53 protein-coding genes and 1 riboswitch are annotated in these 56,369 nt (G+C 72.3%); of the genes, 34 read left to right on the forward strand and 19 right to left on the reverse strand.

Annotated features, from left to right (window positions below; genetic code table 11):
• Positions 1–198: 198 nt before the first annotated feature.
• Complete coding sequence (locus tag FDA94_RS26195; RefSeq protein ID WP_137249740.1) at positions 199–765, reverse strand: MFS transporter; 567 nt, start codon at positions 763–765, stop codon at positions 199–201.
• A 157-nt stretch (positions 766–922) separates the two neighbouring features.
• On the opposite strand from FDA94_RS26195, the gene FDA94_RS26200 reads away from it, so the two are divergent.
• A complete protein-coding gene (locus FDA94_RS26200; protein ID WP_212735519.1) occupies positions 923–2,404 on the forward strand; it encodes a PepSY-associated TM helix domain-containing protein in 1,482 nt (493 codons plus the stop codon).
• Here the strand turns inward: FDA94_RS26200 and FDA94_RS39450 are convergent.
• From FDA94_RS39450 to FDA94_RS40665, 4 genes are all read right to left on the reverse strand, one after another.
• Positions 2,401–2,583 (reverse strand): CysS/YqeB C-terminal domain-containing protein, encoded by a 183-nt coding sequence (locus FDA94_RS39450; RefSeq protein WP_170991132.1) that lies wholly within the window; start codon positions 2,581–2,583, stop codon positions 2,401–2,403. The genes FDA94_RS26200 and FDA94_RS39450 overlap by 4 nt on opposite strands.
• 276 nt (positions 2,584–2,859) lie before the next feature.
• Positions 2,860–3,081, reverse strand: a complete 222-nt coding sequence (locus FDA94_RS26210; protein WP_137249742.1) for a hypothetical protein — start codon at positions 3,079–3,081, stop codon at positions 2,860–2,862.
• On the reverse strand, positions 3,078–4,235 hold the full coding sequence (locus FDA94_RS26215; RefSeq protein WP_170991131.1) for an MFS transporter: 1,158 nt from the start codon (positions 4,233–4,235) through the stop codon (positions 3,078–3,080). The genes FDA94_RS26210 and FDA94_RS26215 overlap by 4 nt, the downstream gene beginning before the upstream one ends.
• Entirely contained in the window at positions 4,232–4,696 is a 465-nt protein-coding gene (locus FDA94_RS40665) for a GNAT family N-acetyltransferase (protein ID WP_137249744.1), read from the reverse strand. The genes FDA94_RS26215 and FDA94_RS40665 overlap by 4 nt, the downstream gene beginning before the upstream one ends.
• 26 nt (positions 4,697–4,722) lie before the next feature.
• On the opposite strand from FDA94_RS40665, the gene FDA94_RS26225 reads away from it, so the two are divergent.
• The 3 genes from FDA94_RS26225 to FDA94_RS26235 all read left to right on the forward strand — a co-directional run bounded on the left by FDA94_RS26225 (position 4,723) and on the right by FDA94_RS26235 (position 7,081).
• Positions 4,723–5,244 (forward strand): CGNR zinc finger domain-containing protein, encoded by a 522-nt coding sequence (locus tag FDA94_RS26225; RefSeq protein WP_137249745.1) that lies wholly within the window; start codon positions 4,723–4,725, stop codon positions 5,242–5,244.
• A gap of 98 nt (positions 5,245–5,342) precedes the next feature.
• Entirely contained in the window at positions 5,343–6,356 is a 1,014-nt protein-coding gene (locus FDA94_RS26230) for a permease (protein ID WP_137249746.1), read from the forward strand.
• A complete protein-coding gene (locus FDA94_RS26235; RefSeq protein ID WP_137249747.1) occupies positions 6,353–7,081 on the forward strand; it encodes a TIGR03943 family putative permease subunit in 729 nt (242 codons plus the stop codon). Before FDA94_RS26230 ends, FDA94_RS26235 begins: the two co-directional genes overlap by 4 nt.
• Here the strand turns inward: FDA94_RS26235 and FDA94_RS26240 are convergent.
• On the reverse strand, positions 7,044–8,321 hold the full coding sequence (locus FDA94_RS26240; RefSeq protein ID WP_212735520.1) for an MFS transporter: 1,278 nt from the start codon (positions 8,319–8,321) through the stop codon (positions 7,044–7,046). The two genes, FDA94_RS26235 and FDA94_RS26240, sit on opposite strands and share 38 nt — an antisense overlap.
• Positions 8,322–8,434: 113 nt before the next feature.
• Between FDA94_RS26240 and FDA94_RS26245 the strand changes: the two genes are divergently transcribed.
• From FDA94_RS26245 to FDA94_RS26295, 11 genes are all read left to right on the forward strand, one after another.
• The gene (locus FDA94_RS26245) at positions 8,435–10,189 is read left to right on the forward strand and encodes an ABC transporter ATP-binding protein/permease (RefSeq protein WP_137249749.1); all 1,755 of its coding nucleotides are present in this window, start codon (positions 8,435–8,437) and stop codon (positions 10,187–10,189) included.
• On the forward strand, positions 10,186–11,976 hold the full coding sequence (locus FDA94_RS26250; protein ID WP_137249750.1) for an ABC transporter ATP-binding protein: 1,791 nt from the start codon (positions 10,186–10,188) through the stop codon (positions 11,974–11,976). The genes FDA94_RS26245 and FDA94_RS26250 overlap by 4 nt, the downstream gene beginning before the upstream one ends.
• Positions 11,977–12,159: 183 nt before the next feature.
• Positions 12,160–12,897 carry a hypothetical protein gene (locus FDA94_RS26255; RefSeq protein WP_137249751.1) on the forward strand — a complete coding sequence of 246 codons (738 nt, stop codon included), beginning with the start codon at positions 12,160–12,162 and terminating at the stop codon, positions 12,895–12,897.
• 2 nt (positions 12,898–12,899) lie between these two features.
• A complete protein-coding gene (locus FDA94_RS26260; RefSeq protein WP_137249840.1) occupies positions 12,900–14,213 on the forward strand; it encodes a CocE/NonD family hydrolase in 1,314 nt (437 codons plus the stop codon).
• A complete protein-coding gene (locus FDA94_RS26265) occupies positions 14,210–15,598 on the forward strand; it encodes a YcaO-like family protein (protein ID WP_137249752.1) in 1,389 nt (462 codons plus the stop codon). Before FDA94_RS26260 ends, FDA94_RS26265 begins: the two co-directional genes overlap by 4 nt.
• A gap of 8 nt (positions 15,599–15,606) precedes the next feature.
• A complete protein-coding gene (locus FDA94_RS26270) occupies positions 15,607–16,785 on the forward strand; it encodes a YcaO-like family protein (protein ID WP_137249753.1) in 1,179 nt (392 codons plus the stop codon).
• Entirely contained in the window at positions 16,778–18,028 is a 1,251-nt protein-coding gene (locus FDA94_RS26275) for a YcaO-like family protein (RefSeq protein ID WP_137249754.1), read from the forward strand. Before FDA94_RS26270 ends, FDA94_RS26275 begins: the two co-directional genes overlap by 8 nt.
• Entirely contained in the window at positions 18,021–19,073 is a 1,053-nt protein-coding gene (locus tag FDA94_RS26280; protein WP_137249755.1) for a TfuA-like protein, read from the forward strand. The genes FDA94_RS26275 and FDA94_RS26280 overlap by 8 nt, the downstream gene beginning before the upstream one ends.
• Positions 19,070–20,011 (forward strand): ABC transporter substrate-binding protein, encoded by a 942-nt coding sequence (locus FDA94_RS26285; protein ID WP_137249756.1) that lies wholly within the window; start codon positions 19,070–19,072, stop codon positions 20,009–20,011. Before FDA94_RS26280 ends, FDA94_RS26285 begins: the two co-directional genes overlap by 4 nt.
• A complete protein-coding gene (locus tag FDA94_RS26290) occupies positions 20,008–21,000 on the forward strand; it encodes a FecCD family ABC transporter permease (RefSeq protein WP_212735522.1) in 993 nt (330 codons plus the stop codon). The genes FDA94_RS26285 and FDA94_RS26290 overlap by 4 nt, the downstream gene beginning before the upstream one ends.
• Entirely contained in the window at positions 20,997–21,755 is a 759-nt protein-coding gene (locus tag FDA94_RS26295; RefSeq protein WP_137249757.1) for an ABC transporter ATP-binding protein, read from the forward strand. Before FDA94_RS26290 ends, FDA94_RS26295 begins: the two co-directional genes overlap by 4 nt.
• Here the strand turns inward: FDA94_RS26295 and FDA94_RS26300 are convergent.
• Positions 21,752–22,429, reverse strand: a complete 678-nt coding sequence (locus FDA94_RS26300; RefSeq protein WP_137249758.1) for a hypothetical protein — start codon at positions 22,427–22,429, stop codon at positions 21,752–21,754. The genes FDA94_RS26295 and FDA94_RS26300 overlap by 4 nt on opposite strands.
• 111 nt (positions 22,430–22,540) lie before the next feature.
• Positions 22,541–22,751, forward strand: a riboswitch (cobalamin riboswitch).
• A gap of 97 nt (positions 22,752–22,848) precedes the next feature.
• Here FDA94_RS26300 and metE point away from each other — a divergent pair.
• The gene (gene metE / locus FDA94_RS26305; protein WP_137249759.1) at positions 22,849–25,062 is read left to right on the forward strand and encodes a 5-methyltetrahydropteroyltriglutamate--homocysteine S-methyltransferase; all 2,214 of its coding nucleotides are present in this window, start codon (positions 22,849–22,851) and stop codon (positions 25,060–25,062) included.
• A gap of 189 nt (positions 25,063–25,251) precedes the next feature.
• Here the strand turns inward: metE and FDA94_RS40040 are convergent, their stop codons facing one another.
• Entirely contained in the window at positions 25,252–26,649 is a 1,398-nt protein-coding gene (locus tag FDA94_RS40040) for a GNAT family N-acetyltransferase (protein WP_212735523.1), read from the reverse strand.
• A gap of 62 nt (positions 26,650–26,711) precedes the next feature.
• Here FDA94_RS40040 and FDA94_RS26320 point away from each other — a divergent pair, with 62 nt between their 5' ends.
• The 3 genes from FDA94_RS26320 (at position 26,712) to FDA94_RS26330 (ending at position 29,065) form a co-directional block, all read left to right on the forward strand.
• Entirely contained in the window at positions 26,712–26,933 is a 222-nt protein-coding gene (locus FDA94_RS26320; RefSeq protein ID WP_137249760.1) for a hypothetical protein, read from the forward strand.
• Between the two features lie 16 nt (positions 26,934–26,949).
• Positions 26,950–28,470 carry an FAD-dependent monooxygenase gene (locus FDA94_RS26325; protein ID WP_137249761.1) on the forward strand — a complete coding sequence of 507 codons (1,521 nt, stop codon included), beginning with the start codon at positions 26,950–26,952 and terminating at the stop codon, positions 28,468–28,470.
• A gap of 142 nt (positions 28,471–28,612) precedes the next feature.
• Positions 28,613–29,065 carry an ester cyclase gene (locus FDA94_RS26330; RefSeq protein WP_137249762.1) on the forward strand — a complete coding sequence of 151 codons (453 nt, stop codon included), beginning with the start codon at positions 28,613–28,615 and terminating at the stop codon, positions 29,063–29,065.
• Here FDA94_RS26330 and FDA94_RS26335 read toward each other — a convergent pair.
• Together FDA94_RS26335 and FDA94_RS26340 are read right to left on the reverse strand one after the other, a co-directional pair.
• The gene (locus FDA94_RS26335) at positions 29,062–30,081 is read right to left on the reverse strand and encodes a TerC/Alx family metal homeostasis membrane protein (protein WP_137249763.1); all 1,020 of its coding nucleotides are present in this window, start codon (positions 30,079–30,081) and stop codon (positions 29,062–29,064) included. The genes FDA94_RS26330 and FDA94_RS26335 overlap by 4 nt on opposite strands.
• Positions 30,082–30,396: 315 nt before the next feature.
• Positions 30,397–30,849 (reverse strand): hypothetical protein, encoded by a 453-nt coding sequence (locus FDA94_RS26340; RefSeq protein ID WP_137249764.1) that lies wholly within the window; start codon positions 30,847–30,849, stop codon positions 30,397–30,399.
• A 151-nt stretch (positions 30,850–31,000) separates the two neighbouring features.
• Between FDA94_RS26340 and FDA94_RS26345 the strand changes: the two genes are divergently transcribed.
• Positions 31,001–32,137: an inorganic phosphate transporter gene (locus FDA94_RS26345; protein ID WP_137249765.1), complete on the forward strand. Its 1,137-nt coding sequence runs from the start codon at positions 31,001–31,003 to the stop codon at positions 32,135–32,137.
• A gap of 23 nt (positions 32,138–32,160) precedes the next feature.
• On the opposite strand, the gene alsS is transcribed toward FDA94_RS26345, so the two are convergent.
• The 3 genes from alsS to FDA94_RS26360 all read right to left on the reverse strand — a co-directional run bounded on the left by alsS (position 32,161) and on the right by FDA94_RS26360 (position 35,891).
• On the reverse strand, positions 32,161–33,852 hold the full coding sequence (gene alsS, locus FDA94_RS26350) for an acetolactate synthase AlsS (protein WP_137249766.1): 1,692 nt from the start codon (positions 33,850–33,852) through the stop codon (positions 32,161–32,163).
• 1 nt (position 33,853) lies between these two features.
• Entirely contained in the window at positions 33,854–34,651 is a 798-nt protein-coding gene (budA, locus tag FDA94_RS26355; RefSeq protein ID WP_137249767.1) for an acetolactate decarboxylase, read from the reverse strand.
• Positions 34,652–34,721: 70 nt separating this feature from the next.
• A complete protein-coding gene (locus FDA94_RS26360; protein ID WP_212735524.1) occupies positions 34,722–35,891 on the reverse strand; it encodes an ROK family transcriptional regulator in 1,170 nt (389 codons plus the stop codon).
• A 197-nt stretch (positions 35,892–36,088) separates the two neighbouring features.
• Between FDA94_RS26360 and mmsA the strand changes: the two genes are divergently transcribed.
• From mmsA to FDA94_RS26375, 3 genes are all read left to right on the forward strand, one after another.
• Positions 36,089–37,636, forward strand: a complete 1,548-nt coding sequence (mmsA, locus tag FDA94_RS26365; RefSeq protein WP_137249769.1) for a multiple monosaccharide ABC transporter ATP-binding protein — start codon at positions 36,089–36,091, stop codon at positions 37,634–37,636.
• Positions 37,633–38,931, forward strand: coding sequence for a multiple monosaccharide ABC transporter permease (gene mmsB / locus FDA94_RS26370; protein ID WP_137249770.1), 1,299 nt, complete (start codon positions 37,633–37,635; stop codon positions 38,929–38,931). The genes mmsA and mmsB overlap by 4 nt, the downstream gene beginning before the upstream one ends.
• A gap of 66 nt (positions 38,932–38,997) precedes the next feature.
• A complete protein-coding gene (locus tag FDA94_RS26375; RefSeq protein ID WP_137249771.1) occupies positions 38,998–40,122 on the forward strand; it encodes a substrate-binding domain-containing protein in 1,125 nt (374 codons plus the stop codon).
• Positions 40,123–40,126: 4 nt separating this feature from the next.
• Here FDA94_RS26375 and FDA94_RS26380 read toward each other — a convergent pair whose 3' ends face one another.
• Genes FDA94_RS26380 through FDA94_RS26390 form a run of 3 tightly spaced genes read right to left on the reverse strand, consistent with a single transcriptional unit; the run spans position 40,127 to position 43,578 of the window.
• On the reverse strand, positions 40,127–41,800 hold the full coding sequence (locus tag FDA94_RS26380) for an FAD-binding dehydrogenase (protein ID WP_137249772.1): 1,674 nt from the start codon (positions 41,798–41,800) through the stop codon (positions 40,127–40,129).
• A 12-nt stretch (positions 41,801–41,812) separates the two neighbouring features.
• Entirely contained in the window at positions 41,813–42,895 is a 1,083-nt protein-coding gene (locus FDA94_RS26385) for a tartrate dehydrogenase (RefSeq protein ID WP_137249773.1), read from the reverse strand.
• Positions 42,892–43,578, reverse strand: coding sequence for a GntR family transcriptional regulator (locus FDA94_RS26390; protein ID WP_212735525.1), 687 nt, complete (start codon positions 43,576–43,578; stop codon positions 42,892–42,894). The genes FDA94_RS26385 and FDA94_RS26390 overlap by 4 nt, the downstream gene beginning before the upstream one ends.
• Before the next feature lie 100 nt (positions 43,579–43,678).
• Between FDA94_RS26390 and FDA94_RS26395 the strand changes: the two genes are divergently transcribed.
• From FDA94_RS26395 to FDA94_RS26410, 4 genes are read left to right on the forward strand one after another with little or no spacing between them, the layout of a single operon-like run.
• Positions 43,679–44,920 carry an MFS transporter gene (locus FDA94_RS26395; RefSeq protein ID WP_137249774.1) on the forward strand — a complete coding sequence of 414 codons (1,242 nt, stop codon included), beginning with the start codon at positions 43,679–43,681 and terminating at the stop codon, positions 44,918–44,920.
• Complete coding sequence (locus FDA94_RS26400; protein WP_137249775.1) at positions 44,917–45,894, forward strand: NAD(P)-dependent oxidoreductase; 978 nt, start codon at positions 44,917–44,919, stop codon at positions 45,892–45,894. The genes FDA94_RS26395 and FDA94_RS26400 overlap by 4 nt, the downstream gene beginning before the upstream one ends.
• Complete coding sequence (locus tag FDA94_RS26405; RefSeq protein ID WP_212735526.1) at positions 45,891–47,249, forward strand: acyclic terpene utilization AtuA family protein; 1,359 nt, start codon at positions 45,891–45,893, stop codon at positions 47,247–47,249. Before FDA94_RS26400 ends, FDA94_RS26405 begins: the two co-directional genes overlap by 4 nt.
• Positions 47,246–47,563 (forward strand): DUF4387 domain-containing protein, encoded by a 318-nt coding sequence (locus FDA94_RS26410; RefSeq protein ID WP_212735527.1) that lies wholly within the window; start codon positions 47,246–47,248, stop codon positions 47,561–47,563. The genes FDA94_RS26405 and FDA94_RS26410 overlap by 4 nt, the downstream gene beginning before the upstream one ends.
• 692 nt (positions 47,564–48,255) lie before the next feature.
• Here the strand turns inward: FDA94_RS26410 and FDA94_RS26415 are convergent.
• Positions 48,256–48,450, reverse strand: a complete 195-nt coding sequence (locus FDA94_RS26415; protein WP_137249776.1) for a hypothetical protein — start codon at positions 48,448–48,450, stop codon at positions 48,256–48,258.
• A 548-nt stretch (positions 48,451–48,998) separates the two neighbouring features.
• On the opposite strand from FDA94_RS26415, the gene FDA94_RS26420 reads away from it, so the two are divergent.
• The 4 genes from FDA94_RS26420 (at position 48,999) to FDA94_RS41185 (ending at position 51,841) form a co-directional block, all read left to right on the forward strand.
• On the forward strand, positions 48,999–49,304 hold the full coding sequence (locus FDA94_RS26420) for a hypothetical protein (RefSeq protein WP_137249777.1): 306 nt from the start codon (positions 48,999–49,001) through the stop codon (positions 49,302–49,304).
• 456 nt (positions 49,305–49,760) lie between these two features.
• The gene (locus FDA94_RS26425) at positions 49,761–50,363 is read left to right on the forward strand and encodes a TetR/AcrR family transcriptional regulator (protein ID WP_137249778.1); all 603 of its coding nucleotides are present in this window, start codon (positions 49,761–49,763) and stop codon (positions 50,361–50,363) included.
• 34 nt (positions 50,364–50,397) lie between these two features.
• Positions 50,398–51,270 carry a ketopantoate reductase family protein gene (locus FDA94_RS26430; protein ID WP_137249779.1) on the forward strand — a complete coding sequence of 291 codons (873 nt, stop codon included), beginning with the start codon at positions 50,398–50,400 and terminating at the stop codon, positions 51,268–51,270.
• 448 nt (positions 51,271–51,718) lie between these two features.
• Positions 51,719–51,841: a hypothetical protein gene (locus tag FDA94_RS41185; RefSeq protein WP_281286628.1), complete on the forward strand. Its 123-nt coding sequence runs from the start codon at positions 51,719–51,721 to the stop codon at positions 51,839–51,841.
• Between the two features lie 495 nt (positions 51,842–52,336).
• Here the strand turns inward: FDA94_RS41185 and FDA94_RS26435 are convergent, their stop codons facing one another.
• The gene (locus FDA94_RS26435) at positions 52,337–52,750 is read right to left on the reverse strand and encodes an SDR family NAD(P)-dependent oxidoreductase (protein WP_137249780.1); all 414 of its coding nucleotides are present in this window, start codon (positions 52,748–52,750) and stop codon (positions 52,337–52,339) included.
• Positions 52,751–53,049: 299 nt separating this feature from the next.
• Between FDA94_RS26435 and FDA94_RS26440 the strand changes: the two genes are divergently transcribed.
• Positions 53,050–53,340, forward strand: a complete 291-nt coding sequence (locus FDA94_RS26440) for a hypothetical protein (RefSeq protein WP_137249781.1) — start codon at positions 53,050–53,052, stop codon at positions 53,338–53,340.
• Between the two features lie 273 nt (positions 53,341–53,613).
• On the opposite strand, the gene FDA94_RS26445 is transcribed toward FDA94_RS26440, so the two are convergent.
• Complete coding sequence (locus tag FDA94_RS26445; protein WP_137249782.1) at positions 53,614–54,075, reverse strand: MerR family transcriptional regulator; 462 nt, start codon at positions 54,073–54,075, stop codon at positions 53,614–53,616.
• 134 nt (positions 54,076–54,209) lie between these two features.
• On the opposite strand from FDA94_RS26445, the gene FDA94_RS26450 reads away from it, so the two are divergent.
• Positions 54,210–54,935, forward strand: a complete 726-nt coding sequence (locus tag FDA94_RS26450; protein WP_137249783.1) for an SDR family oxidoreductase — start codon at positions 54,210–54,212, stop codon at positions 54,933–54,935.
• Positions 54,936–55,290: 355 nt separating this feature from the next.
• Positions 55,291–56,148 (forward strand): hypothetical protein, encoded by an 858-nt coding sequence (locus tag FDA94_RS26460; protein ID WP_137249784.1) that lies wholly within the window; start codon positions 55,291–55,293, stop codon positions 56,146–56,148.
• Positions 56,149–56,369: the final 221 nt, after the last annotated feature.

Consider the following 56,369-nt stretch of genomic DNA (forward strand, 5'->3'; position numbering starts at 1 on the left):
CGGGGCGGAGGCGGCCGGGGCGGAGGCGGCCGGGGCGGTGGCGACCGGCGCGGCGGCGGTCGGGGCCTCGGACGAGCCGCAGGAGACGACCGTGGCGGCGGTGGCGAGGGCGAGCAGGGACAGCGCGAGGCGCGAAGACATGATGAGAAGAACCCTTCGGGGAAAACGGCAACGTCAGAGAGCCGCGCTGAACCGAGCTCAGGCGGCGAGGAGGCTGACGATGCCGGGAGGCCCCCGGCGGCTGATCTCGTGTCGGAGGAGCGCCGACGCCGGGATGACGACCCGGTCGGCGGGCACGGCCACCTGCGGATGGGCGGGTTCGACCGCCATGCGCAGCAACAGCAGGAGGCGGACTTCGAGCCGGCGCAGCAGCGCCCACAGGACCGCCTCGCCCCGCGCCAGCCACAGGGCCGTGAGCCCGGCCGCCCACGCGTGGGTGAGCAGCATGCTCAGGCTGGGCAGCAGCGTGGTCGCGTGGTGGTGGCCCGCCATCATCGGCTCGACGCTGTGGGCGTAGGAGAACATCAGGTGCAGCACGGCCTGGCAGCCCGCCAGCGCCGGGAAGATCACCCGGGCCGACCGTTCGCGCCCCGCCAGGGCGACCCCGGCGAGGAACGAGAGGGTCAGCGCCACCAGCACCGCCGGCGCGGTGGTCGAGCCACCCGCCCAGGCGTGCGCGCCGACGCTCAGCACGACCGAGACCGTCGCGAAGACGGCGGCCCGGACGACGCGGAAGGGCGTCGATGCTGAGGTGGCGCTAGTCATGGCGCCGTCATCATTGCACGGCGAACGGCCGGTTCCCAATATGCCCCGAAAACGACGCGCGACCGCCGGGAACCAAACCGGGATCGGGCCCGACTCCTCTACCGGAGCCCTGCGAGGTGGTGACTCGTGTGGCTCGACCGACCTCGAGAGGACTCCCGTGACCGCCGACCCCCTTCCCCCGCAGGCCCCGCCCCGCCGAGGCGTCTGGGCCCAGCTGCGCCCCCTGCTGCTGCGCACGCACTTCTACGCGGGTGTGTTCATCGCGCCGTTCATCCTGGTCGCGGCCGTCACCGGCCTGATCTACACGGCCGCGCCGCAGATCGAGCGCATGGTGTACGACCACGAGCTCCGCGTCCCCGCCGGGCAGGCCGCCCAGCCGCTCAGCAAGCAGGTGGCCGCGGCGCGGGCCGCCCATCCGTCCGGCGAGATCACCTCGGTCATGCCGGCCGTCGACGCGACGAGCACCACCCGCGTGGTCTTCTCGGACGAGACCGTGCCCGCCGACTACGAGATGGCGGTCTTCGTCGATCCGTACACGCTGGAGGTGCGCGGCCAGGAACGGACCTTCGGCCAGTGGCTCGGCGTGCGGGCCTGGATCGACGACCTGCACCGCAACCTGCACCTGGGCGCGTTCGGCCGCAACTACAGCGAGCTGGCCGCGAGCTGGATGTGGATCGTCGTCCTCGGCGGCCTGGCCCTGTGGATCGGGCGGCGCCGGAGCCTGCGGCGGGTCGTCCTGCCGGACGCCTCGGCCAAGAAGGGCCGGTCCCGCAACCTGTCGTGGCACGCCGCCACCGGCGTGTGGATCACGATCGGCCTGCTGCTGCTCTCGGTCACCGGCCTGACCTGGTCCAACCACGCCGGGGCGAAGATCGCCGACGTCCGGACGCTGTTCGACTGGAACTCCCCGCCGCTGGAGACGAGCCTGACCCCCGGCGGCCAGGCCGCCGAGCACCGGCACGGAGCCGCCGCCCCGGCCGCCGAGGGCGGCGACGCCGTGTTCACCTCGGGCGTCGGCATCGACGGAGTCATGGCCACCGCCACCGCGCAGGGCCTGCGCACCCCGCTGTTCATCGCGCCGCCCGCCGACGCCCAGTCGGCCTGGAAGGTCGACGAGAGCAAGCGCGACTGGCCGACCCGCTTCGACGCGGTCACCGTCGACGGGCGCACGGGCGCGGTCGTCGACCGCGTCGACTTCGACGAGTGGCCGTTCATGGCCAAGATGACCAACTGGACCATCGACGCCCACATGGGCATCCTGTTCGGCCTCCCCAACCAGCTCGTGCTGGCCGCCCTCGCGATCGGCCTGATCTTCGTCATCGCGCGCGGCTACGGGATGTGGTGGCAGCGCCGCCCGACCCGCGACGGCGGGGCCCGGTTCGGCCGGCCCGCGCCGCGCGGCAGCCTGCGCGCGCTGACGCCGGGCGTACTGGTCTTGGTGGCCGCGACCACCCTGTTCATCGCCTACTTCCTGCCGCTGTTCGCGATCAGCCTGGCCGTCTTCCTGGCGGTCGACGTCCTGCTCGAACGGCGCCGGACGACCCGGCCACCGGTGCTCGCCGGCACCCTCGACCCGCCGTCGCCGGACACCCAGGAGGAGACCCCGGTCGCGGTCGGCGCGGAGACCGGTGGGCGTTAGCCGTCCCAGCGGGGGCCGTCGGCGGTGTCGCGGACGGACACCCCGGCCGTCGCGAGCGCCCCTCTGAGGCCGTCGGCCGTGTCGTGGTCGCCCTTCTCGCGGAGTTCCGAGCGGAGGGCGACCACGGCGGCGACGACGCGGTCGGCGCGGCCCGCCGACGCCCCGAGCCGGGCGATCATCAGCCGGAGGGCGTCGCGGGCCTGGTCGACGCCGCCCTCGTCGGCCTCGGTGTCGGCCGACCACTTGACGGTCTCCGCCTCCAGGTCGAGGACCGCCGAGGCGGCGGCCGGGCCGTCTCGAAGCGGTGCGCGCAGGCGGCCAGGACCTCCGCGAGCGTCACGCCGGCCACGGCGGGCGCGGGAGCCCGGATGGCGTGGACGGCGCCGTGCGAAAGCCGGGCAGGCCGGTGACGCTCCCGGCCGGCAGCCGCGTCTCGGCGCCGTGGCGGCGGACGGTCAGGGCGCCGCGGCCGGCCACCGTGACCCGGCCGTCGCCGAGGTCGATCGTGACTGCGGTGTGTTCGTCGACGCCCAGGATCGCCACGTCGCCGGGAGTTCGGCCTCCAGGCCGACGCTGCGGGCGAAGTACGCGCGGGCGCGGGCGGTGACGTCGGCGGCGTTCGGGGCGACCCCGGCCGTCGTGCGGGGGCTGCGACGGTTGCCGTCCGAGCTGGTCATGGCCGGGCAGTCAGCGTCAGGGTGACGGCGGCCAGCGCGGCGAGCAGGGCCCAGGCGGGGGAGAAGCCGCCGGTCAGATCCGTGAGCAGGCCGAGGGCGGCCGGCGTCACGACGACGGCCACCTGGTTGGCGGCCATGGCCAGCCCGAGGACGAACCCGGTGTGGCCCGGCGGCGCCGATTCGGCGGCGTACGCGACCCAGGGGCCGTAGCAGCCGATCCCGAAGAAGCCGAGCCAGCCGAACAGCAGAGCCGCCACGATCGGGGAGCGGCCGAGCGGGGTCGCCAGCGCGGCCAGGCCGATCGCGACGGCGGCCAGGCACACCAGCACGCAGGCGTACCGCCCGGATCGGTGCCGGTCGCTCCACGCCGCCAGGACGACGCGGCCCAGCGCCCCCGCGCACTGCACCCCCACGTAGACGAGCGCCGCCGAAGCGGGGTCGACAGCCGCCACCCGGTGCAGGTGGAGCACCGCGAGGACGCCCACCCCGTTGTGCACCGACACCATGGTCACACCGGACAGGACGATCTTCTTCAGGTACGGCTCACGGAGCAGCGCCACCCGCACGCCGGACGCGATCCGCGGGGGAACCCGTCCCGGCGGACGCCGGTAGAACACCATGAAGGCGACCGCCCCCAGCAGCGCGGCGACCGCGCCGGCCACCAGCGTCCACCGCCAGCCGTGCGCCGCCGCGAGAGAGGGCAGCGCGAGCGCGGCGAGCACACCCCCGAGCGGGAGCCCCGCCTGCCGGACGCCCATCGCCAGGCCCCGCCGGGAGGAGTCGAACCACGACGCCACCGACATGCTGCCGCCCGGCTGGACGGTGCTGTACCCCGCGCCCACGACGAGCAGGACGACGAGCAGCGAGACGTAACCGGGAGCGGCGCTGCCGGCCGCCAGCGCGGCGGCGACCACGAGCACGCCGCCGCCCACGACCCAGCGCTCGCCGTGACGGTCGAGCAGCCGCCCCGCCACCACCAGCCCCGCCAGGGGGAGAAACTGGGCCGCCGACAGCAGCAGCCCCAGCCGGGCCGTGCCGATGCCGAGGTCCCGCTGCAGGTGGACGCCCATCGCCCCGATCCCCTGGACGAAGAACGCGGCCGTGGCCTGGGTGAAGGTCGCGACGCCCAGGACGACCCAGCGGTATCGCGTCACGGCTTCCAGCACAGCATGGGGTCGGGATGGTCGGAGAAGCCGAGCGCACGGTAGAGCGGTTCGGCCTCCCGCGAGGCCGTCAGGTCGACCCGTACGGCGTCGCGCTCGCGGAACCATCCGAGCAGCCCGAGCATGATCGCCCGGCTGTGCCCGCGCCGCCGGTGGGCCGGATCGGTGACCATGCCGATGACGTGGCCGATCCGCCCGTTGCGGGAGTGGGGGCCGGGGAACCACTGCTCGACGGTGCCGATGCCGCAGGCGGCCAGGGTGCTGTCGGCGTCCACGACCAGGATCCGGCAGTCGGGTTCGGTCAGCTTCCGCCGGAAGACCAGGGCGAGGGTCGCGCGCCAGTCGGCGGCGGGGTTGGCGGGGCTGAAGAAGTCGCCGCCGAGGTCGTCGAAGAGCAGCGCCCTCAGCCGGACGAGTTCGGGGATGTCATGTTCTGTTGCCGCTCGTACCATGACGTCCAGGCTGCTGTAATGAGCTTGTGCACCTCAACCCTTACGGCGCGGACGTGGTGAACTTCGCCGCCGACCTGGCCAACCACCCGCCCGCCACCGCGGCGGAACTCGCCGACCGCTGCCGCGCGGCCGGGCTGGTGCTGGAACTCCCCGTCGACGCCGCCGACCTCGACCGCACCCGCGCCCTCGTCGACGAATGGACGAACGTCGTCGACGCCCCCGGCGAACGGGAGAAGGCCGCCCTGCTCAACGACATGCTGGCCCGCTCGGCCGCCTACCCGCGCCTCACCGACCACGCCCACGGATGGCACCTGCACTACCGCGACGACCGGCAGCCGCTCGGCGCGGTGCTGTTCGCGCTGATCGCCGTGGGCACGGCGATGCACCTGGTCAACCGGGGCATGGACCGCCTCGGCCGGTGCGCCGTGGAGGGCTGCGACCGGATCTTCGCCGACACCTCGCGCACCGCGCGGCAGCGCTACTGCTCCCAGCCGTGCGCCAACCGCGACGCGGTCCGGCGTCACCGCGCCCGTCAGCCCGCCTCCTGAATTCCGGTCTAGGCGGCTCGCCGCTTTTGTCCCTACAATCGGCGCCGAATACACATGGTTATCATCACCACTTTCACGAAGTGCGGGAGCGCCGGCGCATGTCTGAACGGGTCGAGGTCGAGGTCGCCGAGGAGGTGCCGCCGCCCGAGTGGGGCCGCCGGCAGCCGTTAGGCGCCGTCAGTCCGTGGATCTTCGTCGTGGTGGTCGGGCTGCTGCTGCTCGGACGGCTGGTGTTCGCGCCCTACCTGACCGCCCCGGCGCTGCAGGCCTGGGCGACGATCTTCGTGGCCATCTGCGTCCAGGCGCTGCCCTTCCTGGCCTTCGGGGTGCTGCTGTCGGCCGCGATCACCGCGTTCGTGCCCGCCTCGTTCTGGACCCGGGCGCTGCCGAAGCGGCCGTTCCTGGCGGTGCCGGTGGCGGGGGCGGCCGGGGCGGTGCTGCCCGGGTGCGAGTGCGCGTCGGTGCCGGTCGCGTCCGGGCTGATGTCGCGCGGCGTGACGCCCGCCGCCGCGCTGGCGTTCCTGCTGGCCTCACCGGCGATCAACCCGGTGGTCGTCGTCGCCACCGTGGTGGCCTTCCCCGGAGAGCCGATGATGGCGGTCGCCCGCTTCGGGGCCTCGCTCGTGGTCGCGGTCGTGGCGGGATGGGTGTGGCTGCGGTTCGGCCGCACCGACTGGCTGCGGATCCCCTCGCGCCCGGTCGGGCACGGGCCGAAGTGGCGGTCGTTCGTCGAGGCGATGCGCCACGACTTCCTGCACGCCGGCGGATTCCTCGTCGTCGGCGGGGCGACCGCGGCGACGATGAACGTGGTGGTGCCTCGCGCGTGGCTGGAGTCGGTCGCCGGGATCCCGGTGCTGTCGGTGCTGGTCCTGGCGCTGCTCGCGGTGATCCTGTCGATCTGCTCGGAGGCCGACGCGTTCGTGGCGGCCTCGCTGACGGCCTTCTCGCCGACGGCCAAGCTCGCGTTCCTGGTGGTCGGGCCGATGGTGGACCTGAAGCTGATCGCCCTCCAGACCGGGACCTTCGGGCGGCGGTTCGCCGCCCGCTTCATCCCGCTGACCTTCGTACTCGCGGTGGTCGTCAGCATGGCGGCCGGAGAGGTCCTGCTGTGAACCGGCTGACCCAGAGCATGATCCTCATCCTTCTCGGCGGCGCGGTGCTGCGGATCACCACCGTGTCCACCACCTATCTGAACTACGTCAAGCCCGGGTTCCGGCCCTTCCTCATCGCGGCGGGCGTGGTGGTCCTCGCGCTCGGCGTCATCGGGCTCGTCCAGGAGTGGCGCGGCGCCCATGCCGACGAACACGACGGGCACGACGGGCATGACGGTCACGCGCACGCGCCCGGCGTGGCCTGGCTGCTGACGCTTCCGGTGTTCGCCATCTTCCTGATCGCCCCGCCCGCGCTCGGCGCGTTCTCGGCGAAGTCGGAGGAGGCCCAGGCGCGGCCGGTGGCCGCGGCCGAGCCGTACGACGCCCTCGCGGCCGGGCAGGTCAACGAGATGACCATCGGGGAGTTCGTCGGCCGGGCCTGGGGCGAGGGAGCCGACTCGCTGGCCGGGCGGCAGGTCAGACTGACCGGGTTCGCCGTGCCGTCGCAGAAGAAGAAGGACCGCTGGTATCTGGCCCGGATCCAGATCGCCTGCTGCGCGGCCGACGGCGTCGCCCTGAAGGTGGCCGTGCTGGACGCCGACATGCCGCCGGAGAACACCTGGGTGGAGGTGGTCGGCACCTGGAAGCGCCCGCCGTCGGGAAGGCTCGAACCCGGGACCATCGCCCCCGAACTGACCGTCACCTCGCTCACCTCGATCCCGCAGCCGGTCGAACCCTACGAGTAGCCCCCAGAAGGCCCGCCCGCAGCGCGACCAGCCAGGCCGCGCCGGGCAGGGCCATGCACGCACCGAGGACCGGCAGCAGCGCCGCCGGTCCCAGCGCGTCGAGGAGGGCCCCCGACACGACGGCCGAGACGCCCAGCGAGGCCGTCGCCGTCGCGCTCCACAGCGACACCACCCGCCCGCGCAGTTCGTTGGGGGAGTGGCCGAGCAGGACGGCCATCGACACGGGCCCGTAGACGACGTCCGCGCAGGCGGCGGCCCCCCAGATCGCCAGCGCTCCCAGGGCGCTCGACGGCAGCCCCAGCGCGGCGGTGAACAGGCCTTCCCCGAGGCACGACAGCCCGAGGACGACCAGCCGCCGCTCCTCCGGAAGCCGCTTCAGCCGGGGCGCGGCGACCAGCAGCACGACCGCGCCGGCCAGCCCCTGCACCGCGTAGAACCAGCCCGTGCCTCCGTCGCCCAGGTCGTGGACCTGGACGGCGAGCGCCGTCATGGCCGTGATCGAGCCGCCCAGGCCGAGGCAGAACACCGCCTCCAGGAGGAGCAGGGCCGAGACGAGCCGGCTGCGCCGGACCGCGCGCAGGCCCTCGCGGAAGGCCCGCAGGCCGCGCGCCGCCTGCGGCCGGGTGTCGCCGCGCCGGTCCCCGCGCCGGACCTTGGCCGTGAAGTGGAACGACACCAGGAACGACACCGCGTTGACCACGAAGGCCCACCGCCAGCCGACCAGCGTGACGGCGGCGGCGCCGGCCAGGCCGCCGACCGCCTGGAACAGCAGGCCGTTGACCTGGACCGCCGCGGCGTAGAGCACGCTCTCCTCCGGCCGCACCAGCGAGGGCATCCAGGCGTTGCGCGCGGCCTGGAAGACGAAGCCGACGGCGGCCGAGGCGAAGGTGAGCGGGTAGGCGAGCCAGATCGTGCCGGGACTGTCGGCCAGCAGGAACGCCAGCGCCAGCACGGCGAGCACGCCGTCGCCGACCAGCATGATCGTGCGGCGGTCGAGCCGGTCGGCCAGCACCCCGCCCCAGGTGCCGAACAGGATGCCCGGCAGGTAGCGCATGGCCAGTGAGGCGCCCGCCGCGACGGCCGCGCCGGTGTGCTCGTACAGCATGGCGAACACCGCGACGGCGGTGAACCAGCCTCCGCAGACGCTGACCAGGTTGCCCAGCCACAGCAGCCGGAAGTCCCGGTTGCCGGCCAGCAGCGAGCCCAGACCGGTGGCGCCCCGCTCCTCGATGTCGGTCACGCGAGGAACGTACCGGCTAAAGAAAATGAAAACCATCCCCAAAATCTCGTTGACAATGAAAATCGTTCTCGCCTAGCGTCTCCCTCGGCTCACCCGTCGGAAGGAGGCGAAACGTGCTGGTGCGGCGGCGCATGCTGAAGTTGGCGCGGGGCGCCTCCGGTCCCGTGGCGGCGACCGCCCTGCTCTCGCTCTGTGCCACGGCGGCGGGGGCGGGGCAGGCGGTCGCGCTCGCCGAGACGATCCGGCGCGCCCTCATCTCCGGCGCGCCGGATCCGGCCGGCGTGGGTGGGCCGCTGGCCGTGACGGGCCTGCTCGTCGTGCTGCGCTGCCTGCTGTTATGGGGCCGCGACCAGGCGGCGAACCGGACGGCGTCGCTCGTGCGGGCCCGGCTGCGGCTGCGCCTGGCCGATCGGCTGCTCGATCTCGGGCCCGGTCACACCGTCACCAGGCCGGCCGGGACGCTGCGGACCACGATCGCCGACGGCGTGGAGGCGATCCGGGCCTACGTGGGCTTCTACCTGCCGCAGGTCGTCGTGAGCCTGGGCGGTCCGCTGATCGTCGTGGCCGTGCTGACCTGGCAGGATCCGGTGGCGGGCGCGATCACCGGTGCCTGCGTGGTGCTGGTGCCCGCGTCCCGGCCGTTCTGGCGGCGGATCATGGGCGCGCGTTCCCAGCGGCACTGGGCGGCGTACGAGGACTTCGCCGCCCGGGTCCTGGACGCCCTGCAGGGCATGACGACCCTGAAGGCGCTGGGCGCGACCGGCGTCTACGGGCACCGGTTACGCCGCGACGCCCTCGCGCTCTACCGCGCGACCATGGGCGACCTGGCCGCCTCCAGCGCCGTCTACGTGATCAGCGCGTTCCTCCTGACGGCGGGCACCGCCCTGTCGGTGGTGGTGGCCGCGATCCGCCACTCCACCGGGCAGCTCGACGCGGCCGGCCTGCTGCTGGTCGCCTGGCTGACCGCCGAGGCCTTCCGGCCGGTGCTGGAACTGCAGAACTACTGGCACGAGGGCTTCCACGGCCTGGCCGCCGGCAAGGGCGTCTTCGCGCTGCTGGACGCCGACGCGCCCGCGCCCGCGCCGGTCGCGCCCGTCACGAGGGGGCCGTCGAACCGGCCGCCCCGACTGGTCCTGCGCGAGGTCACCTTCGCCTACCCGGGCGCCCACCCGGGCACGGGCCGGCCCGCGCTGCGCGGGGTCACCCTGGAGATCGAACCGGGCACCACCCTGGCCGTCACCGGGCGGTCGGGATCGGGCAAGTCCACGCTGGTCAACCTGCTCCAGCGCTACTTCGACCCGCAGAGCGGCCGGATCCTGGCCGACGGCGTCGACCTGCGCGACCTCGACCGCGACGAGGTCCGCGCGATGACCGCCGTGGTCGCCCAGGACACCTACCTCTTCCACGGCACCGTCGCCGACAACCTCCGCCTGGCCCGGCCCGATGCCGATCTCGCCACGCTCAGGGAGGCCGCCCGCCGCGCCAGGATCCTCGACGTCGTCGACGGCCTGCCCGACGGCTTCGACACGGTGGTCGGCGAACGCGGCGCCCGGCTGTCGGGCGGCGAGCGCCAGCGGATCGCCGTCGCGCGGGCCCTGCTGAAGGACGCGCCGGTGCTCATCCTCGACGAGGCCACCTCGGCCGTCGACGGCGAGACCGAGGCGGCGCTGCGCGAGGCGCTCGGCGAACTGCGGGCCGGCCGCACCACGATCATGATCGCCCACCGCCTGTCCAGCCTGATCGACGCCGACCTGGTCGCGGTCCTGGACGACGGCCGCCTGGTGGAGCACGGCGCCCCGGCCGACCTCGCCGGCCGCTCCGGGTCGTGGTCGGACCTGGTGGCGGCGCAGAGCGGGGTGACGCGATGACGTCCGCGTCGCCGGCCGTCAAGGGCCGGGGTGTCGCCGGGCTGCTCCGCGTGCTGTCCGGGCACCTGCGTCCGTTCGGCCTCTCGGTGCTGTTCGCCGTCGTCAACCAGGCGGCCGGGATGAGCGCGGTCGTGCTCGCCGCCGCCGCTGCGGGCCGGGCCCTGTCCGGGGCGGGCACGGCGGAGCTGTGGCCGATGTTCTGGTGGACCCTCGGCCTGACGGCGCTGCGCGCGGCGGCCAACTGGGTCGAGTCGTGGATCTCCCACGAGCTGTCCTTCCGCGTCCTGGCCCAGATCCGTCAGTGGCTCTACGGGGCCTTCGCCCGGATCGCCCCCGGCGGGCTGGTCCGCAGGCGCGGGGGCGATCTGGTCGTCCGGGCGCTGCGCGACAGCGAGAGCCTGGAGATCTTCTACGCGCACACCTCGATCTACATCGCGGCGGCCCTGGTCGTCACCCCCTCGGCCGTTGTGGCGATGGGGTCGATCGGCGGCCTCCGGGCGGCCGTCGCGCTGGCCCCCTGGCTGATCGCCGCGCTGGCGCTGCCTCTCGCGCTGCGCCGGGCCGGGACGCGCCACGGCGCCGACCTCAACCGAGCCCTCACCGCGATGAACGTCGAGGTCACCGACCTGGTGCACGGTCTGCGCGAGACCCTCTCCTTCGGCGGCGGTCCCGACCTGCTGGCCCGGCTGCGGGCGGCCGATCGCCGCCTGGCCTCGGCGGAGCGCCGGCAGAGCCTCCGCGCCGGGCTGGAGACCGTCGCCGGCGGGATCGCGATCGGCGGCGCGAGCCTGAGCGTCCTGGTGACCGGGCTGGACGGCGGGCTTCCCGCGCCCGCGCTGCTGGCCTCGGTCGCCCTGGCGGGCGCCGCGTTCACCCCGATCACGATGCTGCTCAACGTCACCCGGGTGTGGGGGATCACCTCCGACTCCGCCGACCGCGTCTTCGACCTCCTGGAGGAGCCGGCCGCCGTCGCCGACACCGGCGCCGCCGCGCTCCCCGTCCTGACCGGACCTCCGGCGGTCGAGTTCGACCAGGTGGTGTTCGGTTACGACGAGACCCGCCCGGTGCTGCGCGGTGTCTCGCTGACCGTTCCGGCCGGGACGACGCTCGCCCTGGCGGGCGCGACGGGCGCGGGCAAGTCGACCCTGGCCCACCTGCTGCTGCGGCACTTCGACCCGGCCGCCGGCGCCGTCCGCGTCGGGGGCGTCGACCTGCGGGACCTGCCCCTGGACGACCTGCCCGAACTCGTCTGCCACGTGCCGCAGGAGGCGTTCCTCTTCCACGACACCCTGCGCGCCAACCTGGAACTGGCCCGGCCCGGGGCGTCCGCCGACGACCTCGCCCACGCCTGCGCCGACGCCCGCGTCACCCCCTTCCTGGAGAGGCTGTCCGACGGCCTCGACACCGTCGTCGGGGAACGGGGGGCCGCGCTGTCGGGCGGCGAGCGGCAGCGGGTCGCCATCGCCCGCGCGCTGCTGCGCGACCGCCCGGTGCTGGTTCTGGACGAGTCGTCCAGCCAGCTCGACGCCCTCTCGGAACGCGAGCTGCAGGCCGCGCTCGACCGGGTCGGGAACGGGCGCACCACCCTGGTCATCGCCCACCGGCTCACCACGCTCCGGCACGCCGACCTGGTCGCCGTGCTGGACCACGGCCGCATCGCCGACGTCGGCGGACACGCCGAACTCCTGGCGCGGTGCGAGCCCTACCGACGTCTCGTCCAGGCGCAGGCGGACGCCGCCGCGCTCCTGGACGGGCGGCCCCGTCCCGACGACGACGCGAGGAGGTGATTCGTGATGAAGGTGACGAAGCTGAAGGTCGCCCAGGTCCGGGCGAGCGTGCACTCGAACAACCACTCGACCGTGACCCGGTCCAGCGTGGCCTGGCGCTAGCCGGCCCACCCACGGGCGGGGACGCGCGCGTATCGCGTCCCCGCCCGTGGTCCTCGCAGCGTAGAGCAGGAAGGAAAGCCCATGGAGCCCACCGGCCGGTACGCCGGCGGGGTGTCGTTCGTCCCGACTCAGGACGGCTGGCTGGTGCACACCCCAGGAGAGGACTTCCTCGCCGTGTCCGCGCCCGAGGGCGACCGCCCCGATCGTCCGCCGCTCGACGACCCCGACCTGACGGAGGTCTTCGCCGAAGAGGGCGTGCTGGAGCCGGTCCCGGCGCGCCGGCCGGGCGCGGTCGCCCTGACCGGTGACGGGCCGCTGTTCGAGGCGGTCGGCCTCCTGCTCGACCGGGCCGGCCTGACCGCCGAGGACGAGGAGGTCGCGGTGCGGGTCGCCGTCGCCCCCTGGCTTCGCGACCGGCTGTTCCGGCGGCTCGACGCCGAGGCCCGGGACACCGGCACCGCGTTGCACGTCGGGTTCGCCGAAGGGCGGCGCTGGTATGCCGGTCCCTTCTGGACGGGCCCCGCGACCGCCTCCTACGAGGATCTGCGGCTGCGCCGCCTGGCCGCCTCGCCGTGGCCGGAGGAGCTGGGCGCCCACTGGGCGTGGCTCGACGCCGGCGGCGCTCCGGAGCCCGGCCCGGCGCACCCGCCCGGGGCGCACGTCGCCGCCGCGCTGATCGTCGCGGACGTGTGGGCGTACCTCCACGGCCGGGACGCCCCGGGAACGGGGGTCCAGGCGGGCTTCGACCCGGCGACCGGGCGGCTCACCCGGCATCCCGTGCTGCCGGTGCCCGGCGGGCTCATGACGGAGCAGCCGTGATCATGATCGATGTCCCGGTCGACGGGCTCGTGGCCGACGTCTTCCTGCCCGGCCGCCTGCCCGCGCCGGCCGTCGTGGTCCGCACCCCCTACGGCACGGCCGGCCTGTGGCCGGAGGCCGACGCGCTGACCGGCGCGGGGCTGGCCGTGGTCCTCCAGGACCTGCGCGGACGCCACCGCTCGACCGGCGAGTTCCAGGCCGGCGCCGACGAGGAGGCCGACGGTCACACCCTCCTCGACTGGACGACCGCGCAGCCGTGGTCCGACGGCACCACCTTGCTGTACGGCACCTCCTACGAGGCCTACGCCGCCTGGTGCGCCGTGGCCCACCCGTCGGTGCGGGGCGTGGCCAGCCGCCAGCCCTGGCCGCCCGTCACCGTGGCGGTCGACGAGGAACTGTGGTGGCGCACCGAGATCGGCGGCGGCCGCCAGCTCCGCCCCGGCCTCTACGACCTGGCGCTGTCCCGGCCGGTCTGGCCGGTGCCGCTGGGCGCCTGGCCGCCCACGCCGAGCAGCTGGCGGACCCAGGCCCGCAGGACGGCGTCCCGGATCCGCGCCGCGAACGTGCCGAGCCTGCACCTGGGGAGCTGGTACTGCGGTTCCGCCGCCACGACGCTGCGCCAGGCGAGCCTGGCCCGGCGGGCGACGGTGGTGATGGGCGGGTGGGCGTCCCCGCTGACGCACCGGCTCCAGCCGGAGTGCGCCATCGACGTCCCCGTCGACCCCGACCCCGCCGAGCTGGCGCTGTCGTGGCTCGCGGCGGTCGCCACCGGAGCCGACCCGCGGCCCGGCCATCGGTGCCTGGTGCTGGGAAGCAACCGCTGGGAGCCGAGGGATCCCCGGCCGTCCGCGCGGCCGCCGCTGCGCGCGCTGCCGCTGACCGGCCGGGCGTCCTCGTCCATCGACCACGATCCGGCCGACCCCTATCCGTCGCTGCCGCACTCGGCCGACCTGTCGGCCGTCGGGCCGCGGGCCGACGTCGTGCGGCTCGGCGCGACCGGACGGGTCGCCTGGCACGGGACGGCGAGGGCGCGCTGCCGCGTCGAGACCGACCGGCCCGCCGAACTGGTGGCCACGCTCGTCCACGAGACCCCGGCGGGCGTCCGCACCCGGTTGAGCGACGGCACCGCGCCGATCACCCCCGGAAGCGGGATGGCGGAGATCCGCTGCGCGCCCGTCGCCGTCGACCTCCCGGCGGGCCACGCCCTGCACCTGGAGCTCACCGTCGGACGGCACCCCCGGCACACCGCGCCGGAGACGCCGGTCAGCGTGACGGTCTCCGGCGTCGACCTGCTCGTCCCGGGAGGCCGTCGATGAGCCATCCGCTGCTCGACCCCCGTACCGGGCCGATCACCCGTCTCGACCAGGTGCCCCCCGAGCCCTGGTGGCCGGCCGGGCTGAACGTGTGCACGGCCTCGGTCGCGGCGATCTCGGACCTCCTGCCCTGGCCGGCCGACCGGGTGGCGACCGGCACCGCCTTCCACGACCCCGGCCGGGCCCTGGCGAGCGCCGCCGGTGAGGCGATCGAACGCTACTGCGGCAACTTCGTCCCGGCGGACCTGCGCCGGGCGACCCACGCGGAACTGACCGCCGCCGGGGAGAACGCCCTCGACCCGGCGACGCTCGCGCTCTACTCCGCGAGCCAGTACGCCGAACCGGGCTGCCCCTTCGTCCCCTTCACCGCCGACCTGCCGGTGCTCTGGATCAGGGGATCCACCCTGGACGGGCCGCCGGTGTGGGTGCCCGCCTCCCTGGTCTTCGTCAACTACCTCGTGCCGCCGCGCGCGGCCGAGCCCCCCACCAACTACGCCATGCTGGCCGGTCTGGCGGCCGGGCCCGACCTGCGCTCCGCGCTGACCTCGGGGCTGGAGGAGGTCATCGAGCGGGACGCCACCGTCATCTGGTGGGCCAACCGCCTCCCGGCCGATCCGGTGGAGGTGGCCGACGCCCGGCTGGCGCATCTGCTGCGCCCCGACCCGTCGCTCGGGCCGGGCTGGGGCCGGGCCCCCGGAGCCGACGGGGATCTCCGCTACCGGGTGGTGCGCATCCCCACGACGTTCGACGTCGCGGTGATCGGCGTCCTGCTCCACGACCCGGCCCTCGGCATCCACACCTTCGGCGTCGCCGCCCGGCCCGATCCGGCGCACGCGGTGGCCAAGGCGATGGCCGAGGCGGTCACCCTGCGGATCTACTCCCTCGGCCTGCTGACGCCCGACGGCGCGATCCACCGGGCCGTCGAGGACGGCGTGCTCAGCCCGGACATGCTCAAGCCGCACCGATCCGACCGCGCCTACGCCCGGTCGTACCGGAGCGACTTCCGGGACGTGGTGGACCTCGCCTGCCACAGCCAGATCTGGCTCGACCCCGCGATGGCGAAGGAGCTGGCACCCATCACCGGTGCGGGCGAGCCGGTCGGGCTGGACGCGCTGCCGACGATCACCGGCGACGTCCGCCGCGCCTACGCCGACCGGGTCCGGGCGCTGGGCCTGCGCGTCCACGCCGTCGACCTCACCACCCCCGACGTGGCCGCGACCGGGGCCCGGGTGGTCCGCGTGGTCGTCCCCGGCGCCTACTCCAACCCGCCCGCGGCCTTCCCCTTCCTCGGCGGCGACCGCCTCTACACCGATCCGGTGCGCCTCGGGCTGCGCGCCGCCCCGATCACGGAGGCCGACGTCAACCTCGTCCCGCTCCCGCACACCTGAGAGATCCGATGGACGTCCTGCTCGACCCCCGCACCGGGCTGGTCACCCGGATGGAGACCCGGCGCAGCCACGCCGTGCTCCACACCGCGACCGCCGAACTGGCCGCCACCGGCCGGTTCGGCCACCCGCTCGGCAACCCCGTCGTCGGAGGCGCGTCCTTCGGCGACCCCGGACGCGCCCGGCTCAGGGCGCTGGGCGAGGCCGCCGAACGCTACGCCGGCCACCTGGTCCCGGAGGCCGGGCTCAGACGCGCGACCTGGCACGACCTCGACGCCGCCGTGGACCCCGACCGGCTGGCCCTCTACTCCCCGGACCAGCACGACCGCCCCGATTTCCCGTTCGCGGGCCTGCGCCGCGACGACGTGCTCTCGTGGGTGCCCGGACGGGCCGGCGACGGCAGCCCGGTGTGGGTGCCCGCCTCGCTGGTCTGGCTGTCGTCCGGCGAACACGCGCTGGTACGGGGCCGTCCGGCGCACCTGCCGATCGCGGCGGGCATCGCCGCCGGGCCGACCCCGGAGGCGGCCCGCGCCTCGGCGCTCGCGGAGGTCCTGGAACGGCACGCCCTGGCCACGGCCTGGCACGGGGGAGCGGCCTTCCCCCTGGTGGAGGGGCCGCCGCTGCCCGCGCCGATCGGGGCGGAGCTGACGTGGCGGTCGGTGCCCAACGCGCTGGGCGCGCCGGTGGTGCTGTGCGCGGCGTCCACGCCGGACGGCCTGCTCGGCGTGGGCTGCGCGACGGGGTCGTCCCGGTCGGCCGCCGCCGAGGCGCTGCGGTCACTGGACGCCCTCGCCGAGGTCGCCGAGGGGGTGCCGGAGTGGGAGCGCCCGGCCGGACCGCTGGCCACCCACCGGAGCGACCGCCGCTACCTCGACTCCTATGCCCCCGACCTGAGCGACGCCACCGACGTGCTCTGCACCCTGCAGCTCCTCGCCGACCAGCGCGTCTCCTCGGCCGTCCGCGACCGCCTGGCCGCCGACGGCGTCGCGGGCGCGCCGTCCACCGCCCCCCGACTCGACGTGATCACGGTCGATCTCACCACCCCCGACCTGGCCGCCCTCGGGCTGCACGTGGCCCGGGTGGTGGTGCCGGGGCTGCGCTCCACCGGACCGGCCGCCTACCCCTTCCTCGGCGCGGGCGCCGACCCGCTCCCCGCTCACGTCGAGAGGCTGCCGGTGCCCCATGTCTGATCCCTGGAACCTCGACCGGCCCGGCCGGAAACTGATCACGACCGGCACCCACCGCGCCGCCACCCTCGACGACACCTGGCGGCGGCTCGGCCCGGCCCTGACCGCCTGCGGGGTGACGCGGGTCGCCGACGTCACCGGCCTCGACCTCATCGGCATCCCGGTCGCCACCGCCTACCGGCCCAACGCCCGCAGCCTCTCGGTCAGCCAGGGCAAGGGCGTCAGCCGCGCGGCGAGCCGCGTGTCGGCGGCCATGGAGGCGGTCGAGCACGCGCACGCGGAGGTGATCGACCGCCCGCTGCGGCTGGCGCGGCCCGTCGAACTGGGCCCGGCCGCGCTCGACCCGCGCCGGCTGCCGCGGACCGCCGACGGGGTGCTCGACGACGTCACGCCCCTGCTGTGGATCGACGGCGCCGACGTCCGCACGGGCGAACCGCGGGCGGTGCCGTACGAGGCGGTGAGCCTCGACTTCACCCTGCCGCCCGCCCTGACCGGGCACGGGCTGTCCCGCGACAGCAACGGCCTGGCCGGGGGCAACAGCGCGCTGGAGGCGCTGGTCCACGCGCTGTGCGAACTGATCGAACGCGACGCGGCGGCCCTGTGGGACCTGCGCGACGGCCCGGCCCAGGCCGGGGCCCGGATCGACGCCGCCACGCTGACCGACCCGGAGACGGCGCTGCTGCTGGACCGCTACGACCGGGCGGGCGTCGAGGTGGCGCTGTTCGACCTCACCTCCGACCTCGGCGTCCCGGTGGTGCTGTGCCACATCGTGGCGGCCGAACCCGACCCGTTCCGCCCGCTGCCCGCCGCGACGGGGCTGGGCTGTCACCCGTGCCCGCCCGTCGCGGTCCGGCGGGCGCTGACCGAGGCGGCCCAGTCGCGGCTGATCACCATCTCGGGCGCGCGCGACGACGTCACCCGGGAGCGCTACGCGCAGACCACCCACACCGGCGGCGTCGAGGAACTGCGCGACGCGCTCCGCGCGACCCTGCCGTACGCCCGGCCGTTCACCGTGAAGGGCGCCGACCACGACCTGCTCGGCGACGACCTCGACTGGCTGCTCGACCGGCTGACGGCGGCGGGCCTCGACCAGGTGACCGCGGTCGACCTGACCCGGCCGTCTCTGGGCGTCCCGGTGGTCAAGGTGCTGGTCCCCGGCCTGGAGGGAGCCGGCGCGCTGACCGGCGAACCGACCCTGCCCGGCCCCCGGGCGCTCGCCTTCGGATCGGAGCCCGCCGATGCCTGAGATCGCCGTCTTCGCCGGTCCCACGATCCCGGCCGGCCGGGTCCGCGACGCCCTCCCCGGCCGCGACGTCGCCGTGCTGCCGCCGGCCGGCCAGGGCGACGTGGCCGCGCTGGTCGCCGCCGAACGCCCCCGCGTCGTCGCCCTCGTCGACGGGGTGTACGAACGCGTCCCCGCCGTCTGGCACAAGGAGCTCCTCTGGGCGATGTCCGAGGGCGTCGCCGTCGCGGGGGCGGCCAGCATGGGCGCCCTGCGGGCCGCCGAACTCGCCCCGTACGGGATGACCGGCGTCGGCGCGGTCTACCGGGCGTTCGTCACCGGCGAACTGACCGACGACGACGAGGTCGCGGTCGCCCACCTGGACGCCGAGCAGGGCTACCGCCCGGTCAACGAGGCGATGGTCACCATCAGGGCCACGCTGCGCGAGGCCGTGCGCGAAGGAGTGGTCTCCGCCGCCGAGGCGGCGGAGCTGGTCGCGACGGCGAAGGGGCTGCACTATCCCGACCGGCGCTGGCCCGGCCTGCTGGCGGGCCGGGACACCCCGCTGCGGGAATGGCTGCCCACCGGCCGGCAGGACGTGAAGCTCGCCGACGCCCTCGCGCTGCTCGACCTGCTGGCCCGCGACGAGGTCCGGCCCGCCGACCGCGCCTGGCACTTCGAGCAGACCTCCGCGTGGCGTGCCGTGCGCCCGGCCGGCCGCACCGCCCTGCCCGCCTCCGCCGTCGAGGCCGTCCTGGACGGCCTGCGCGCCGAGGGCCGCTACGACGAACTCGAACGCGCCGCCACGCTGCGCCTGGTCGCCGCCGCCACGGGCGCCCGCCCGCACGGCGCCGCCCTCGACGAGTGGATCGCCCTGGTCTCCGGCCGCGTCCCGGCGGCCGACCTGGCCGACCTCACCCCGGCCGGCCTCGCGGCCTTCGCCGCCGACCAGGCCTGCCTGGTGGCCGCCGCCACCGAAGTCGCGGGCGACGTGCCCGCCGCGATCCTCGACACCCTGCGCGTCCGCGGCGAGTACGCCGCGCGCGTCGCCCCCAAGGAGAAACGATGAAGAAACCCCTTTCGGCCCTGGCCGCCCTCGCCCTGCTGACCGGATGCGCGGCGCCCGCCCCGTCCGCCCCGGCGGCGGCGGTTCCCGCGCCCGTCCAGGTGACCAACTGCGGCGACGTCTACACCTACGCCGAGCCGCCGCGGCGGATCGTCACCTCCAGCACCGTCGCCACCGAGGTCGTGCTGGCCCTGGGCCTGAAGGACCGGATGGCCGGCACCGTCGCGGCCACCGACATCATGCGCGAGTACGCCGCCGACCTGACCGGCGTGAAGGTGATCTCCGAATCGGCCTTCCCGCCGCCGTCCAAGGAGGTCGTCTACTCGGCCGCCCCCGACCTGGTGGTCAGCGGCTACCCCGACGACTACGGCCCCAAGGCCCTCGGCGACCGCGCCGTCCTGCGCAAGGAGGGCGTCAACAGCCACCTGCTGTCGGCGAGCTGCCCCGGCGCCACCGCCGGAGTCGAGCAGACCTACGAGGACCTGCGCGCCCTGGGCCGCGTCTTCGGCGTGGAGGACAGGGCCGAACGGCTCGTCGCCGCGCTCAAGGCGGAGGTGGACGCCGTCACCCCGGTCACGCCCGCCCTGCGGGTCTTCGACTACGCCGGAGGCAAGGACAAGCCGCTGACCAGCGGGGCCAACACCCTCGCGTTCGACCTGTTCCGCCGGGCCGGCGGGGAGAACGTCTTCCCCGAGACCACCGCGTTCGGGCAGGTCTCCTGGGAGGAACTGGTCGAGCGCGACCCCCAGGTGATCGTCGTCGAGGACCAGGCCTTCGAACCGGCCGACGAGGCGATCGCCTGGATGCGCTCCTACGCCCCGATCAAGGACGTCACGGCGGTGAAGGAGAACCGGTTCGTCGTCATCCCCGTCAACGACCTGCAGCCCGGTCTGCGCAGCGGGCGCGCGCTCAAGGCGCTGGCCGAGGGCTTCGCCCGTTGAGGGTCCGCGGCTCGGTGGCGCTGCTCGCGGCGCTCCTCGGGCTGTCGATGGTCGCCGCCGTCGGGCTGGGACCGGTCGACATCCCGTTCGCCGACGTGTGGCGGATCGTTTTCGGCGCACCGGACGCGCCCGCCGGGCCGCTCGCCGTGATCGTGCGGGACATCCGGCTGCCCCGGGTCCTGCTCGGCGCGATCGTCGGCGCGGGCCTGGCCGTCACCGGCGCGGTGCTCCAAGGGGTGCTGCGCAACCCGCTGGCCGACCCCTATCTGATCGGGGCCAGTTCGGGGGCGTCGCTGGGCGCCGTCCTGGCGCTGATGTCCGGCCTGTCGTGGCTGCTTCCGCTGGCCGCCTTCGCCGGCGCCATGGCCACCTTCACGGTGGTGCTGCTGCTGGCGCGCAACGGCGGCCGGCTGGGGGTCACCCGGCTGATCCTGTCCGGCGTGGCGGTGGCGGCGCTGGCGGAGGCGGCGACGAACTTCATCGTCCTCAACGCGCCCGACTCGCAGCTGCGGTCGGCGCTGTTCTGGACTCTGGGCGGGCTGTCGGGGACCCAGTGGAGCGACCTGCCCGTCCCGGCGCTCGTGGTCGTCTTCTTCGTCGTCTGGTTCCGGCTGCGCTCGGCCGGGCTGAACGCCCTCGTGCTCGGAGAGGAGGGGGCCACGAGCCTCGGCGTCGAGGTGAACCGGCTGCGGACGCGGCTGGTCGTCGGCTCGGCGATCACGGTCGGCGCGGTCGTGTCGGTCAGCGGCGGCATCGGGTTCGTGGCGCTGATGGTGCCGCACGCCGTCCGGATGGTGGCCGGCGGCGACAACCGGTGGGTGGTGCCGCTGAGCGCCCTGGCCGGAGGGCTGCTGATGGTGTGGGTGGACGTCGGGGCCCGCCTGCTCAACCAGCCCGACGAGATCCCCATCGGGGTCATCACCGCATTGCTCGGCGCGCCGTTCTTCCTGGTGCTGCTGGCCCGCGCCAACCGGAGGGCGCTGTCGTGAGCCTGTCTCTGGAGATCGAGGACGTCGCCTGGGCGCCCGTGCTCCACGACATCACCCTGTCGGTGGCGCCGGGGGAGATCCTCGGCCTGATCGGCCCCAACGGCAGCGGCAAGTCGAGCCTGCTGCGCTGCGTCTACCGGCGGCGGCGCCCCGACCGGGGCCGGATCCTGGTCGACGGGCTGAACGTGTGGACCGCCGGTGCGGGCGAGGTGGCCCGCCGGGTGGCCGTCGTCACCCAGGACTCGCCCGCCGACCTGGAGAACAGCGTCGAGCAGATCGTCGCCCTCGGCCGGGTGCCCTACCTGGGCGGCCTCGGACGCCTCACCCGCGCCGACCACGACCTCGTCGACGACGCGATGGACCGGTGCGAGGTGCGCGCGCTGGCCCGCCGCCCTTACGCGCTGCTGTCCGGCGGCGAACGGCAGCGCGTGCACCTGGCCAGGGCGCTGGTTCAGCAGCCCGGCCTGCTCCTGCTCGACGAGCCCACCAACCATCTCGACCTGCGTCACCAGGTGGAGCTCCTGCGGCTGGTCCGCTCCCTGCGGGTCACCGTCGTCGCCGCGCTGCACGACCTCCAGCTCGCCGGGGCCGCCTGCGACCGGCTGGCGGTGCTGGACGGGGGCCGCCTGGTCGCCGACGGCCCGCCCGCGAAGGTCGTCACGACCGGCCTGCTCGCCGAGGTGTACGGCGTGGCCGCGGAGGTGACCCACGGCCCCGACGGACTGCCCAGGATCAACCTGCCCCTGACCCGCTAGTTCGCGCCCTCGGGCAGGCTGTCGGCCGTCATGGCCCCTTCGCCCGGCGTGCTCGTCAGGTAGACGTGCTGGTGACCGTGGCCGGCGTCGACGTTGATCTGGTCGAGCTGGGTGGCCGCCACCGACCAGGCCATCACCCCGGCCGTCCGCTGCCGCCGGGCGACGTCCAGGCAGCCGGCCCGCACGTCGTCGGGCAGCTTGCGGCAGTACGCGTAGGTGTCGACCGCGATCGCCATGCCGTCGACGGCGCTGCGGAACCCGGCGCGCGCGACGTTGGTCGCGGTCGTCCCCGACGGCGTGACGGAGTGCTTGTCGACCGCCTGCTTCATCACCCTCTGCCACTCGCCGACCTCCGCGTCGGTGGGCGTCCGGGCCGCGAGCGCGCCGCCGGGCGGCAGCGCCTCGCCCAGTCCCGTCATGACCACGGCCAGCTCGGCGACCGTGGCGCGGGCGGCGGACGTCAGCTCGGTGACCTGCGTCGCGTCGCGCTTCATCTCGGCCGCCCGCATCTCGGCGACGGAGTTCTCGGTGGCGTCGGGGGCGCCGAACAGATAGCCCAGCGAGCCCGCCACCAGGATGGCGGCCACCAGCCCGATCGCGTAACGCGACCGGCTCGGGCGCGGCGTCTCCCGCGGGGGGAGGAGGCGGGCCGATCTGGCCGTCTTGGAGGGCATGCGGCAGGCTCCCATCGCCCGGTGGCACGGCATGGTCGACTTTCTGGCGCAGACCGTACCGTCTCGGACGATCGACGTCCACGGTGCTTCCGCCGCGGACCCGGCGGCGGCTAGGCTCACCGACGTGGATGGTTCGCCCGCCTCCGCCAGAGACGGGCGTCGTAAGAGGGAACCCGGTGCGAATCCGGGACTGCCCCGCAGCGGTATGTGGGAACGACCGCCGTCACCAGCACTGAGCCCCCCGGGCTTGGGAAGCGACGGCCACTAGGAACGAGCACCAGCGCCCACGAGTCCGAAGACCTGCCTCCGCCCGCGCGCCGATCCCGGCGCGCGGTGGTACGCGGCCTCGTGGGAGGGCCTGCGCCGTCGCGCGCTGTCTTCCTGCCCGGCCGCACGTCGGCGAGACGAGGGAAGCAGCCGTGAAGACCACGATTCTGGGTTACCCGCGCATCGGTGCGCGCCGGGAACTCAAGTTCGCCACCGAGGACTACTGGGCCGGCGCGATCGACGCCGCCCGACTGGAGACGACCGCGGCGCAGCTGCGCCGCTCGGTCTGGACCGAGCTCCGTGACGCCGGGCTCGACGCCGTCCCGTCGAACACCTTCTCCCTGTACGACCAGGTGCTCGACACCACCGTCATGATCGACGCCGTCCCGGCGCGCTACCGGGCCCTGACCGGCCTCGACCGCTACTTCGCCATGGCGCGCGGCACCGCCGAGCTGCCGCCGCTGGAGATGACGAAGTGGTTCGACACCAACTACCACTACATCGTGCCGGAGATCGCCTCCGGCACCCGGTTCCGGCTGGCCGACGGCTCGGCCGCCAAGCCGGTCGCCGAATACCTCGAAGCCCGCAGGCTCGGCGTCGAGACCCGGCCGGTGCTCGTCGGCCCGCTCACCTACCTGCTGCTGGCCAAGGCCGCGCCCGGCTCGCCCGCCGGGTTCGCCCCGCTCGACCTGCTCGACTCCCTGGTCGAGACCTACGCCGAGCTGCTCGAACGGCTCGCGGGCGCGGGCGCCCAGTGGGTGCAGCTCGACGAGCCGGTGCTCGCCCGCGACCTCGGCGTCCGTGAGACCGAGGCGCTCGGCCGGGTCTACCGGCGGCTCGGCGGCCTGGCCAGCCGCCCGAAGATCCTGCTCGCGACCTACTTCGGCGCGGTCGCGCCGGAGGCGCTGCGGGAGATCGCCGCCACCGACGTGGAGGCGGTCGCCCTCGACCTCGTCGCCGGGCCCGGCACCCTGGAGGCGCTGGCCTCCGTCGGCGGCCTGCCCAGGAAGAAGGTGGTGGCCGGTGTCGTCGACGGCCGCAACGTCTGGCGCGCCGACCCCGCGCGGGTCAGGTCCGCGTACGCGGTCCTCCTCGGCCTCGCCGACACGGTCGAGCTGAGCAGCTCGTGCTCGCTGCTGCACGTGCCCGTCGACCTCGACACCGAGACGGCGCTCGACCCGGCGGTCCGGGCCCGGCTCGCGTTCGCCCGCCAGAAGGTCGCCGAACTGGTCGCCCTGGCCGCCGACCTGGAATCCCCGAACCCCCCGATCACCCCGCCGAAGGCCGAGCCCCGCGAGCCGGTGAGGTTCGACGCCCGGCGGTCCGGCCGGGAGGTCCGCGTCGCCGCCCAGCGGGCCAGACTCGGCCTGCCCGACCTGGCCACCACGACGATCGGCTCGTTCCCGCAGACCGCCGAGATCCGCACCGCCCGTGCCGACCTGCGGGCCGGCCGCATCGACGAGGCCGCCTACGTCGAGGCCATGCAAGCCGAGATCGCCCGCGTGATCAGGCTCCAGGAGGACCTGGGCCTCGACGTCCTCGTCCACGGCGAACCCGAGCGCAACGACATGGTCCAGTACTTCGCCGAACAGCTCGACGGCTACGCCGCCACCGAAGCGGGCTGGGTCCAGTCCTACGGCACGAGGTGCGTCCGCCCGCCGATCCTGTACGGGGACATCACCCGCCCCCGCCCGATGACCGTGGCCTGGACGACCTACGCCCAGTCGCTGACGTCCAAGCCTGTGAAGGGCATGCTCACCGGCCCGGTCACGATGCTGGCCTGGTCGTTCGTCCGCGACGACCAGCCGCTCGCCGAGACCGCCAGGCAGGTCGCCCTCGCCCTCCGCGACGAGATCACCGACCTGGAGGCGGCCGGGATCGGCATCATCCAGGTCGACGAACCGGCCCTGCGCGAACTCCTCCCGCTCCGCGCCGCCGACCGGGAGCCCTACCTGGCCTGGGCGGTCGGCGCGTTCCGCCTCGCCACCTCCGGCGCCGCCGACGCCACCCAGATCCACACCCACATGTGCTACTCGGAGTTCGGCGAGATCCTCAGCCCCATCGCCGACCTCGACGCCGACGTGACCAGCATCGAAGCCGCCCGCTCCAACATGGAACTCCTGCCCTACCTGCAAGCGGCCGGCTACGCCAACGGCATCGGCCCCGGCGTGTACGACATCCACTCACCCCGCGTCCCCACGAGCGAGGAGATGGCCGCCAACCTCCGCACCGCCCTCCAGGCGGTCCCGGCCGACCGGCTGTGGGTCAACCCCGACTGCGGCCTGAAGACCCGCGCCTACCCGGAGACGGAGGCGGCCCTGACCAACATGGTCACCGCCGCCCGAACCGTCCGGACGGGCCGGTAACAGCGAACCCGAGGGGGCACGGCGGCTGCCGTGACCCCCTCGGGCCACTGTGGTAATCGAACCCACCCGGAACGGCGTATGAAACCGTCGAGCACACCAGCGCCCTCACCCGCCGAAAAACCGCCCGAACCCGACGCGTGACGAGTGTGTGAGACGCGAGGGATCGAACGCCCGCGCGACGGGGCCCGGTCAGAGCGGCAGCCGCAGGACGCGTTCGCCTTCGTGGTCGACCCCGGTGTCCTGGAAGCCGAGCCGCAGGTAGAACCCCATCGGGGAGCCGACCTCTCCGGGGTGGACGCTGGTGAGCAGCTCCGTGGCGCCGGGCCGGGTGGCCAGATAGTCGCCCAGCGCGGCCAGGGCGGCCCGGCCGTAGCCGCGCCGCTGGTGCCGGGCGTCGACGAGCAGGCGCCACAGGAAGTAGGGCCCGAGCAGCGTCGGGTCGCCCGGCGGGACGTCGTCGCTGATCATGATGAAGCCGACCGGCGTCTCGTCGGCGTAGATCGCCCAGTAGCGCGGCATCGCCTCCGGGTAGCGCTCGGCGTCGGCGAAGGAGTCGGCGACGCTCGCCACGTACTCCTCCTGCTCGGGGGAGACCCGCAGGGCCGTCACCTCGTCGCGATTGTCGTCGGTGACGGGACGAAGCGTGACATCGGCCATGGGCCGGATTGTGCCACGGCGGGGACCGCGCGTCAGGGTGGTGAGATAGGCGTCCAGCCGCCGCTCCACGACCCGCGTCGTCAACTCGGCCCTGCCCGCCTCCCGCCACGGCCGCGACACCAGCGCGACCTCTTCCGAGCAGGCCAGCGCGTCGCGCACCAGCCAGTACAGCCGCTCGTCCGCGCTGGGGGCCGGCACGCCGCCGGCCTCCTCATAGGCCTCCGCGAACCGCGCACCCCACGCCGGCCCGTGCAGGAGCGCGAGATTGGTGGCGCAGTGCGCCACGTCGAGATCGGCCGGCCCCCAGGAGGCGGCCGCCCAGTCGACGACGCCGGTGATCCGGCCACCCGTGAACAGGACGTTGCCGGGCTGGAAGTCCCGGTGCACGACCCGCCCTTCGTAGGGCGGCGCGGGCCCGCGGATCACGTCGATCGCCGCCGCCCATGCCGCTGCGTCGGCGCCATCGGGAATGACGACGGTGTCGGCGGTCGTCAGCGCCACATACGTGCGCGGCCGCTCGGCGGGCCGCAACGCGTGGATCGCCACCAGCTGACGGGCCAGCAGCGGGACGCGCGCCGCCGCCCCCTCGTCGTCGAGGACCGTCCGGCCCGCCAGGTGCGTCATCAGGAGCGAGGGATACTCGCAGTGCGCGGCGGTCGCGTCGACCGCGACCAGTTCGGGAGCCGGGATGCCGGTCCCCGCGCAGAGGGCCAGGGCGTGGGCCTCCCGGTTCAGCCACTCCTCGGCGCGCTCGACACCGACGAAGGTCCGCAGCACCAGGTGACGAGTGCCTCCGCGCGGCGTGGCGACGGTCAGCCTCCGCATGTCGGCGGTGATGCCCCCGTGCAGCGACGCGGTCGCGACGATCCGTTCGCCGACCTCCAGGTGCCGGGTCACCCAGGCCAGCGTCGACGGTCGGAGGGCGGTCACCCGGCCACCCCATCACCCCGATGCCGGGCCGCGCGAGCGTGGTGGACCACTAACGTGATCACATGGGACGTGTCCTCGTAGCGTTAGGCCTGCTGTGCGGCTTCGTCGTCGTGGTGGTCGCGCAGCCGGCCGGGCTGGTCCTGGGGCTGCGCGGGCTGCCGCCGGTCGCGTCCTCGCCGGATTACGCCCTGATCATCCTGCTCCTCCTCGGCTTCACGGCTCCCTGGTCGCCGCTGTGGTCGTCGGCTGGAGATCGTGGCACGCGGAGTTCGGTAGCCGTGTGAATCGAGGTTTGTCGACATGACCGATGTGATCATCGTGGGTGCGGGACCGACCGGTCTGATGCTGGCCGCCGAACTGCGGCTGGCCGGGGTGCGGCCGGTGGTGCTGGAGCGGCGGCCGGAGCGGCGGGACGTGCCCAAGGCCAGTGGTCTCGGCGGGCAGATCCTGGAACTGCTGCGCTACCGAGGGCTGCTGGAGCGCTTCCGGGCGGCCTGCACCGGCCCCATGCCCGCGCCGATCTTCCCCTTCGGCGGCGTGCACCTCGACTTCACCCGGCTGGCGGACCCGCCGCTGCACGCCCTGCCGCTCGCCCAGTCACGTTTGGAGCGGCTGCTCGACGAACGCGCCCGCGAACTCGGCGTCGACCTCCGCCTCGGTCACGAGGTCACCGGCGTCAGCCAGGACGACGACGCCGTGACCCTGGGCGTGCGCGGCCCGGACGGGCCGTATCGGCTGACCGCCCGCTACCTCGTGGGGTGCGACGGCGCCCGCAGCCGGGTCAGAGAGCAGGCCGGCATCCCGTTCCCGGGCGTGACCTATCCGGAGGTCAACCGGCTCGGCCAGGTCACCCTCGCCCCGCCGGTGAGCGTGCTCGACGGCGGCGATCTCGACGTGCCGGGCTTCGGCGTGATCAAGGCGGGTTTCACCCGGACGGACCGGGGCCTCTTCGGCTTGGGGGTCTCTCCCGGCTCCGACCTCGTCTCGCTCTACACGATCGAGGACGAGAGCACCGAATACGACGACGACGTGCCGATGACCCCCGACGAGCTGCAGGGCAGCGTCCACCGCGTGCTGGGCGTACGGCTGCCCGTGGCCGAGGCCGGACGGCTGTCTCGGTTCACCTTCAAGAGCAGGCAGGCCGAGCGTTACCGGCACGGACGGATCCTGCTGGCCGGGGACGCGGCGCACCTGTTCCCCGCCACCGGGGTGGCGCTCAACGCGGGCATGCTCGACGCGGTCAACCTGGCCTGGAAGCTGGCCGCCGACGTCCGGGGCCACGCCCCGGACGGCCTGCTGGACACCTACCATCGCGAACGCCACCTCGCCGGCGCCCGCACCCTGCTGCACACCCGCGCCCAGGTGGCGCTGCGGCGCGGGCACGACCCCGCAGCCGACGCGCTCCGGGAGGTCTTCCAGGAGCTGCTCGCCGACGAGCAGCCGCTGCGGCGCATGGGCGCCCTCGTCGCCGGCGCCGACCTCCGCCATCCGACGCCCGGCTGCGACCATCCGCTGGCCGGGACCTTCGCCCCCGACCTCACCCTGCACACCGATCACGGCGTCACCGGCGTCGCCGAACTCATGCGCGCCGCCCGGCCCGTGTTCCTCGACCTGGCCGACCGGGCCGACCTCCGTGAGGCCGTTCGGGGGTGGCGCGACCGCGTCGACGTCCACACCGCCAAGACCGACGGCCGCCCGGCCGACGCCCTGCTCGTCCGCCCGGACGGCCACATCGCCTGGGCCGCCTCCATCGGCGAACCCGCCGGCACCGCCCTGCGGGACGCGCTCACCCGCTGGTTCGGAGCGGGATCTTTGTCCTGATGGCGTCGCTATGGGGTGGCCGGGAAAACACGGCGCGTTCCGGGATGCGTACCCGACGCGATTGGGATCGGCGACTGACTTCGGGCTGGGTAGCCTCGAAGACGGGGTTCAGGCTCCCGTCAATGCGGAGGGTTCTTTTGCCATGTCCGATCCTTGGGACATCAGACGCCAATTGAGTGACGCGATCAACGAGCACGACATGCACCGGCTGCTCGGGATCTACAGCCCCGACGCCGTTCTCGTCGCTCCGGCGGGCATCGCGGAAGGGCGTGAGGAGATCTCCTGGTTCTACGAGCAGGCCTTCACCGCCTTTCCCGACTATCGCCAGACGGCGTGGCTGGACATGCCCGGCGATGACCCGATGGTGCGGGAATGGGTGTTCACGGGCACCCATCTCGGGCGCATGCTGCTGCCCGACGGGCGTGAGGTGGAGCCGACCGGCCGGCACGTCACCGTCCGGGCCGCGTGCATGACCTATGTGGTCGACGACCTGGTCGTCACGCACCGGGACTATTACGACCAGCTGGAGCTGTACAGCCAGCTCGGCTTCGGCCTGGCCGAGCTGCCGCACGCCGCCGGCCGCGCCCGCTACTAGCTCCGGACGGGCCGGCTGGGCGGTTCGGCCGGCACGGGATCGCGGCGGTTGGCGATGACGCTGGTGACCGTGACGAGGGCCAGGATCGCCACGATGACCCCCAGCGAGAGCACGGTGGGGATCTCCGGCACCCACGCCCAGACCTCGTGGGCCCAGTGCAGGATGAGCTTGATCCCGATGAACGCCAGGATCGCGCCGAGGCCGTGGTTGAGGTGGCGCAGTTTCGTCAGGACGTCCATGAGCACGAAGTAGAGCGCCCGCAGGCCCAGCAGGGCGAAGGCGTTGGTGGCGAAGACCAGGAACGGGTCCTGGGTCACGCCGTAGACGGCGGGCACCGAGTCGACGGCGAAGACGATGTCGGTGGCGAAGACCGCCACCACCGCCAGCGCCAGCGGCGTCAGGGCGCGGCGGCCGCCCTCGCGGACCACCAGGTGGGAGCCTCGGTAGTCGTCGGTGACGGGCATGAGGCGCCGCAGCAGCCGGACGGTGCGCATGGAGGAGATGTCGACCTGCTGGGCGTGCCCGCTCATGGCGTCCTTGACGATCTTCCCGGCGGCGGCGATCAGGATCGCGCCGAACAGCAGGAACGCCCACGTGCCCTGCTGCAGGACGGCCGCGCCGAGCGCGATGAAGACCGCCCGCAGCGCGAGCGCCCCGATGATGCCCAGCAGCAGCACCCGCTGGGCCAGCGCGTCGGGCACCGCGAAGGACGACAGCAGCAGCATGAACACGAACAGGTTGTCGACCGAGAGCGACTTCTCCACCATGTAGCCGGTGTAGAACTCCACCGCCACGCCCGATCCGTGGGACCACCACACGTACAGGCCGAAGATCAGCGGCAGGGCCAGGTAGAAGACCGACCAGCCCACGGCCTCGCGCATCCGCACGTGGTGCGGGCGCCGGGTCAGGAAGAAGTCGACGGTCAGCAGCAGAGCCAGTGCGGCCAGGGTGATCGCCCACAGGCCCGGTGTGCCGATCGTCTCGAGATCGGCCGCCGACGGGGTGGTCTGGGGCATGGAACCCTCCTCGAACGCGCTGTTCGAGGTCTCCTTCACCCGCCGTCGTCATCGCGCGGGCGGCCATCCGGGAACGTTCGGTCCACGTCCGTACTGACCGGATCGGCGCTTGGGAAGTACTCCCCCCGTCGTCTCAGGCTAGGGGGCCCGTGGGGGTGATTCCAGGCATTTGACCAGGTCTGTGCCCTGGATGAATAGTGAAATGAAGGAGGGATCCTCATGTCGGACACCCTGATCCTCGAGGTCCTGCTGGGCCTCCTGGTGGTGATCTGCGCGGTCATCACCAACGCCGCCCTGTGGCCGACCCCGCCGCGATCACACGCCGCTCTTCACCACCGGGCCGTCCGCACCGAGCCGCCGTCCGGAGGACGAGTTCAGGTAGAGGACGTCGGCGATCACGGCCCACACCGCGGTCGCGATCAGCAGGGTGAGCCAGGCGGGCAGCGTCACCGCCAGGCCCCACACGCATCCGGCGAATCCGATCAGGCCCGCCGCGCCGAGGATCGCGCGCTTGGCGTCCTGTGCGCGCCGCTCCCTGGCCTCGATCCGCGTCAGCGTGGCCGCCAGCACGGCCGGTAAGGCCAGGGAGAGCCCGCCCAGCACGGGACCCCACCGGTTGCCGACCAGGCCCGCGACCACGAAGATCGCCGCGCCGACGGCGAAGCGGCCCGCGAGGCCCCGCACCGACGGACGCAGGCGCATGCCCTCCTGACGGCGGAGGCGGCCACGGTCCAGCCTGAGGCGGCGAATCGCCCGGACCTCGTCCACAGGCGTCCTCCTGTCAGCGTGCGTCCGGCGCCACGGTGGGCCGGAAGGGGTCACTGCCCTTCTGGGGCCGGAATATCCGGCCTTCCCGCGACATTCCCCTGTGTGGCCGGGACGCGGGATTGGCGGCGCCGTCCCGGGTCAGGGGGCCGCCATGGACGCGGACACCCTGCTGCTCGCGGTGGTCGTCGCCACCGCGCTGACCTTCGACTTCACCAACGGCTTCCACGACACGGCCAACGCCATGGCGACCTCCATCGCCACCGGGGCACTGAAGCCGAAAGCGGCCGTGGCGCTGTCGGCCATCCTGAACTTCGCGGGCGCCTTCCTGTCGCTGGAGGTGGCGGCCACGATCGCGACCGGCATCGTCGAGACCGGCGCCATCACCCTCACCGTGGTGTTCGCGGGGCTCGTCGGCGGGCTCGCCTGGAACCTGGTGACCTGGTACTTCGGCATCCCGTCGAGCTCGTCGCACGCGCTGATCGGGGGCGTGGTCGGGGCGACGCTGATCGCGGCGGGGATGTCGGCGGTCAAGGTCGGTGAGATCGTGGGCAAGGTGCTGCTGCCCGCCGTACTGGCCCCGCTGACCGCGATCGTGGTGGCGGCGCTGGGCACCTGGCTGGTCTACCGGGTCACCCGGTCGGCGCCGGAGCGCCTGCGCGAGCGCGGGTTCCGGTTCGGGCAGATCGGGTCGGCCTCGCTGGTGTCGCTGGCCCACGGGACGAACGACGCCCAGAAGACCATGGGCGTCATCACCCTGGCCATGATCGCCTCCGGCGCGCTCACCGAGGACGCCGGGACCCCGCTGTGGGTGATCGTGTCGAGTGCTCTCGCGATCGCGCTCGGCACGTACACGGGCGGCTGGCGGGTGATCCGGACCCTGGGCAAGGGCCTGACCGACATCGAGACGCCGCAGGGCTTCGCCGCCGAGAGCTCGTCGGCGGCGGTCATCTTCGCCTCGTCGCAGTTCGGCATCCCGCTGTCGACCACGCACGTGTGCACCGGCTCGGTCGTCGGCGCGGGCGTCGGCAAGCGGACGGCCCGGGTGCGCTGGGGCCTGGCGGGCCGGATGGCCCTGGCCTGGCTGGTGACCCTGCCCGCCGCCGGCGCCGTGGGCGCGCTGGCCTGGGCCGCCGCCGACCTCATCGGCGGCGCCGCGGGCGTCGGCGTGGTCTTCGCCGTGATGCTGCTGCTGTCGGGCCTGCTCTTGCTGGCCGCGCGGCGGCGTCCGGTGCACGCCGGCAACGTCAACGACGAGTGGACGGGCGGCCTCGTGCCCGCCCGTCCCTGACGTGGACGAGGCGCCCGGTCTGGTCAGGCCAGGACGCCGTCGTGCAGTTCGGCGAACAGGTCGGCGTTGTGGCTGTAGTCGACGGTCACGTCGATGATCGTCACGCCGGGCATGGTGAGCGTCTCGCGGCTCAGGGCGTGCCGGAGCTCGGTCTCGAACTCCTCCATCGTCGTGACCCTGATCCCGCGGGCGCCGAAGGCGCCGGCGTACTGGGCGACGTCGTAGTCGCCGAGCCGGATTCCGGAGGTCCGGCCGTACTTCAGCTTCTCCTGGAAGGCGACCATGTCGTAGGTGTTGTCGCGCAGGATCACGTGGGTCAGGCGCAGGCCCAGCCGGGTGGCCGTCTCGAGTTCCTGCGCGGTGAACAGGAACCCTCCGTCGCCGGAGATCGAGACGACCTGCGTGGCCGGGCGGAGCATGGCGGCGGCCATGGCCCAGGGCAGGGCCACCCCCAGCGTCTGCTGGCCGTTGGAGAACAGCAGGTGCCCCGGCTCGTAGCTGCGGAAGTGCCGGGCGGTGTAGATGTAGTTCGAGCCGACGTCGGCCACGACGGTCGCGTCGTCGTCCACCAGATCCCGGATCTTGAGGATGACGGCCGCCGGGTTCAGGCCGAGCTCGGTGGCCGGGGCGGCCTTCGCCTCCTCGTCGATCCGGGCCAGTTCCCCGCGCTGTTCGGCGATCGCGGCGTTGGCCTTCTCGCTCAGCCGCAGCCCGGCCAGCGGCCTGCCCATCTCGGTGAGGGTGGCGGCGATGTCGCCGCGCAGCTCGATCGCGGGCTGGTAGGCGTTGTCGATGTCGGCGTTCACCGAGTCGATGTGGACGATCGGACGGGACGGGTCGAGGTTCCACAGCCCCGGGTCGTACTCGACCGCGTCGTAGCCGACCGTGACGAGCAGGTCGGCGTGCGCCATCAGGACGTCGCCCGGCTGGTTGCGGAACAGCCCGACCCGGCCGACGAAATGGTCTTCCAGCTTGCGCGAGACCACCCCGGCCGCCTGGAAGGTCTCCACCACCGGCAGGTCGGTGCCGGCGAGGAGCTCGCGCAGGGCGGCGCAGGCGTCGGGGGCGGCCGAGCGCAGACCGGCGAGGACGACCGGGCGCTCGGCGTCGCGGATCAACTCCACCGCGCGCCTGATCCGCTCACTGGGAGCCGGGCCGAGCGCGGGCACCGGGAGCGGCCCGCGGATCCGCTCGCCGGTCGGCGCGGCGGCGACGTCCATCGGCAGGATCACCGCGGCCGCGCCGCGCGGCTCGGTCATCGCGGCGCGCAGGGCGTTGGCGATCGCCTCGGTGACGTCGTCGGGGTCGTCGACCTCGCCGACGTACTTGGTGAAGGGCTTGAGGGCGGCGGAGGCGTCCATCGACTGGTGGGTGCGCTTGAGGCGGTCGCGCCGGGCGACGGCGCCACAGAGCGCCAGCATCGGGAACTGCTCGGTGTTCGCGGTGATCAGGCCGGTCACCAGGTTGGTCGTCCCGGGCCCCGAGGTGACCAGGGCGCAGCCCGGCACCCCGGTCAGCCGGCCCACGGCCGCCGCCATGAAGGCGGCGTTCTGCTCGTGGCGGCAGACCACGAGCTGCGGGCCGCCGTCGACGAGGGCGTCGTACAGCTCGTCGATCTTCGCTCCCGGGACACCGAAGACGTAGCGCACGCCGAACGCCGCCAGCGTCTCCACCGCGCGCTGGGCCGAACGCGCCGATCCGTGGTCGTGGCTCATGTCAGCCGCCTTCCGTCTGGCGGATCTGGGCGGCGAGGTCGCCGCTGGTCAGGTTCGCGTCGAGGAACTGCCGGGTCCGGGGAAGGCTGAGATGGATCTCCGACCGGGCGCTGAGCTCGATCGTGCCCCGCTCCAGCCGGAAATCGAGCGCGTGCCCGCCGCGCCGCCCGCTCTCGTCGAGGAAGTGCAGGTGGTAGCCGGCCACCGAGATGCCCTGCTCGAAGTCGGGCGTGCGATAACCGGCCAGGGTTCCCGTGACGTCGGTGAACGTGGTCTCCCGCTGCCCCTTCGTCGCCTCGGTCAGCGGCGGGAACGGCGGCGACTGCTCCATGACCGTCCGCGTGCGCACCTCGCCGAAGGTCCCGGTGACGCGGATGGCGTAGATCATGTTGGCGCTGCCGGCCGAGGCGTCGATGAGGCTCGTCACGGCGGCGTGATCGCCGGCCGACGTGACCGGGATGGTCGTGTCGGCCCTGAAGCGGGTGACCACCGCGAACGGGGTCTTCTCGTCGTCGCCCGCGACGTGGGCGCTGCCGTCGGCGCGCAGGTGGTGGCAGACCCCGTCCAGGATCAGCATCTCCCCGTCGAGCCGGTTGAAGGTCCCGAGGCCGAAGTCCCCGTGTCTCAGCAGCTCACCGATGGTCACGTCGCCCTCGTAGACCCCTTCGAGGAGCGCGCTCATGGTCGAGGTCTGGTAGATCTCCCGTGATCGCCGGGCGTCGCCCGACCCGCCGGCGTGCGCGAGCAGGTTCCGTACCCACCCGTGGAACCCCTGGTGTGTGGCTTTGGACGCGCCCATGCCGAGCCCCCGCTCTCCGGCCGTGATCCAGTTACCACCACCAAAGATAACAAAACGGTCTCGAAACGATCTAGAGGCGGGGCGAGTAGGTGGTGTGCAGGACGAGCGTCGCCGCCCCCACCACGGCGGCGTCGGCGCCCAGGGGAGAGGCGGCCACCTCGACGATCCGGATGTGCCGCGACAGCGGCCGGGTGGACAGCGCGGCGGCGACGGCCGCGACGAACCGGTCTTCGACGTGCTCGATGCCGTGACCGCCCAGGACGATGAGGTCGACGTCGACGAAGTTGGCGACGCTGACGGCGACCGAGGCGACGTGCCGGGCGGCCTCGTCGATCACCTCGACGGCGAGCGGATCTCCGTCGGCCGCCGCGCGCAGGATCGCGGCGAGGTCGACGCGGGCCGGGTCGAGGGCGAAAGTCTCGGAGAGCACGCCGGGGCGTCCGGCGGCGAGCCGCTCGTGGACCTGTTCCACCAGCGCCGACGGGTTGACGAGCCGTTCGAGGCAGCCGTGGTTGCCGCAGTAGCACTCGGGGCCGTCGGCGAGCACGGTGGAGTGGCCGAACTCGCCGGCGTTCAGCGAACCGCCCCGGTAGACCTGGTGGTTGAGGATGAGCCCGCCGCCGATGCCGGTGCCGAAGTAGAGGTAGGCGAAGTGGGCCACCCCCTTGCCCGCGCCCGACCAGCGTTCGGCGACGGCGGCGGCGGTGGCGTCGTTGTCGAGCGTCACGGGCAGCCCGGTGGCGTCGGCGAGCATGCGCTGCACCGGCACCCGCGTCCAGTTCGCGAGCTGGGGCGGGGCCACGATCAGGCCGCGGTTCTGGTCGAGCGGGCCGGGCGCGGCCAGGCCGACGCCCAGCACCCGGCTCGGCGGGACCTGCGACTCGGCCAGCACCTCGTCGACGAGCGCGGCCATCGCGGCGACGACGTCGGCCGGATCGGTGCCCGGGGTCACCGGCCGCCGCCGGACGGCCAGCGGACGGCCGAGGAGGTCGACCACCGTGCACGTCAGCTTCACGGGATCGAAGTGGACGCCGACCGCCGCCCGCGCGTCGGGGTTGAGCCGGAGCGTGGTGCGCGGCTTGCCGCCGTTGAGCACCCGGCTGGCGCCGTCCTCCCGCACCATGCCCTCGTCGATGAGCCGGCGGACGATGCCGGAGACGGTCTGCGGGGTGAGCCCGGTGCGCTCGGCGATCTCGACCCGGCTGATGCCGTCGGTGAGCTGGATTTGGTCCAGCACCACAGCCTGGTTGTATCGTCCCACTTTGGGAAGGTTTGTGCCTACCTGCCGCACCCAGGGTCCTTCCTGCTCGTCTGTCGGGTCACAGTCTGCACCAGAGCGTTGACTTAGTAAATCCATTGGATTTATGGTCCTTCGGATACTTCTAACAACTAAGTCATGAAGCAAGTGAGGCAAGTTGTGACCACGGAGACTCGGGCATGATGAGTGCTCCGGTCCTGCTGGAGATGCGGTCGATCACCAAGACTTTCCCCGGTGTCACCGCGCTGGCCGACGTGAACCTCGAGGTCCGGCAGGGCGAGATCCACGCCATCTGCGGCGAGAACGGCGCCGGCAAGTCGACGCTCATGAAGGTGCTCAGCGGCGTCCATCCCCACGGGACCTACACGGGCGACATCGTCTACCAGGGCGAGCAGGTGCGCTTCTCCGACATCCGGGCGAGCGAGCGCGCGGGCATCGTCATCATCCACCAGGAGCTCGCGCTGGTGCCGGGCATGTCGATCACCGAGAACATCTTCCTCGGCAACGAGCCGCGCGGCCGGTTCGGGATCGACTGGAAGGTGGCGCAGCGCCGGGCGCTGGAACTGATGGAGGAGGTCGGCCTCCAGGAGGACCCCGACACCCTCGTCAAGGACATCGGCGTCGGCAAGCAGCAGCTCGTCGAGATCGCCAAGGCGTTCGCCAAGGACGTGAAGCTGCTCATCCTGGACGAGCCGACCGCGGCGCTCAACGAGGCCGACTCGCGGCACCTGCTCGACCTGCTGCGCGGCATCCGCGGGCGGGGCGTGACCTCGATCATCATCTCGCACAAGCTGAACGAGATCGAGGCCGTCGCCGACACCATCACCATCCTGCGCGACGGCCGCACGATCGAGAGCCTGGACGTCCGGGCCGACGGCGTCAACGAGGACCGCATCGTGCGCGGCATGGTCGGCCGCGAGCTGCACAGCCGCTTCCCCGAGCACACGCCGAACATCGGCGAGGTCTTCTTCGAGGTGCGCGACTGGACGGTACGCCACCCGATCTCCGCCGACCGGCTGGTGTGCAAGGGGTCCAGCTTCACCGTCCGGCGCGGGGAGATCGTCGGGTTCGCCGGCCTCATGGGCGCCGGGCGCACCGAGCTGGCGATGAGCCTGTTCGGCCGCTCCTACGGCGTCTACCTGAGCGGCCGGATCTTCAAGGACGGCGAAGAGGTCCAGCTGCGCACGGTGTCGGACGCCATCGGCCACGGCCTGGCCTACGTCAGCGAGGACCGCAAGGCGATCGGGCTCAACCTGCTCGACGACATCAAGACCTCGATGGTCGCGGCCAAGCTGTCCAAGGTCGCCACCCACGGCGTCGTCGACCCGGTCCGCGAGTACCGCTACGCCGAGGAGTACCGCCAGAGCCTGCGGGTCAAGACGCCCAGCGTCGACGAGGGCGTGACCAAGCTGTCGGGCGGCAACCAGCAGAAGGTCGTGCTGGCCAAGTGGATGTTCACCGACCCCGACCTGCTGATCCTCGACGAGCCCACCCGGGGCATCGACGTGGGCGCCAAGTACGAGATCTACGGGATCATCCAGCGCCTGGCCGACCAGGGCAAGGGCGTCATCGTCATCTCCTCGGAGCTGCCCGAGCTCATCGGCCTGTGCGACCGCATCTACACGGTCTTCGAGGGCACGGTCACCGGCGAGGTCCCCCGCGCCGAGGCCGACCCGGAACTCCTCATGAAACAGATGACCTCTACCAAGAAGACGCCGATCCGATGAGCCGAATCAAAGACCTCCAGAAGAACCTGTTCGGGGGCACCACCTCCAACGCCCGCCAGTTCGGCATGATCTTCACGCTCGTGGCCATCGTGCTGCTGTTCCAGATCTGGACCGACGGCCTGACACTGACCTCGGGGAACCTGATCGCCGTCGTCAGCCAGTACTCCTACATCCTCATCCTGGCCATCGGCATGCTGATGGTGATCGTGGCCGGGCACATCGACCTGTCGGTCGGCTCGGTCGCCGCCTTCACCGGCATCGTGGTGGCCAAGGCCATGCAGGAGTTCTCCCTGCCCTGGCCGGTGGGCATCCTGCTCGGCCTGGCCGTCGGCGCCCTGATCGGCGCCTGGCAGGGCTTCTGGGTCGCCTACGTCGGGGTGCCGGCGTTCATCGTGACGCTGGCCGGCATGCTGCTGTTCCGCGGCGGCAACCAATACATCGGCAACGCCGACACCGTCCCGGTGTCGGAGGGCTTCCGCACGATCGGCGCCGGGTTCCTGCCCGAGGTGGGCCCGAACACCGGCTACAACAACCTGACGCTGCTGCTCGGACTGGCCGCGTGCGCGGGCGTGATCTGGCGGGAGCTGAAGTCGCGCCAGACCCGGCGCGAGATGAACGCCGACGTCGCGCCGATGTGGATCTCGGTGCTGCGGATGGCGGTCATGGTCGGCGTCATCGTGTTCGCCACCCTGCGCTTCGCCGGGGGCCGGGTCGGCACCAGCCTGCCGATCTCCGGCATCATCCTGATCGTCCTGGTGCTGGCGTACTCCCACTACACCCGCAACACCATCGGCGGCCGCCACATCTATGCGGTCGGCGGCAACTCCCGCGCCGCCGAGCTGTCCGGCGTGAAGCTCAAGCGGGTCAACTTCCTCGTCATGATGAACATGTCCGTCCTGGCCGCGCTGGCCGGGATGATCTTCGTGGCGCGGTCGTCGGCCTCCGGTCCGCAAGACGGCCTGAGCTGGGAGCTCGACGCCATCGCGGCCGTCTTCATCGGCGGCGCGGCCGTCTCCGGCGGCCTGGGCACCATCAGCGGGTCGATCGTCGGCGGCCTGGTCATGGCCCTGCTCAACAACGGCCTGCAGCTCGAGGGCGTCGGCTCGGACATGGTCCAGATCATCAAGGGCCTGGTCCTGCTCCTCGCGGTCGCCTTCGACGTCTACAACAAGAGCCAGGGGCGGTTCTCGATCATCGGGTCGCTGATGCGCCCCTTCCGCCGGGACGATCCGCCCCCGCCCACCGATCGGCCATCGCCGTCGTCGGACGCCGACAAGGCTCCCGTCGCCGGCTGACCACCTCCCCGGGCGCGTTCCCCACGCCGCTCGTGACATCACATTCGAAGAAGGGCTCGTTTCACCATGCGGAAATATCTGACCCGGAGCATCGCGATGATCGGCGCCGCGGCGCTGCTCACGCTGAGCGCCTGCGGCACCGAGCGGGAGGGCGCCGCCCCCGCGGACACCGGCGGCAGCGCGGCCGCCCCGGCCAAGGGCTTCGCCGCCGACGCCCTCATCGGCGTGGCCCTGCCGTCCAAGACCTCCGAGAACTGGGTGCTCGCCGGTGACCTGTTCACCAACGGGCTCAAGGAGGCAGGCTTCACCTCCGACGTCCAGTACGCGGGCGCCTCCACCACCGTCGCCGACCAGCAGGCCCAGATCTCCGCCATGGTCACCAAGGGCGCCAAGGTCATCGTGATCGGCGCCACCGACGCCGCGCAGCTGACCACCCAGGTCAAGCAGGCCAAGGAGGCCGGCGCGGTCGTCATCGCCTACGACCGGCTGATCACCAACACCCCCGACGTCGACTACTACATCGCCTTCGACAACTTCAAGGTCGGCCAGCTCCAGGGCCAGGCGCTCCTGGACGGCATGAAGGCCAAGAAGCCCGAGGCCCCCTGGACGGTCGAGCTGTTCTCCGGCTCGCCCGACGACAACAACTCGGGCGTGTTCTTCAACGGCGCGATGGACGTCCTCAAGCCGCTGATCGACAAGGGCGACGTCGTCGTCGGCTCCGGCCAGACCGACATCAAGCAGACCGCGATCCAGGGCTGGAAGGCCGAGAACGCCCAGCAGCGCATGGACTCGCTGCTGACCTCCACCTACAACGGCGACAAGAAGCTCGACGGCGTGCTCTCGCCGAACGACACGCTCGCCCGCGCGATCATCACCTCGGTCAAGGGCGCCGGCAAGGACATCCCCGTCGTGACCGGCCAGGACTCCGAGGTCGAGTCGGTCAAGTCGATCATGGCCGGCGAGCAGTACTCGACGATCAACAAGGACACCCGCAAGCTGGTCGCCGAGACCATCGGCATGGTCAAGTCCCTGCAGGCCGGCACCGAGCCGACCATCAACGACAAGGACTCCTACGACAACGGCCAGAAGGTCGTCCCGGCCTACCTCCTCCCGCCGGTCATCGTGACCAAGGACAACGCCGCCGAGTCGTACGCCAACGACCCGAAGCTGGCCCCGCTCACCCAGGGCTAGGCGCTCACCCGATCGCCTCGGCGGCGGCCCGGCCGGCCTGACGGCCGGAGAACAGGCAGCCGCCGAGGAAGGTGCCCTCCAGCGCGTTGTAGCCGTGCAGCCCGCCGCCGCCGAACCCGGCCGCCTCGCCCGCCGCGTAGAGGCCGGCGACGGGCCGGCCGTCCGCGCCGAGGGCGCGGGAGTCGAGGTCGGTCTGGATGCCGCCGAGGCTCTTGCGGGTCAGGATGTGCAGCTTGACGCCGATCAGGGGGCCCGCCTGCGGGTCGAGGATGCGGTGCGGGACGGCGGTCCGGCTGAGCCGGTCGCCGAGGAAGCGCCGCGAGTTGTGGATGCCCTGCACCTGGGCGTCCTTGCTGTAGGGGTTGCCTACCTGCAGGTCGCGGGCTGCGATCTGGCGGCGCAGCGTGTCGGCGTCGAGCAGGGGCTCGTCGGTCAGGCCGTTCATCTTCGCCACCAGCTCGTCCAGGGTGTCGGCGACGACGAAGTCCGCGCCGCGCCGCTTGAAGGCGTCCACCGGAGCGGGCGCGCCCTTGCCGAAGATCCGGTTGCGCAGCACCGCCTTGCGGTCGCCGCTGGTGATGTCGGGGTTCTGCTCCGAGCCCGACAGCGCGAACTCCTTCTCCAGGATCTTCTGCGTGAGCACGAACCACGAGTGGTCGTATCGGGCGATGTCCGGATCGGTCCGCAGGTGCTTGAGGGTGCCCAGGGTGTCGTAACCGGGGAGGCAGGGCGCCGGCAGGCGGCGGCCCAGCGCGTCGAACCACATCGACGACGGGCCCGGCAGGATGCGGATCGCGTGACCCGGCCAGACCGGGTCCCAGTTCTGGACGCCCTCGGTGTAGTGCCACATCCGGTCGGGGTTGACGATCCGGGCCCCCGCCTTGGCGCTGATGGCCAGCATGCGGCCGTCCACATGGGCGGGCACGCCGGTGATCAGGTGCTGCGGCGCGGTGCCCAGCCGGTCGGGCCAGTAGTGGCGGACCAGCTCGTGGTCGCCGCCGATGCCGCCGCTGGTGACGATGACCGCCTGCGCGGACAGCTCGAACGAGCCCGTCACCGCGCGGCTGGAGCTCACCCCGCGCGGTGAGTCGTCGTCGGCCAGCACGCTCCCGCGCACCCCGGTCACGACGCCGTCGTGGACGACCAGCTCGTCGACCCGGCGGCGGTGGTGGAAGGTCAGCAGCCCCGCCTCGGCCGCCCGCTGGGCGGCGCGCACGAACGGGCCCACCACGCCGGTGCCCGTGCCCCAGGCCACGTGGAAGCGGGGCACCGAGTTGCCGTGACCCTCGGCCTGGAGGCTGCCGCGCTCGGCCCATCCGACGACCGGCGTCAGCTTGATGCCCTGGGCGTCGATCCACGACCGCTTCTCACCCGCCGCGAACTCGACGTAGGCGCGGGCCCAGCGCACCGCCCAGCCGTCCTCGTCGTCGAGCCGGTCGAACCCGGCGCTCGCCTGCCAGTCGCGCCACGCCAGCTCGAAGGAGTCGCGCACCCGCAGGCGGCGCTGCTCGGGGGAGTTCACCAGGAACAGCCCGCCGAACGACCAGTAGGCCTGCCCGCCCAGGTTGGCGGCGTTCTCCTGCTCGACCACCGCGACCTTCCTGCCCCGCCCGGTCAGCTCCTGGGCCGCGACCAGCCCGGCCAGCCCCGCGCCCACGATGATGACGTCCGCGTCCATGGTCGTACTCCTCTAGCGCTGCCCGGCGCGGGCGGCGACCGCCCGGCCCAGATCCGTGGTGGTGCCCCGTCCGTGCAGGTCGGGGGTGAGCGGGGCCTCGTCGGGGCCCGCCGCGAGGACGTCTTCGATCGCGCCCAGCAGGTGGGCGCCGGCGTCGGGGTGGCCCAGGTGGTCGAGCATCATCGAGGCGCACCAGATCTGCCCGATCGGGTTGGCGACGCCGCGGCCGGCGATGTCGGGCGCGGAGCCGTGCACCGGCTCGAAGAGGCTCGGGTAGCCGCGGTCGGGGTTGATGTTCGCGCTCGGGGCGATGCCGATCGTGCCGGTGCAGGCGGGGCCCAGGTCGGACAGGATGTCGCCGAACAGGTTGCTGGCCACCACGACGTCGTACCGGTCGGGGTGCAGGACGAAGTCGGCCGCCAGCGCGTCGATGTGCCGCTTGTCCCAGGCGACCCCGGGGAAGCCCTTCGCCATCTCCTCGACCCGTTCGTCCCAGTACGGCATCGAGATCGAGATGCCGTTGCTCTTGGTCGCCGAGGTGAGGTGCCGGGCCGGTCGCCGTTCGGCCAGCTCGAAGGCGTAGCGGAGCACGCGGTCGACGCCCACGCGGGTCATCACCGTCTCCTGCAGCACGGTCTCGCGCTCGGTGCCCTCGAAGATCCGGCCGCCGACGCTGGAGTATTCGCCTTCGGTGTTCTCCCGGACGACGACGAAGTCGACGTCACCCGGTTCGCGGCCGGCCAGGGGGCTGCGCACGCCCGGCATCAGGCGGCAGGGGCGCAGGTTGACGTACTGGTCGAAGGTGCGCCGGAACTGCAGCAGGCTGCCCCACAACGACACGTGGTCGGGCACCACCTCGGGCCACCCGACGGCGCCGAAGAAGATCGCGTCATAGGAGCCGAGGGTCTCCTGCCAGCCGGGCGGCAGCATCGTGCCGTGCCGCTGCCAGTAGGCGGCGCTGGCGAAGCCGAAGTGGTCGAAGCGCAGGTCGAGGCCGAACACCCCGGCGGTCGCCTCCAGGGCTCGCAGCCCTTCGGGCACCACCTCCGTGCCGATCCCGTCGCCGGGGATCACGGCGATCTTGTACGCCGTCATCGCCCGCCCCCGCGCAGCGCGTCGAGCCCGCCCTGGGCGTCGTCGATGACCAGCCGTTCGGCGGTCGCCGGGTCGCGCTGCCGCAGGGCGCGCACCAGCGCGCGGTGCCCGGCGTAGCGGTCGAGCCCGAAGCGCTCGTCCTCGGCGATCTTCTCCAGGCGCAGCGCCCGGCGTTCGGGCTGGGAGAAGACCCGGGACTGTTCGAGGAGCCGGATCAGCACCGGGTTGGCCGCGCAGGCGTTCACCGCGTCGTTGAACTCCTCCATGCGGTCGAGCAGCGCGGTGAGGTGGCGCTCGACGTTCTCGCCGTTGCGGTGCCGGTTGACGATGACGATCAGCAGGTCGTCGGCGGCGTCGAGGATCGCGTCGAGCGCGTCGAGCTGTTCGGGGGTGGCGTTGCGGGCCGCGAACCTGGCCACCAGGCCCCGCAGCCCTATCTCGACCTCGGCCAGGTCGTCGACGGCGCGCTCGGCGATGTCGGCCACCACGACCGTGCGGGGGCCGGTGCGCTCGATGAGCCCCTCGTGTTCGAGCCGCACCAGCGCCTCGCGCACCGGGGTCGGGCTGACCGTGAGCCGCTCGGCCAGGCCGCGCTCGGTCACCTTCTGGCCCGGCCGGAGCGAGCGGGAGCCGATCTCCTCGCGGAGGGCCTGGTAGACGGCGTCGGCACGCGTGACCATCATGCCGATCATGATAACAGCGGCAATGGCATCTTCGGATGCTATCCGTTGACATTTTTGCCATGGCAAATATGGTGACTCCTGTCACAGCGAGGAGGACGCCATGGCGAGCACGACCCAGGGCACCGGGAGGATCACGTTCTACGTGGCCCTGGCGGTGTTCGCCCAGGAGTCGACCTGGAACTTCTACGACAACCGCGTGCCCGAACTGCTGCGCGACCACATCGCCAGCGCGGCCGTGATCGGCCTGCTCATGGGCATGGACAACCTGCTGGGCATCTTCATCCAGCCGTATATGGGCAACCGGTCGGACAACACCCGCACCGCCTGGGGCCGCCGGATCCCGTACCTCGCGGTCATGATGCCGCTGGGCGCCGCGCTGTTCCTGCTCATCCCGCTGGCCGGATCGCTGGGCCCGCTGATCGTGGTCATCTTCCTGTACGCGCTGGTGATGAACAGCTTCAAACCGGTCAGCGAATCGCTCATGCCCGACTTCATCGGCCCCGCGCGCCGCAGCCGGGCCAACGCCGTCGTGAAGATCGCCTCGGCGCTCACCACCGTCGTCGCCGCGCTGGTCAGCCTGCTGCTGGTCGACGACCACCCGGAACTCGCCTTCGCCGTGCCCGCCGGGCTCATGCTGGTGGCCGCCGCCGTCCTGGTCAGGGGGGTGCGCGACAACCGCTCCCCGGCCTACCAGGCCGCCCTCGCGGAGGACGCGGCCGGACCGCGCCCCGAAGACGCCAAGGTCAGGACGCGGACCGTCGTCGCCGACCTGGTGCTCGCCACCGACCGGAGCCGGCTGCTGCTGATCGTTGCCGTGTTCGTCTTCGGGGGAGCGTGGTTCGCCTCACGGTCGCTGATGACCCCCTACGGCGTGGAGGTGCTCCGCCTGTCCGACGGCGAGGCGGGCGGGCTGACGCTGCCGAGCGGCGTCGTCTTCATCCTGGCCGCCTTCCCCGCCGCGCTGCTGGCCGAGCGGTTCGGCCGGCTGCGGGTGATGGCCGCCGGGATCGCGCTCTTCTGCCTGGGCCTGCTGCTCGGAGCCGCCGTCCCGACCCCGGCGGTCACCGTCGTGGCGCTGTGCCTGGGCACGGCCGGCGCCGCCGCGTTCATCGTCAACGCGGTCGTCGTGCTGTGGAACCTGGCGCCGTCGAGCCGGGTGCTGGGGACGTACACGGGCCTGTACACGGTCGGCTGGGCCGGCGGCGGATTCGCCGGGCCGGCGGTGGTCGGCCTGGCGGTCGACCTGACCGGATGGCGGCTGATGCTCCTGCACATCGCGGTCCTGGCCGCCGTCGCCGTCGTGCTGGTTCTCCGCGTCGACCGGCTGCGGGCCGCCCGATGAGCGCCATCGTCCTCGTCACGACCGACTACCTGGCGCCCGGCGACGAGGTCGACGACCTCTTGCGAGCGGCCGGTCTCATCACCCGGCACCACCCGCTGCGCGGCGCCCGCGAGCCGGGGGAACTGGTCGCCATCCTGGCGGGCTGCGCGGGCGCGCTGATCGCCAACGAGCCGATGACGGCCGAGGTGTTCGCCCAGGTTCCGGAGCTCCGCGCGGTGGTGCGCACGGGTGTGGGCTACGACTCCGTGGACGTCGCGGCGGCGACCCGCGCCGGCGTCTCGGTGAGCAACCTGCCCGGCGTGAACGCCAACGCGGTGGCGGAGTACACGATGGCCCTGATCCTGGCCCAGGCCCGCCGGCTGGTGCCGGTCGCGGCCGGCGTCCAGGCCGGCGGATGGCCGCGTGACGACGGTTCCGAACTGCGCGGGAAGACCCTCGGCCTGCTCGGATACGGCGCGGCGGCGCGGGCCGTGGCGCCACTGGCCCGTGCCTTCGGGCTGTCGGTGCTCTGTACGACCGGCGTGCCCGCCGACCTGCGCGGCGACGCCCTCGTGCGGTTCGTGGACCTGCCGGAGCTGCTGGCCGCTTCGGACTTCCTCTCGTTGCACACCGCGCTCACCCCGGAGACCCGGCACCTGATCGACGCCGCCGCGCTGGCCCTGATGAAGCCGACGGCGCACCTGATCAACACCGCCCGGGGCGCGATCGTGGACGAGACGGCCCTGGCCGCCGCCGTGCGCGCGGGACGGCTCGCCGGGGCGGCCCTCGACGTGACCGGCGTCGAGCCGCTTCCGGCCGGCAGCCCCCTGCGGGACGTCCCCGGCATCACCGTCTACTCCCACCTGGCGGGCCAGACTGCGGAGGCCCGCCGGGCCGCCGGTCTCGACGGCGCCCGCGAACTGATCGCCGCGCTGCGGGGACGTCCACGATCCTCGCTCAACGCCCACCTGCCAGACGAGATGAGGATGACGTGATCAGGATCCTGGTGCCCAGCGGAATGCTCGGCGCGGGCTTCCCGCCGGAGACCGTCGACCGGGGCCTCGCCCTCGGGGCCGACGTGATCGCCGTCGACGGAGGGTCGACCGACTCCGGGCCGTACTACCTGGGCTCGGGCACGGCGAAGACGAGCGCCGCGGCCGTCGCCCGCGACCTGCGCCTCCTGCTGCGCGCCGCGGCCGGGGCGGGCATTCCGCTGATCGTGGGCTCGTGCGGGACGAGCGGCACCGACTCCGGCGTCGACTGGGTGTCCGGGATCGTCGAGACGATCCTGCGGGAGGAGAACCTCACCCTGCGCGTCGCCCGCATCTACAGCGAGCAGACCGCCGCGGTCCTGAAGGAGCGGCTCGGCGAGGGACGCGTCCACCCGCTTCCTCCGATGGGCGACCTGGACGCCGCCACGCTCGACGAGTGCACCCACATCGTCGGCATGATGGGCCACGAGCCCATCGCGGCGGCCCTCGCCGCCGGGGCCGACGTCGTGCTCGCCGGCCGGGCCACCGACACCGCCGTCGCCGCCGCCTACCCGCTGATGAAGGGCATGCCGCCGGGGCCGACGTGGCATGCGTCCAAGATCATCGAATGCGGCGGGCAGTGCACGACCAACCCGCGCGCGGGCGGCGTGCTCGCCACCATCGACGACGACGGCTTCGTCATCGAGCCGCTCGACCCCGCCGCCGCGTGCACGACGACGTCGGTGGCGGCGCACATGCTCTACGAGACGGTCAACCCGTTCGAGATGCGCGAACCGGCGGGGACACTGGTCGTGACCGACGCCGTCTACACGGCGCTCGACGACCGGCGGGTGCGCGTCGAAGGCTCCCGCTTCGAGGTCGCCGACCAGTACACGGTGAAGCTCGAGGGCGCCCGCGTGACCGGCTACGAGACGATGTCCTTCACCGCCATCCGCGACCCGCACATCCTCGCCAGGATCGAGGAGTGGGTCGCGCTGATGCACGAGGTCCTCGCCGGCCGGGTGTCGCAGACCCTGGGCCTCGACCCCTCCGGCTACGCCGTGGACATCCGGCCGTACGGATACAACGCCGTGCTGGGGAGCATCGATCCGGCGTCCGGACCGCCTCGGGAGGTCGGCGTGATGATGCTGGTCAACGCGCCCGACCAGGCCACCGCCACGGCCATCGCCAAGATCGCCAATCCGTTGATGCTGCACCTCCCGACCTCGGACATGGACTACCTGCCGAGCCTGGCCTTCGCCACCTCCCCGGCCGAGACCGAGCGCGGGGCCGCCTACGAGTTCACGCTCAACCACGTCGTGGACGTGGACGAGCCCACCGCCCTGTTCCGCATCGAGATCGAGGGAGCCCCCCGTTGAGCAGCAGGCCCACGCTGGGCGAACTGGCCCTGGAGGTGCGGTCGAAGAACGCCGGGCCGTTCTGGGTGACGATGGAACTGTTCATGCGGACGGGGGAGGACTACACGACCGTCGCGGACGAGGACTTCATCAACGAGCAGGTCGTCGCCGGCCTGTACGGGGTCGACCCGGCGACCGTCCAGATCTTCCGCATCCCGGCCCTCAACGTGGTGAAGATCTCCTTCCCCCGGCCGGTGGCCCAGGGGAGCGTGCGCGACCGGGACATCCACGCGGGGCAGCACCACGTGCCGCTGGCGGCGCTGGTCCCCCCGTGAAGTAACATCGTGGCCCGCCGGCGGACCACGAAGGGCGAAAGGCCCTGCGGACGCGAAGTACGCCGAGCTCATGGACGCCGGCCTCCCGGACCAGCTCTGCCTCACCTGGGTCCAGGAGCCCGACGGCTACCAGGGATCCAGGAGCGAGGTCCTGGAGTCCCTGTCGGCCCGGGGGCGGGCCTTCAACGTCTTCTGGAACCTGGCCATGGACAGCGCCGTCGGCGTGGTCCAGACCGAGTTCGACCTCGCCGAGGTGGACGAGCGGACGGGCGCCGACCCCTCGGCGCTCGACCCGCTCCTGGCGGAGCTGGGCGTGCGCGACGAGCTGAGCCTGCCCCCCGCTGCCCGACGCGATCGTCCCGCCCGCCTACCTCAACCCCCGGGCGCCCTTCCTGGACGAGCCGGGGTTCGCCCGCATCCTCGCCGATCCCTCACCCGCGATGGCGCCGGCCGTCAACCGCACAATCGCGACCACCGTCGTCGCGATCGCCGGAATCGACGACTAGGCGGCGTAGGTGGCGACGTGTGCAGGTCCGCTTGTAGATCAGGTGACCCCCGTTGACGTCCGTCACCAGGCGATTGGGGAGGATCCGGGCGTCCAGCGCGAGCTTGAAGCGCAGGCTCGCCGTATCCGGGAACGCACGAGGACCACCGACGGCCAGCCGGAACCACGGCGAGACGTCGTAGGTTGATCAATCCGCTGTCCACGCGACCCGACCGCCTGGCGTGGCGAGCAGCATGTTGAGCGTCGCCGGTTCACCAGGATTGACGAGCTGGCCGAAAATCGTGGCGCTCCCGCTGGGCTGGCCTTTCTTCTCGACGAACCACGTCTTCCCGATCATGATGGTCCGGCCGGGCGACAGGACCTTCGGATAGCGGTCGGGCACCTGCCCGAAGAACTCCGCGCTGATGTCGGAGGCGGCGACACGAACTTCTCGGTGGTCTCGCCGACGATCGAGGTGGTGTCGACGAACCAGAGAGCGCGGATGCCTCGAAACGGAAGAATGACGGGGATGGCGGCAGCCCGGTTTTTACCCGGGAGGTCTCCATTGTGAAATCAGAACCGCAGGCGGGTGAAGAACGAGAGGCCCGCCCTATGTGCCGGCTTCAGGATGAGACTCGTCTCCAGTTCGACCATCCGGTGCAGGCGATTGTTGCAGAGTAGCTGGAATGAAGCGCTTCGTCGTCCCCTGAGGGCCGCCGACGGCGGGAGGCCGAAGTCGCTTAGGAGATCTGCCGCGACCGCGTCCGTTGTTTCGACCGCATAGCTGGCGCCTGGCGGAAGCTTCGTCCGGCTGTAAATTACATGCTCCGCCACGAAGAAACAGCATGATGAGCCGGATTCCGGTGACCGAGTGGTCAATACCGTCTTCGCTTCGGTCCGTTTGCAAATTTATCCTCAGGCGATCGAATGACCCGTCCCTGTAGGAGAAGCATGCAAAAAATCACTTGGCTCCGCCGGCTCGGCCTCGTCTCAGCTGTTGTGGCGGCCGGCCTGGCGACCACGCCCGTGGCCGCACACGCTGACGGCTATGACACTCCCCGCAGCGCCACTGCCGTCGGGGCGGGCAGCACCTACGCGGCCGGGTTCGCGGCGGCCGAACAGCGGGCCCGGGCGGCCGTCCTCGCGGTCGGCCATGACTGCGCCCCTGGCACCTATCACACCCTCTTGACCTATGCCTCCCCGGGCGGCGGCACATGGGTCTTCCAGTCCACTCACCACGCGATGTGCGCCGACTGATCAAGCTCGGCCTCTGCCGGGCAGTGGGCCCGCACTGCCCGCAGGGGAGGCCGATCCGAAGCCGTGCTCGCCTGTCTTGAACCTCCGGTGCGAGCAAGGCCGACCTCCCTCGTCTCAGGTCACGGTGGACATGCACGCTCGCCACGCGGTTCTTGGTGCGGGATGGGCGGCTTCACCCGACCTCGTGCAGGCGAGGGAACGACGCATGTGCGGGCATCGCGCCCGATTTACACGCCTTCCCGTTCATGGTGGAGTTCGCCGCTGACCGTGACACGACGAGCGTCCGAAGGCTTTTGACTGAAGTAGGGCACCGCCGAGGTTCGAGCCCAAGTAGTTATCGGCCGACAGACGCGTCCTGTCCCCGGCCACCTCACGGGTAGGCGTGCTGGACCCGGCTCCCGGTTCTGGCATCTGCCTGAGTTTGAACTGTACGAAACCGTTTCGTACAGTTTGAACATGTCGATGGACCCCCCGCCCCGTTCCCGCATGAAGCCCGAGCGTCTCGCCGAACTGTTCGAGGCCGTCCGCGCGTTGCTGCTGGACGTCGGCTACGAACGGCTCACCTTCGATGCCGTGGCGGTCCGGGCCCGAACGAGCAAGGCGACGCTGTACCGCCATTGGAAGGGAAACAAGGCCGACCTGGTCATGGCCGCCCTCACCCAGCACCGTCCGGCGCTGCCCGACCACGCCGGGGCGGCTTCACTCGACGAGGTGTTCGCCCAGATGGCCGGCGCCGACGGCATGCCGACCGGCGACCTGCGCATGGGACTCATGCTGCTGCACGCGGCAGCAGCCGACCCCGACTTCGGCGCCGCCCTGCGCAAGGAGATCATCGCGCCGCTGGTGAACGCGCTGGCCGCGGTATTCGAAACCGCAGCCGACCGTGGCGAGATCGTGCGCGACTCGCCGCTGTTCCGGCGGCTGGCCCACGTGATCCTCACCGACCTCGCCTTCTCTCCCCTGATCAGCGGCGGGGAGGAGAACGCGGCGTCTCGACAGGAACTGTTCCGGACGATCATCCGGCCGGCGCTCACCTTCACCGATCGCCGCGACGAATAGAGCTATCCGAGCCACCCCGAGACAGAAGGTTGCCATGAAGATTCTTGTGTACGGTGCCGGGATCGTCGGCAGCCTGTTCGCCGTCCGCCTGCACGAGGCCGGGCACGACGTCTCGCTCCTGGCCCGGGGCGAGCGCCTGGCCTCCCTGCGCCGCCACGGCGTGCAACTCGCCGAAGCCGGCAGCCCGGCCGTCAGGCGGATACCGGTGCCGGCGATCGACCGCCCGGCCGGCGGATACGACCTGGTCACCGTCCTCGTACGCACCCATCAGGTCGACTCGGTGCTGGCCTCACTCGCCGGCCTCGACGGTGACGTGCTGTTCCTGCACAACTGGGCGGCCGGGGCGCAACCGCTGGGCGCCGTGATCGGCCACGAGCGGGTCCTCCTGGGCTTCCCCAACGCCGCCGGCACCATGGACCGCGACGTGGTCCGCTACCGCGCGGCCAATGCCGTGACCCGCCGGGTCGCCATGCCGATCGGCGAACCCGACGGCCGTACCACCCCCCGCCTGAAACGGATCGTGAAGGCCTTCCGCGCCGCCGGAATCAACGCCAAGGCCACACCGCAGATGGACGCCTGGCTCAGAACGCACGCCGCGTTCACGGTGCCCCTCGGGCAGACAGTGCAGGCGGCGGGCGGCCCGGCCGCGCTGGCCGACGACAAGGACGCGGTCCGTGGCATGCTCCACCTCATGCGGCAGAACCTGGCAGCCCTGCCGACCCCACCGGTCCCACGCGGCTTCGACGCGTTGCGCACGCTGCCGGAAGGGCTGCTCGTGGCGGTGTTGCGGCGTTTCCTGCGGAGCCCGACGGCCGTCTACAGCGGACTCAGCAACACCTCGCCCGCCGAGAGGGCCGAACTCGAGCGGCTGGCCGAACAGCTGCGGGCCTACGCGAGGGGCCGGTAGGCGACAGGCAGCCGCCGGTACTGTGGATCGGCGCCGAATGAACCGCCGTGAAACGCCGCAAGGCCAAGCGCGGCGTTCAGATTGCGGCACGGCCGGTGAGCGGCGAAGACGCCGCGGTCTCTTGGCGGCCGAGATGGCGACGGAAGTAGTCGGCGCATCCGAATGCTTACCCGTTGTGAATGTTGACAAGGGGGAGCGACATTTGCGACGGATGAAGTCAGTGCGCAAATGATCTTGCGGTGCGTTGATCTGTGACGTAATGTCCGCTTTGAAGATCACTCGATCGCGACATTTAGGACAGCAGGCCGGGAACCTCCCTGCCCTCTTCTGCTTCGGAGACCGCTCTTCATGCCTTCACGGCACCTGACGGTTCCGAGCATCGACGAGGTCTGAACCAATTCGACTGGATGTCCGCACAGGCAAACAGAGAGCTCATAAGCGGTCACATATGAAACGTGAGCGTCAGCGGTGGTTCCACTTCCGTCACAACTGGCAGGACACCGAGCGCATCGGCAACGTGGTAGTGCAGCACTGCCTGACCTGTCTCAAAAGCCGGGTCCGCATCCGGTGATCAGCGCACGATTCGCCCCAGCCTGTTCAACGGGACCCGGCGCGGTCACCCGCAGGGCCGTGCACGATCAGTGCGAGCAACGCCCGGCTCCACGCCCGCTGATCACGCGACGGTTGCCGTGACTTCAGTGGTTCGTCTCCGTCTTCGTATCAGCGCCTGTGCCGTGGACACCCGCGAGTTGATCGCAAAGCGTCACTGGCGGGAGGCGGTCGGTCTCCAAAGGTCCCGGCGCAAACGGTGAAGCCCCAGACGGTATAGAGGGGGTGCTCCGGACGTGAGCGGCCGTGGTGCGGTGCCCTCGCAGACTGCGAACACGTCCTGGGGCTCTCGGTGTTGGGATTGAGGTCGAGATGAATGCCCGCATGGTGCGTCGTCATGCCGGGCGGACGCGGATCGAGCCCTTACTGCCGGATCCGGTGATCAGGGCGGTCTTGCCGGTGAGATCAGTCATTTCGTCTGTCACTTCTCTGTGTGGTTGCTGGTCGCCGCGGATGGTCAGGCGGTGAACCCGCCGGTGACGATGAACCCGCCGTCGCCGCGCTCGATCATTTCCGGTACGACGGTGTGGGCGATCTCGACCGGGGTGAGCAGGAACAGGTTGACCAGCGGCGCCAGTCTCGCGGAGTCCAGCTCTCGGGCGGGGATGAAGGAGGTGCCTCCCGGCAGCGGCTGGTAGGAGACGACGTCGATGCGGCCGAAGCGGTCGCGGATGGCCTCAACGGTCGGGCGGGCGATGGCCGGGTCGGACAGGTCGGCCGGGAACGCCGCGGCCTCGATGCCTTCCGCGGCGAGTTCGTCCACCGTTGCTTGAAGGCGTTCGGCTCGGCGGGCGACCAGCGCGACGCGGAATCCCTCCTTGCCGAAGCGGCGGGCGAGTGCGGTCCCGAGACCGGATCCGGCACCGAAGATGGCGAGAACCTGGGACTTGGTGTTACCTCACTGAAAAACGGGGTCATCGACGGGAAAGGGCCGATGGGGCGAACTCCGGGCGCCCGGTGGAAGCCACGTGGACCGATCACCCGGGAGGGCATGAGGTGGTGGCCAGGTTCTCCCCGGTTCGTGCTCGCGGTGCTGGGTGTGGTTCTGACCGCAGGGCTGGCCTGGGTGCTGGAACACTTCGACGAGGCGGGCACCCTGGCCGGCAAGGATCGGGCGGCGGCGCTGGATGCCGTGCGGGGCGGGCGCCGGCGATCGCCACCGGGCTTCTCGTGCTGGTGGCGGTGTACTACACCGCGCGCAACGCCGACACCACGCGCCGGACCTTCCGGCTGGGTGAGCAGGGTCATGTCACCGACCGCTACACCAAGGCGATCGAGCAACTCGGCTCCGACAAGCTCGACATCCGCCTGGGCGGCATCTACGCACTGGAACGCATCGCCCGCGACTCGGCCCGCGATCATCCCACGGTCATGGAGGTCTGGCGGCCTTCGTCCGGGAGCACTCCCGAGACGTCGAAACCAACGACGAAGGGAAGGCGAAACCCCGCAGGCCCGGACTGAGGACCGACCTGCAGGCCGCACTCACCGTGATCGGCCGGCGGGCCGTCGCCCATGACACGGCGAGCATTGACCTCGCTGGCGCGGACCTCCTCGGCGCGAACCTCACCAGCGCCCCTCAGCGGCCTGGGCGACCACCTCGGCCAGCGCCCGGTCATGCTCGCGCGGTACATACGCCGGAAGCGCTGCCAGAGCAGCCGGCGCGACCGGACCCGCCGTGCCGGTGCGGCGGGCGGGGGCAGCGACAAGGCGGGCCTGGTCTCCGCTGTGCCACGGTCACCTGGTGATGAGCGTGGCTGACGCAACGAGAGCCGCAGTTGGGCCAGGTGCAGTCGTTGCGTCGGCAGCGTTGTACGGCGCCCAGGCGGGCTCACGGAGGGCAGGGCAGTGTTCGGGAGTCGGATGGTTCGCGATGTCGATCATGCGGTCGAGAGCGTCGCGTGCGGCAGCAAGGTCGGCCATGGCGGCGGTGATGCGGTTGCGCTCCGATGCCAGCAGCTCGAAGGCCTTGGGGGAGGCGTGCCCGGTATCGACGCAGGGCAGCAGCTGCAGGATGGTCCGGCTGGGCAGGCCGGCGGTGAAGAACTGCTGGATCAGCCGGACACGTTCGACGGCTGACTCGGGGTAGGTTCGCTGGCCGCTGGGGGTGCGTTCCGAGGTGAGCAGACCCTGCTCTTCGTAGTACCGGAGAGCTCTGGTGCTGACCCCCGCCTGGTGTGCGAGCTCGCCTATCCGCATCTGTGTCCTCTTCTGCTTCCGGCTTCGCGGTTCTCGACTTGCCTTTGACGTCAATGTGAGGTTTTAGGGTAGCCGATGCCGGGCCGGATGCGGCTCGCCGAACCCGAGAGACCTACGCAGGAAGCAAGGAACCCATGAACGTCACCGACCAGATCGCCCTCGTCACCGGAGCCAACCGCGGTATCGGCCGTCAGTTCGTGCTCGAACTGCTCGAGCGCGGGGCGAGCAAGGTCTACGCGACGGCTCGCCGCCCCGAGAGCCTCGACTTCGACGACACCCGGGTGGTGCCGCTACGACTCGACATTGTCGACCACGAGTCCGTCATCGCGGCAGCGGCGACCGCGCGGGATGTGACCCTCCTCGTCAACAACGCCGGCATCGCGACCGGTGCCGTCCTCGTCACGGGTGACCTGAAAGAGGTCCACCGCGAGATGGACACGCACTTCTGGGGCACGCTCGACGTGATCCGCGAGTTCAGCCCCGTCCTCGCAGCCAACGGCGGAGGTGCAATCGTGAACGTCCTGTCGGCGCTGTCGTGGTTCGCCGGCCCGGGCACCGGCGCGTACTCCGCTGCCAAGGCCGCGGAGTGGAACATGACGAACGGCGTTCGTCTCGAGCTCGCGGCTCAGGGCACGCTCGTCCAAGGCGTCCTCCTCGGCGCCGCCGACACGGACATCATGGCCGGATACGACGGACCCAAGATCGATCCCCGGGACGTGCCGCGCCGCTCGCTCGACGGCCTGGCCGCCGGCTCGATCGAGGTGATCGTCGATGACTGGACCGCAATGGTGAAGGCATCGCTCGTCGGTGACCCCGCCGCGTTCTACGCAAAGATCACCGAGTTGCTTGGTGCGAGCTGAGCAGCTGGGAGCGGAGGGCCGACACGACCTCCTGATGGCCAACCCGGTGGACAAGATCGACACCGTCAAGGTGCCCAAGACCCTCCCCGGGCCGCCGACGCCGCCCACCATCGTTGGGAGAGCTACTGCGCCGCCGCCGGGGTCGACATCGACATCCACCAACTGCGCCACGCCCACGCCACCGAATTCATCAACACCGGGGTGTCCCGTCGAGGCCGTCCGCCGCCGCGACCGGGCGGCACGGTAACTCACACATCTCACCGCAACTCATTGATCAACCATTGGCGGCTGATGACACGTGGGTTGACGGCACCCCTACTTCTGCCGCACCCCGAACAGCCACGAGCCCGACCACATGCCCGCGGCCTACCGGCGCACCCTCCAGCACACTGACGGGGAGACGAAGGCCAAGGAGGACGCCAAGCAGCGCAGCCGGGCCCAGAAGCTGCGCAACGAGGCGGTGATCCGGCTGGCCATGCACGTGGCCTGCTCGCCCGGCCTGACCCCGGCGCAAGCCGCGCCCCTGATGGCCGTCACGGTGGTCAACCGCACCTGCGACGCCTCCACCATGAAGACCGCCGTCCGGTGGCTGCGCGAAAACGGCCCGCACAACGACGACCCGTTCATCGGCGACACGAAAGACGACCAGGACGCTTACACCTACGCCCGCAAGGTCAACCAGTCGGAAGATGAGAAACTCGCCCTGCGGCTCGCGCTGACCATGACCGTCGCCGCCCAGGAGCAGCACCTCCGCTTCAGCAACAACGGCTGGGACTACAAGGTGGTCGCCTACTACGAACGCCTGATGACCGAGGTCGGCTACGAGCCCACCCTGTGGGAGCAGGAGACGCTGGACTACACGCGCCAGCAACTGGACGCCAAGGAGAGGCTGGCCTGCCTCACGTGCGGATGCTCCCACCAGCGGCGCCCATCCAGTCACTGGAACTGCGGCGTCGTGCAGACGGATCCGGCCAACCGCGAATGGACCTACAGGTGCAACACCGACTGCTCAGCGGATAAGGCCCGCGACATGGCGGACGACGTCGACGAGGACCTCGATGAGGACGCGGAAGCCGACCTCGCGCAGTTCGGCACCGGAGAAATCTTTACCCGTGAATCGGTTGCGGGTCCGCAGGAGCCGGTCGTCGAGGGCTGTAGTGGCGGGCTCTCGCCAGGTCGACAGGGGTGGGATGGTGACCAGCACGCTCTATAAGGTGGAGATCCGCATGCGCATCCTGACCGTGCCTGAGATGAATTCCTCTTGTGCTGCCCGCACATGAGCGAAGTGACCAATCAATCGAGCGAAGCGAGATCAGTCCGAGCGAAGCGAGGCCTGTTCAGGGTGCGCGAGGGGCGGAGCCCTTCGCCAGGAGCGCGGCGACCCGGAGCGACAGCGACGCCGGGACCGCGAAGCGGGCCAGGGGGAGCGTGAGG

Origin of the sequence: Herbidospora galbida (assembly GCF_005233835.1) — a bacterium.
GTDB lineage: Bacteria > Actinomycetota > Actinomycetes > Streptosporangiales > Streptosporangiaceae > Herbidospora > Herbidospora galbida.

Excerpts from the sequence above, each read along its gene's own strand:
- FDA94_RS26195 (WP_137249740.1), bottom strand. The coding sequence starts at position 765 with ATGACTAGCGCCACCTCAGCATCGACGCCCTTCCGCGTCGTCCGGGCC.
- FDA94_RS39450 (WP_170991132.1), bottom strand. The coding sequence starts at position 2,583 with ATGATCGCCCGGCTCGGGGCGTCGGCGGGCCGCGCCGACCGCGTCGTC.
- FDA94_RS26210 (WP_137249742.1), bottom strand. The coding sequence starts at position 3,081 with ATGACCAGCTCGGACGGCAACCGTCGCAGCCCCCGCACGACGGCCGGG.
- FDA94_RS40665 (WP_137249744.1), bottom strand. The coding sequence starts at position 4,696 with ATGGTACGAGCGGCAACAGAACATGACATCCCCGAACTCGTCCGGCTG.
- FDA94_RS26230 (WP_137249746.1), top strand. The coding sequence starts at position 5,343 with ATGTCTGAACGGGTCGAGGTCGAGGTCGCCGAGGAGGTGCCGCCGCCC.
- FDA94_RS26250 (WP_137249750.1), top strand. The coding sequence starts at position 10,186 with ATGACGTCCGCGTCGCCGGCCGTCAAGGGCCGGGGTGTCGCCGGGCTG.
- FDA94_RS26255 (WP_137249751.1), top strand. The coding sequence starts at position 12,160 with ATGGAGCCCACCGGCCGGTACGCCGGCGGGGTGTCGTTCGTCCCGACT.
- FDA94_RS26260 (WP_137249840.1), top strand. The coding sequence starts at position 12,900 with ATGATCGATGTCCCGGTCGACGGGCTCGTGGCCGACGTCTTCCTGCCC.
- FDA94_RS26265 (WP_137249752.1), top strand. The coding sequence starts at position 14,210 with ATGAGCCATCCGCTGCTCGACCCCCGTACCGGGCCGATCACCCGTCTC.
- FDA94_RS26270 (WP_137249753.1), top strand. The coding sequence starts at position 15,607 with ATGGACGTCCTGCTCGACCCCCGCACCGGGCTGGTCACCCGGATGGAG.
- FDA94_RS26275 (WP_137249754.1), top strand. The coding sequence starts at position 16,778 with ATGTCTGATCCCTGGAACCTCGACCGGCCCGGCCGGAAACTGATCACG.
- FDA94_RS26280 (WP_137249755.1), top strand. The coding sequence starts at position 18,021 with ATGCCTGAGATCGCCGTCTTCGCCGGTCCCACGATCCCGGCCGGCCGG.
- FDA94_RS26285 (WP_137249756.1), top strand. The coding sequence starts at position 19,070 with ATGAAGAAACCCCTTTCGGCCCTGGCCGCCCTCGCCCTGCTGACCGGA.
- FDA94_RS26300 (WP_137249758.1), bottom strand. The coding sequence starts at position 22,429 with ATGCCCTCCAAGACGGCCAGATCGGCCCGCCTCCTCCCCCCGCGGGAG.
- FDA94_RS26320 (WP_137249760.1), top strand. The coding sequence starts at position 26,712 with ATGGGACGTGTCCTCGTAGCGTTAGGCCTGCTGTGCGGCTTCGTCGTC.
- FDA94_RS26325 (WP_137249761.1), top strand. The coding sequence starts at position 26,950 with ATGACCGATGTGATCATCGTGGGTGCGGGACCGACCGGTCTGATGCTG.
- FDA94_RS26330 (WP_137249762.1), top strand. The coding sequence starts at position 28,613 with ATGTCCGATCCTTGGGACATCAGACGCCAATTGAGTGACGCGATCAAC.
- FDA94_RS26335 (WP_137249763.1), bottom strand. The coding sequence starts at position 30,081 with ATGCCCCAGACCACCCCGTCGGCGGCCGATCTCGAGACGATCGGCACA.
- FDA94_RS26345 (WP_137249765.1), top strand. The coding sequence starts at position 31,001 with ATGGACGCGGACACCCTGCTGCTCGCGGTGGTCGTCGCCACCGCGCTG.
- alsS (WP_137249766.1), bottom strand. The coding sequence starts at position 33,852 with ATGAGCCACGACCACGGATCGGCGCGTTCGGCCCAGCGCGCGGTGGAG.
- budA (WP_137249767.1), bottom strand. The coding sequence starts at position 34,651 with ATGGGCGCGTCCAAAGCCACACACCAGGGGTTCCACGGGTGGGTACGG.
- mmsA (WP_137249769.1), top strand. The coding sequence starts at position 36,089 with ATGATGAGTGCTCCGGTCCTGCTGGAGATGCGGTCGATCACCAAGACT.
- mmsB (WP_137249770.1), top strand. The coding sequence starts at position 37,633 with ATGAGCCGAATCAAAGACCTCCAGAAGAACCTGTTCGGGGGCACCACC.
- FDA94_RS26375 (WP_137249771.1), top strand. The coding sequence starts at position 38,998 with ATGCGGAAATATCTGACCCGGAGCATCGCGATGATCGGCGCCGCGGCG.
- FDA94_RS26380 (WP_137249772.1), bottom strand. The coding sequence starts at position 41,800 with ATGGACGCGGACGTCATCATCGTGGGCGCGGGGCTGGCCGGGCTGGTC.
- FDA94_RS26385 (WP_137249773.1), bottom strand. The coding sequence starts at position 42,895 with ATGACGGCGTACAAGATCGCCGTGATCCCCGGCGACGGGATCGGCACG.
- FDA94_RS26390 (WP_212735525.1), bottom strand. The coding sequence starts at position 43,578 with ATGATGGTCACGCGTGCCGACGCCGTCTACCAGGCCCTCCGCGAGGAG.
- FDA94_RS26395 (WP_137249774.1), top strand. The coding sequence starts at position 43,679 with ATGGCGAGCACGACCCAGGGCACCGGGAGGATCACGTTCTACGTGGCC.
- FDA94_RS26400 (WP_137249775.1), top strand. The coding sequence starts at position 44,917 with ATGAGCGCCATCGTCCTCGTCACGACCGACTACCTGGCGCCCGGCGAC.
- FDA94_RS26420 (WP_137249777.1), top strand. The coding sequence starts at position 48,999 with ATGCAAAAAATCACTTGGCTCCGCCGGCTCGGCCTCGTCTCAGCTGTT.
- FDA94_RS26425 (WP_137249778.1), top strand. The coding sequence starts at position 49,761 with ATGTCGATGGACCCCCCGCCCCGTTCCCGCATGAAGCCCGAGCGTCTC.
- FDA94_RS26430 (WP_137249779.1), top strand. The coding sequence starts at position 50,398 with ATGAAGATTCTTGTGTACGGTGCCGGGATCGTCGGCAGCCTGTTCGCC.
- FDA94_RS41185 (WP_281286628.1), top strand. The coding sequence starts at position 51,719 with ATGAAACGTGAGCGTCAGCGGTGGTTCCACTTCCGTCACAACTGGCAG.
- FDA94_RS26445 (WP_137249782.1), bottom strand. The coding sequence starts at position 54,075 with ATGCGGATAGGCGAGCTCGCACACCAGGCGGGGGTCAGCACCAGAGCT.
- FDA94_RS26450 (WP_137249783.1), top strand. The coding sequence starts at position 54,210 with ATGAACGTCACCGACCAGATCGCCCTCGTCACCGGAGCCAACCGCGGT.
- FDA94_RS26460 (WP_137249784.1), top strand. The coding sequence starts at position 55,291 with ATGCCCGCGGCCTACCGGCGCACCCTCCAGCACACTGACGGGGAGACG.